Origin of the sequence: Paenibacillus sp. Root444D2, assembly GCF_001426375.1 — a bacterium.
Lineage (GTDB): Bacteria > Bacillota > Bacilli > Paenibacillales > NBRC-103111 > Paenibacillus_E.
In genome coordinates this window covers 1-55,636 of sequence record NZ_LMEO01000024.1, presented here as the reverse complement: position 1 = coordinate 55,636, position 55,636 = coordinate 1, and the positions used below count along the sequence as shown (strand labels likewise).

The following is a 55,636-nucleotide window of genomic DNA, read 5'->3' as shown; positions in this document are numbered from 1 at the left end:
AGTTTGTTAAACTAAATAAATAATGTATCTCAAATGGTATAACCTTTGTTAACTATGTAAGAAATGTATAAAAAAATGTATGATAGAACGTGGATGCAGAATAAACAAGAGAAAAGAAATTGAAATAAAGCAAGAAGAGCAAAGCAAATTGACGATTCCAATGGAAAAAATCAAGTTATTGGTAGAGTTTGCAGAACTATTTGATTAATTGGGGAAGTGAATCTTAACTATGAAAAAGAAAACCATATATAAATGTACCAGTTGTGGTCAAGAGCATCCAAAATGGCAAGGTTCGTGCAGTAGTTGTCGTGAATGGAATACCCTTGAAGAAGATGATGTTATAAACACTCCTAGTGGTGGCCAGAAGGGCATAAACAAAAAGAAGAATGTTATCATAAACCGTCTTACAGATACCGTATCCCAAAACAGTGATAGGATTATTACCAAGTACAATGAATTTAATCGTGTAATGGGTGGAGGAATAGTTAAAGATTCTGTTACGATTATCACGGCTGTTCCAGGTGCTGGAAAATCCACACTCTTATTGCAAATATCAGATGATGTGGCAAAGCAAGGATTGAAGGTGCTTTATGCTTCAGGTGAAGAAAGTGATAGTCAGATAAAGAGAAGAGCAGAGCGAGTCTTGCAAGATATTCATAAAAACGTTTGGGTTTATTCTGATAATAGCTTGAATAATGTCTTAGGTTGTATTGACCAAGTAGACCCTGACCTCATTATTATTGATAGTATTCAAACTTTTGTATTAGAAGAATATCCGCAAAGACCTGGTTCACCCACGCAGACGATGGAATGCGCGAATACTCTCTTAAAGGTCGCAAAAGATGCACAGAGACCGAGAGCCATTATAATGGTTGGGCAGATGACCAAAGATAACGAATTAGCTGGGTTAAGAGCATTAGAACACTTGGTAGATGCTGTTCTTGTTCTCGAGGGGGAGGAAGGCGAGGAGCTTAAACAGTTATTTTCGACTAAAAATCGCTATGCCAGCACAGGAGAGCTTGGATTTTTCACAATGGGTGAGCAAGGGTTGACACCTATAGATAATCCCTCAGAGTTCTTTATGACACAAAGAGACGAGAATGATGTAGTTAGTGGAAGTGCATTAACAGTCGTTAAAGAAGGCACAAGACCCATCATTTTGGAAATAGAAAGTTTGGTATCAACCACGTTCATGCCATACCCAAGCCGGATTGCTGAATGTTTAAAAAAGGACCATGTGAATACACTTATCAGCATCATGGAACAAAGAGCCAATATCCCTCTTCATGATAAGAACGTGGTTGTTAAAACGACAGGCGGTATTCGTTTAAAAGAACAATCATCAAATTTAGCCGCGATAATGAGCATTGTATCTTCCTGTAAGAATCAAGGTATCCCCAATGATATTGTATTTATCGCAGATATTGGATTAACGGGTGAATTAAAAAAAGTACCTACGTTAGAACTAAGAATTAGAGAGCTTGAAAGAATGGGTTTCAAACGTGTCTATGTTGCGCTCAATGGATTGAAAAGCACAACTACGTTTTCTACGATAAAGGTAATCCCATGTAAGACATTGAGCCAAGTCATCCACTCTGTATTTGGCGCTTCTTCCAAAGGCAAAGAGGAGAAAGCACCTTGGGATGAGGAAGATAATTAGACAACATCTATTGTTGAGCGTTATATCGACTCCTGCCAATTTGAAACTGATCTTTCATTATATACAATTTCTTTTAAAGGAATGAATTTTCCGTTATACTTAGTTGTAAGGATTTAGCAAATGGACTCCATTCAGTAGTACAGTTCGGATTAAGGGTGTTAGGTTGGATCAAAGCAGCATGAATTTCGAATGTGAAATGTATTATATATGTAGAGGGATTGTTTTAAGAAGAAGATTATAGACGGGACTTGTTCGGTGAGATCGGGTTGACCGGAGAAGTCAGCGGTGTATCCCGGATTGAACAACGTGTGAAGGAAGCGGAAAAGCTTGGATTCCGTAGAGTAATTATGCCGGAGAAAAGTTTGAAGGGATGGACTCATCCGCCGGTATGGAGATTATCGGAGTGAACACGGTAGCAGAGGCATTGAAAGCGGCACTGGGTTAACTCGTGGTCATTCAACCTGCAAGCCTTCAGGAGGAAAATGATGAGTAAAGAAGAGATAAAGCGAGACGTCATGAGCCAACTGCTGCAAATGGTAGCACCTGGTACACCGTTCCGTGATGGGTTAGAGAATGTCCTACGCGCCAAAACGGGTGGACTTATTGTAGTTGGATATAGTACAGAAGTAACGGAAATCGTCGATGGCGGTTTTTCCATAGATTGTGATTTTTCCCCCAATTATTTATATGAGCTTGCCAAAATGGATGGCGCGATTATCCTTAGTGAGGACATCAAACGCATCCTATATGCGAACACACAATTAATCCCAGATTCCTCTATCTCATCATCGGAGACGGGAATCAGGCATAGGACTGCCGAACGTGTTGCGAAGCAAACCAATAAGTTGGTTGTTTCGATTTCTCAGCGGCGTAACGTTATAACACTTTATCAAGGTAATTTGCGTTACGCGCTGAAAGATATTGGTGTTATCCTAACTAAGGCGAATCAAGCGATCCAGACATTGGAGCGTTACAAAGTCGTATTGGATCAGTCGCTTACCAATCTAAGCGCATCCGAGTTTGAGGAATTGGTAACCTTGCACGATGTTACCAATGTCATTGCACGGTTTGAGATGGTGCTGCGCATTAAGGCCGAGATTAACCGATACATTAATGAGCTTGGGAATGAAGGCCGCCTCATTAGCATGCAGCTTGAAGAACTTGTCGGGAATGCGGAACTTGAAGCGCGTTTGATCGTAAAAGATTATGTACGTGATTTATCGGAAGACCGCGTCAAAGAAATGCAAGCAGGCTTAAAGCGGTTATCCTCGGATGAACTGCTGGAGCCGCACCAAATCATCCGATTGCTTGGATATCCGCATACGAATTCTATTGCCGAAGAACCGGTGTCCCCTCGGGGGTTCCGAATTTTAGGGAAAATTCCGCGGCTACCGTCTATCATTATTGCCAATCTGGTCGAAAAGTTTGGTTATTTGCCTCACATGATGATGGCGACAATTGAAGAATTGGATGAAGTTGACGGAATTGGAGAGGTGAGAGCCCGCGCCATTAAGGAAGGTCTCAAAAGAATTCAAGAACAAGTGTTCATTGACAGACATATTTAAACTAGATACAATCATAAAGTATCATTGTTGAGGTTTTGTTAAGGCAAGGCAGTTTTATGCAGTCGAGGTTTTATTAAGTCGAGATAAGGGTATAGTAAATCCAGAGGTGGACAAAAACATATGTTAACGAAATCAATTCCCAGTCTTTTTACAGTAGGGAACTTATTCCTAGGTGTATTGTCAATTATTCTTGCTTTCAGTGGTGAACATGGAGTTGCAGCAGTACTTGTCATTGTCGCTATGTTGCTTGATGGACTTGACGGACGTGTAGCCAGAGCTTTGAACGCACAGAGTGAGTTCGGTAAAGAGTTAGATTCGCTGTCCGATGTCATTTCATTCGGTGTAGCACCCGCTTTTATCATGTATGTGGTTGCATTTAATGATCCGAATGTAATTAGTCCGGCATTTGCTTGGATTGTTACAGCAATCTTCCCGATTTGTGGAGCGCTCCGTTTAGCTCGTTTCAATGTCGTTGCCGGTACGCCTGGCTATTTTATCGGTCTTCCGATTCCAGCCGCGGGCGGAGTTCTTTGTACACTAGCTTTGTTTGTGAACGAAATTAATGTATATGTGTTGTTAGTGAGTACAATCCTGTTGTCTTACTTAATGGTAAGTACAGTAAAGTATCCAAACTTCAAAAAAGCGGGTATTCCGAAAGCAGCGATCTGGATTACGCCAATTATTGTTGCTGTAGCTATTTTGATCGCTATCAAGTGGCCAGAGTCTATTTCTAAAATGATTTTCGTACCCCTGTTAGCGTACGCGCTATATGGCCTAAAAAAAAACGTTGATGGGTTCTTCATCCGTCTCCGGAGAAAGAACAAAAGACGCGGCATGGACGACACAAATTCAGTGAAATCGGACGTTTAACACAGGTTTCGAAAATAAAAAGCATTTATTTTCTTCTGATGATTCAGAGAGAAAATAAATGCTTTTTTCGTTTTCATGACATGTTGAAAAGTCCCAATGTTGTGCATTTCTTCGATTCGTTCTCAACGACTTGCTCCAAATTAACGTCTAGGATGTTACTAAGTGCAGACATATAGAAGAGATTTCTACCCAGTTCCGTACTTACGACCTCAATGCATTGTTCACATAAGTGACCAGATACATGAGTGCCGAGTACATCCTTGGCCTCATCCAAAGTCATCTCAGGATGATACTCTTGCTTGGCTGCATGAACCTGAATACATCCACATTCCGTAATAGATTTCACCACGGAACGATTAGTAGCTGCGCCTGACTGTTGAAATTTGGATAAGACGTCAAGCAGACTTCGGTGACGGAGTAACAATTCAGATACTTGATCCTGAAACTGCTTTAAAGTCAAGGAGCTCATTCCATCCACCTCGGGTGTGTTGGTAACTTCTAATTTCATTATAAAGGAAGCCCTCTAATATTTCAATTTTCCATGTAAAGAAGTGATTAACGTTGGAGAAATTGGAACATAATTGTAATAAGGCTTAAAACAAGTTTGATTTAGGGGGTGAATCTGTGATGAGGAAATGGGTACAAATCATTTTGGCCATCATGGGTGGTAGTTTAGGTTATAGTTGGAGTGATTCGATCCTTCGAAAAACAGTATTAATGAGTGATGCGGGACAAGTTATCTGGATTAATAGTTTATGCGCAGTAGGTATGTTCTTCCTTTCGTCATGGGTTGCTAGTCAGGGAATGAAACTGCTTATGAGAGGCGAAAGGAATGTAGCGGATATCCCGGTGTCTGATTTACTCTCAGGTACGTTAGGCTTAGTCATTGGGCTGCTTATATCAGTATTGGTGTTCCCTGTACTGGAGCAGGCGAAGTGGGCTAGTCCCTTTTTACCGTTCATTGTGTCTGCGGTATTAGCTGTTATGGGGTTCCGTATCGGTTACAGCAAGCGGGAAGAGCTGGTTCAGATCATTGCAAAGAGTCGATCCACAGGCCCAGAGAAGCAGACACATCGTCCTTATGAGGAGCATAAGATTCTCGACACTAGTGTCATTATTGATGGCAGGATCGCAGATATTTGTAAAACAGGCTTTATCGAGGGTACCCTCGTTATTCCCGAATTTGTCTTGGAAGAGCTGCAGCACATTGCCGATTCATCGGATTTACTCAAGAGGAATCGCGGTCGACGCGGTCTGGACATTTTGAACAAAATCCAAAAGGAACTTGAAGTGAAAGTGCTCATTTACGAAGGAGATTTCGAGGAAATATCTGAAGTAGATAGCAAGCTAGTCCGGCTGGCAAAAGTACTGCAAGGCAAAGTGATTACGAATGATTTCAATTTAAACAAAGTATGTGAACTGCAAGGTGTTTCTGTACTCAATATCAATGACCTCGCGAATGCAGTAAAGCCTGTTGTCCTACCGGGTGAAGAAATCATAGTTCAAGTCATTAAGGATGGCAAGGAGCATGGACAAGGTGTAGCTTATCTGGACGACGGTACGATGATCGTGGTGGAAGGCGGGCGCGAATTCATTGGGATGACACTCGAAGTGATGGTCACAAGTGTTCTGCAGACATCGGCGGGACGTATGATTTTCGCTAAACCGAAACTATTGGAAAAAGCACAGTAAAACCAGTATGATAAGGAGATGTAACATAGCTCTATGGGCCTATGCTTACGAAGAAAGCTTTCTTTCAGAAAGCACTTAGTTGGAGGTCATATGGGGAAGCTAGGAGTTATCATCGTGGCAGCGGGCAAGGGCTCGCGAATGGGAACGGTTGAAAGTAAACAATACTTACATCTGGGACACAAGCCAATTCTGGTACATACCTTGCAATTATTTCAAAACATACATGAAGTGGATGAAATCATTCTCGTTGTTGGGGGAACTGACGTAGATCGCTGTAGAGGCTTTGTGCAGGACTACGCTCTTTCCAAGGTCACTCATGTGCTAGCAGGAGGCGCCGAACGTCAAGATTCCGTTAGACGGGGTCTGGACTCCTTACAGAGGGATACAACGTGGGTACTCGTTCATGACGGTGTTAGGCCTTTCGTAAAAAAAGAACATGTGTTCGATTGTCTTGTGAAAGCGCAAGAACAGGATGCAGCTGTACTGGCCGTACCTGTTAAAGATACGATCAAAATCGTAGATACCGAGAAACGAATTCAATCTACACCCGATAGACGAAGCTTGTGGGCGATCCAAACGCCGCAAGCTTTTCGGCTTTCTCTTCTACAGGAAGCGCACGAACGGGCTCTTCAGGATGATTTCATGGGGACGGACGATGCGATGTTGGTTGAACGAATAGGAACGACGGTGCATGTGGTCGAAGGGGACTATTATAATATTAAGATTACGACACCGGAAGATTTGCCATGGGCAGAATGGATACTACACAACGTAAGGGGAGAGGGACAGCTATGATTCGCGTAGGACAAGGATTTGATGTTCATCAGTTGGTGGAAGGCCGTAAATGCATTATTGGAGGCGTGACGATTCCTTATGAAAAAGGGTTGCTCGGTCACTCCGATGCGGACGTACTGCTGCATGCTATTAGCGATGCTATTTTAGGCGCACTGGGCTTAGGCGATATCGGGAAGCATTTCCCGGATACGGCTGCAGAGTTCAAGGATGCGGATAGTCTAGTACTGCTGAAGCAGGTATGGCAGCTGGCTAAGGACAAAGGTTATCACCTTGGGAATACGGATTCTACAATCATTGCGCAGAAGCCCAAAATGGCGCCGTACATCCCGCAGATGGTAGAAATCATTGCAGCGGCGCTAGACGCTAAGCCAGATCAAGTCAATGTGAAGGCTACGACGACGGAACAGCTTGGTTTCACGGGTCGAGGCGAAGGTATTGCTGCGCAATCGGTTGTTTGTTTAATTCGAGATGTGCTAGAATAGCAGGTAATATTGGGGAGAAGAGGGTACACACATGAATCAGCCTTTACGTGTGCGTTATGCACCTAGTCCGACTGGACATTTACATATTGGCGGTGCTCGTACAGCACTGTTTGATTATTTATTGGCGCGTCGCCATGGCGGTGCGTTCGTTGTTCGTTTTGAAGATACGGATCAAACTCGTCATAAAGAGTCTGGTATCGAGGATCAACTGAATGGCCTAAAATGGCTTGGTTTAGAGTGGGATGAGAGCGTAGATATCGGAGGTCCATACGGTCCTTATCGTCAGATGGAGCGCCTGGATATTTATCAGACGTATCTAGATCAATTGGTTCAGAGCGGCCACGCATACCATTGCTATTGCTCTGAAGCGGATTTGGAGCAGGAGCGGGCAGAGCAAGAAGCACGCGGAGAAATGGGTGGTTATTCAGGTAAATGCCGTAACTTAACACATGATCAGATTGCTGCTTATCAAGCTGAAGGACGTAAGGCATCCATTCGTTTCCGTGTTCCAAAAGACCGGATTATCGGCTTTGAGGATAAGGTGCGAGAGCATGTTGAATTTGAATCCAATGGGATTGGTGATTTCATCATTGCACGTACCGATGGTATTCCAACCTATAATTTTGCTGTCATTGTGGACGATCATTTGATGAAAATCAATCTGGTTATTCGCGGTGAGGAGCATCTGTCCAATACACCAAGACAAATCCTCATGTATGAAGCGCTGGGACTTCCTGTGCCTGACTTTGCTCATTTGGCGCTTATCTTGAATCCAGATCGTAAAAAAATGAGTAAACGGGATGAATCCATCATTCAGTTTATCGAACAGTACAAAGAGCTAGGCTATCTGCCTGAAGCTGTTGTTAACTTCATTGCTCTGCTCGGCTGGTCTCCTGGCGGCGAAGAAGAAATGTTCACGAAAGAAGACCTTATTGCCCAGTTTGACCTGGATCGCGTATCCAAAAGTCCGGCTGTGTTTGATATGGATAAATTGAATTGGATGAACAATGCTTATTTGAAAAAGGCGCCGCTCTCCCGAGTGGTCGAGTTATGTGTGCCTCATCTGCAAAAGGCTGGATACATCCAAGGTGATTTGGATGCCGCAGCTCAAGAGTGGGTAACGGCTCTGGTAGGCCTCAATCAAGAGAGAATGCGTTTCGCGGCAGAGATCGTCGAGCTATCCAGCATCTTCTTCAAAGAAGAGTTGGTTATCGATGAGGAAGCAGCTGCTGTTTTGAAAGAGGAGCATGTGCCTGTTGTGCTAGCTAGCTTTCTCACGCAAGTCGAGCAAGCGGAAGCTTTCACCGTAGAAGCCATCCCCGCTTTGCTGAAACAAGTGCAGAAGGATACGGGCTTCAAAGGGAAACAACTGTTCATGTCCATTCGTTCTGCGCTAACGGGGCAAGTGCACGGACCTGACTTAAATGTGTCTCTTTACTTACTTGGCAAAGAAAAAGTCGCATCACGTCTAAGGAACTTATTGTAAAGCGGGTTTCTTTTCGCTATACTTAGTTCAATATCGAATGCAATGATCAGGAGAGTACGCTTAACTAGGGATTTATCAGAGAGGATAATCGAAGCCGGGAGGCTTTGGCTGTGAGTTATCCAATTCCTGTAATCGGAAATGCACCTGGGAGCTGCCGCGCCGAATACTCGTAAGAGTAGGGTAGGCGCAGCCGGAATACCCACGTTACGGGAACTTAAGTTGGGAGACTTCCGAGTCACCAAGCAGAGTGGAACCGCGATAACTACGCCTCTGCAGCCATATGGCTGCGGGGGCTTTTTTTGTTTTAGAAGAATCCTTGTATGATTTCTACGAAGAAGGTGAGAACATGTGGGCAACGATCAAATCTGATATATCCGCCGTATTCGATAACGACCCGGCTGCACGCAGCTGGTTTGAGGTTGTTTTTACGTATTCTGGTCTTCATGCGATTTGGTCCCATCGAATCGGTCACTGGTTTTACAAGCGGGGAATGTATACGATCGCTCGTATCGTTTCGCAGTGGAGCCGGTTCATGACAGGGATTGAGATTCACCCGGGTGCAACCATAGGGAAAAGACTGTTTATTGATCATGGCATGGGTGTTGTTATCGGGGAAACCTGTGAGATTGGTGACGATGTCATCCTTTACCAAGGGGTAACCTTAGGGGGGACGGGGAAAGAAAAAGGTAAGAGACATCCAACTATTGGTAATAATGTAGTTATTGGCTCGGGTGCCAAAATTCTTGGTTCTTTCCTCGTAGGCGAAAATTCACGTATTGGCTCTAATGCGGTAGTCATTCAGGAAGTTCCTTCCAATAGCACCGTCGTCACGATCCCTGCTAAACTTGTTAAACGGGACGGGGTTCGTGTAAATCGTTTGGACCATGGGAACTTACCTGATCCTATTGTTGATATATTTCAGGAATTACAGAATCAGATTAATGATTTAAAACGGCAACTTGAACAAGAACGCCTTAAGAATGGAGAAACGAGAGAACATGACACTCAGAGTGTATAATACGCTAACGCGGAAAAAAGAAGAATTCGTTCCAATTGAACCAGGCAAAGTGAAGATGTACGTTTGCGGGCCTACTGTGTATAACTATATTCATATTGGTAACGGCAGACCGGTTATTTTCTTCGATGTTGTACGTCGCTATTTGGAATCTCAGAAGTATGAAGTGACTTATATTACGAACTTTACCGATGTGGATGATAAAATGATTCGTAAAGCTGAGGAGTTGGCTGTTACTGTTCCAGAGCTTGCAGAAACATTCATTCAAGCCTTTTTGGATGACGTCAAAACGCTTGGCGTTCACGATGCTACTTTGAATCCGCGTGTGACGGAGAACATCCAGGAAATTATAGATTTCATTGTCGCCCTAGTTGAGAAAGATTTCGCCTACGAAGCCGGCGGTGACGTTTATTACCGAACAAGCAAATTTGCGGAGTATGGCAAGTTATCCAATCAAAATTTGGAAGAGCTCCAATACGGTATCCGCATTGAAGTAGATGATCGCAAAGAGAGTCCTCAGGATTTTGTTCTGTGGAAAGCGGCCAAACCGGGAGAGATTTATTGGGATAGTCCATGGGGCCAAGGTCGTCCAGGCTGGCATATCGAATGCTCCGCCATGGTGCGCAAATATTTGGGTGAAACGATTGATATTCACGGTGGCGGACAAGACTTGACGTTCCCGCATCATGAATGTGAAATCGCTCAGACGGAAGCTGTAACAGGGCATCCGATGGCTAATTATTGGCTGCACAATGCATTCCTTAACATTGACAATGAGAAGATGTCCAAGTCACTTGGCAACGGAATTCTTATTCGTGATCTCGTTAAACAAATCAAACCGCAAGTATTCCGTTTCTTCATGTTATCCGCGCACTATCGCAATCCGCTGAATTTCAGCGATGAAAGCTTGAAACAAGCCTCTAACGCGTTAGAACGCATTCAGAATGCTTATGACAACTTGAAGCATCGACTTACTACTGCTTCTGCGACTAGTGAAATAGAATCAACATTAACGGATCGCCTGGCTGCGATTGCAAGCCAGTTTGACGATAAGATGAACGACGATTTCAATACTCCGGATGCAATTACAGCGGTATTCGACCTTGTTGCTGAAGCGAACCTGTACCTGCAACAGGAGCGGGTAAATGCCGCCGCGCTGCAGCTTTTCTTAGATCAGCTGCAAGCGTTCGACCAAACCTTAGGGATTCTTTCGCAGCAAGCGGATGAGTTGTTGGATGAAGAGATTGAGCAGTTGATTATTGAACGGACTGAATCGCGTAAATCGAAGAACTGGGCTCGCGCGGATGAAATCCGTGATCTGCTCACAGAGAAAGGGATATTCCTAGAAGATACACCACAGGGAATACGTTGGCGCCGTAAATGAGCGAGTCGATCCATGACGCTGCGAACCTTTTTATTTTCCCGCCATCTAAAAGTCCCCATTTACTGAATCCGCTTGTATTGGCATATATAGGGGATGCTATATATGAAGTGTACATCAGGCAATATGTTATTTCTGGAGCTAATCATCGACCGAACCATTTGCACAAAGCATCGACGGGATATGTATCAGCCAAAGCGCAATCCAAATTGTTGGAGGCTTTGATGCCGATGCTGTCGGAAGAAGAAGTAGACATGGTAAAGCGGGGACGCAATGCCAAATCAGGAACTACAGCCAAAAACGCGGAGGTGCTGGAATACCGGCACAGCACCGCGTTTGAGTGCTTAATCGGATATTTGTACTATAAACAATCTTTTGAGAGATTGAAGGAAATATTAGATTTTGCGATTACTTATAAGCAGAACAAGTAGCTTAAGCTAACGATGATTGTATTGTTTGAGCAAAACTTTTAGGAGGAACAGGAATGGATGAAGAATATATCGGCGGGAAGCACTCCGTTCTGGAGGCGCTTCGTGCAGGTCGGACGATTAATAAAATATGGATCGCAGAGAGTGCTCAGAAGCAATTCGCGGGTCCTATTGTAGCGGAAGCCAAGAATGTAGGCATTATCGTTCAGTTTACGGATAAGCGTAAGCTGGACCAAATGGCTGAAGGTCTGCAACACCAAGGTGTTGTAGCGCAAGTTGCAGCCTATGAGTATGTCGAAGTAGAAGATATTCTAGCTAAGGCTAAAGAACTTGGGCAAGAACCTTTTATCCTGATTCTTGATGAGATCGAGGATCCGCATAATCTGGGTTCAATTCTGCGAACAGCAGATTGTACAGGTGTTCATGGCGTCATTATTCCCAAACGGCGTTCCGTCGGACTTACAGCTACAGTTTCCAAGACTTCAGCTGGGGCTGTTGAATATGTTCCCGTTGCGCGTGTGACGAATATCGCGCAGACGATTGAGAAATTGAAAGAGCAGGGAGTTTGGGTCGCTGGAACGGATGTAACCGCTGCTCAAGACGTGTATAAAGCCAACTTTAGTATTCCAATAGCACTTGTTATCGGCAATGAAGGTAAAGGTGTTGGTCGATTAATTAAAGAGAAATGTGACTTCTTAGTTAAGCTTCCGATGGCAGGGCATGTGAATTCTTTGAATGCGTCCGTTGCCGCGGGGGTATTGATGTATGAAGTGGTTAGACAGCGTAATAAGAGTTAAATGAAATGGAACAGTTTCTGATTGTTGATGGCTACAATATTATTGGCGCTTGGCCGGAGCTGAGTAAGCTGAAAGACACGGATCTGGAGGGCGCTCGCGATCAGTTAATTCATATGCTAGCGGAGTATCAATCCTACTCAGGTATGAAGGTATATCTTGTTTTTGATGCCTATATGGTACCAGGACTTGGTAAGAAGTATGTGCAGAGTAAGCTTATAGTACTCTATACCAAAGAGAAGGAAACGGCAGATGAACGGATCGAACGCCTGGTCACGAATCTGATGGGAAGGCGTAAGCAGATCTATGTAGCCACCTCGGATATGATTGAGCAGCATGTCATATTCGGTAAAGGAGCTCTTCGGATGCCCGCTGGTGAACTGCTAGTCAAAATCAAACAGAATCGCAAAGAAGTGAGAGAACGTATTCATCCCGAAACCTCATCCAAGCGTAATCCGTTCGAAAGTAAACTGAGCCATGAGCTCAAAGAGCAGTTCGAGCGGTGGCGAAGAGGAGAGTGAATCCTCCAAATGCTAGAAATGGTGCGGTTCCCCGTTGACGGTGTGAGTTTTCTTCATGTATACTTAACCTAAACTTTTATAGTGAATCTGGGTAGTCCTGCAGGCCGGAGGGATTGTTGGTGAGTGTCGACCTCAAAGAACTGAGAATGTATGATTATGACCTCAAGCCAGATGAAGACATCGTCGAAGCAGTTCGTGAAGGCAGTAGCGAAGCGTTGGAATACCTTATCAATAAATATAAGAATTTCGTACGTGCCAAAGCACGTTCTTATTTTTTGATAGGTGCAGACCGAGAAGACATTGTGCAGGAAGGTATGATAGGTTTATATAAATCTATTCGCGACTTCCGAGGAGACAAGCTTGCTTCATTCAAAGCCTTTGCTGAACTGTGCATCACTCGACAGATCATCACGGCTATCAAAACAGCAACGCGTCAGAAGCACATTCCTCTTAACTCCTACGTGTCACTGGACAAGCCTATCTATGATGAAGATTCTGATCGTACGCTGCTTGACGTTATTAGCGGTTCCCGGGTTACAGATCCTGAGGAGCTTGTAATCAATCAAGAAGAGTTTACGGGCCTTGAAGATAAAATGGGAGAGATATTAAGTGACCTAGAGCGCAGGGTGCTGATGCTCTATCTCGATGGCAGATCGTATCAAGAAATTGCCGTTGATCTCGATCGTCATGTGAAGTCTATTGATAATGCTCTTCAACGTGTTAAACGCAAACTTGAACGTTATCTAGAAGTCCGAGATTTGTAGGAGGTACCCGCGCCGCTTAAGCTGTGCGGGTGTTTTTCTTTGGGAGAATGTTTAACAATTGTCTAGAGGGTCTATACTGATGATACTCTCGCATTTATGAGACTTCTGCCTTGACACCCTATTACGGGTTGTGATAAAGTATTTCAGGTAGCCCTAAAAGTCGCTTTCTTTTTGACGCGCTTAGAAGGGCTTTAATTAGAAAGTGTCTGTAGGAGGTGTACATCATGCGGGTCATCATCACATTAGCGTGCACAAATTGCAAACAAAGAAACTATGCATCCACTAAAAATAAGCGCAACAATCCCGACCGTATTGAGTTGAAGAAATATTGCAAATTTTGCAATGAACATACTGCTCATCGCGAGACTAGGTAGTTCTTTGGAGGTGTAGTTTGTGGCGTTCTTGGCTAGAATGAGACAAAGCTTCGGATCCACTTTTTCCTTCTTCACCGACAGTTGGTCAGAACTCAAAAAGGTCAAGTGGCCAAGTCGCAAAGAAATGACTACCTATACGCTTGTCGTTATTGGTACCGTAACTTTTGTTGCCATCTATTTTTTTGTGCTGGATCTAGGAATTTCTGAGTTGCTGCGCCTTGTTTTTAAATAAACAGGACTATAGGTGAATTTATTCATGGAAAAAAGATGGTACGTCGTACATACCTATTCAGGGTATGAGAACAAAGTGAAAGCCAACCTAGAGAAACGTGTTGAATCTATGGAAATGACGGACAAGATCTTCCGTGTGCTTGTGCCTATGGAAGAAGAACTGGTAAACAAAGACGGCAAGAAAAAAGTCGTCATGCGCAAAGTTTATCCGGGTTATGTCCTCGTAGAAATGATTCAAACGGATGACTCTTGGTATGTCGTGCGTAATACGCCAGGAGTAACTGGATTCGTAGGTTCTACAGGATCCGGCTCTAAGCCGACTGCATTATTACCTGAGGAAGTTGAATCTATCCTGAAGCATATGGGTATGGAAGAGCCGAAGGAGAAAATCGACTTCGAACTCAAAGAAACCGTACGCGTCAAGGTGGGACCTTTCGCAAACTTTGTCGGCTCTGTTGAAGAAATTATTGCTGACAAGGGTAAACTTAAGGTACATGTCAACATGTTTGGTAGAGAAACCCCGCTTGAACTCGATTTCGACCAAGTGGAAAAGCTATAAAACAAGAAAACCAAGGGTTTCTACCAGGTCTATTCCTCGGGATAGACCTTCGTTAGTGGGATGGCAATGAGATCCCATATTAAAAGCAAGGAGGTGTCTATCATGGCAAAAAAGGTTATTAAAATCGTGAAGCTTCAAGTTCAAGCTGCGAAAGCAAATCCAGCACCACCGATCGGTCCAGCATTGGGTCAAGCAGGTGTGAACATCATGGCTTTCTGTAAAGAGTTTAACGCTCGTACTGCTGATCAAGTTGGTCTTATCATTCCAGTTGAAATCACTGTATTCGAGGATCGTTCCTTTACATTCATCACTAAAACGCCTCCGGCTGCAGTTCTTCTTCGCGTCGTTGCTGGTATCGAAAAAGGATCCGGTGAACCAAACAAAAAGAAAGTTGCAACTGTGAAACGCGCTAAAGTTCGCGAAATCGCTGAACAAAAAATGCCTGACCTAAATGCTGCATCCGTTGAGGCTGCAATGCGTATGGTTGAAGGTACTGCTCGCAGCATGGGAATCACTATCGAAGATTAATTCCGCAAGGAATGCGGTTAAACGGTAAGCACTTGCTTTCGAAGTGAGTTTTCTACGAAAACTCTTCAGCCGCTCGGTGGGAGGATTATCCGCTAATACCACTAAGGAGGAAATTTAAATGCCTAAACACGGTAAAAAATACCGCGAAGTATCTCAGCTTGTAAATGCTGAAACTTTGTATGATCCGTCAGAAGCAATCGAGCTTGTTAAGAAAACAGCTCCTGCTAAATTTGATGAAACTGTAGATGTTGCAGTTCGTCTGGGTGTTGACCCAAGAAAACAAGATCAGGCTGTTCGTGGTGTCGTTGTACTTCCACATGGTACTGGTAAAACGAAACGTGTACTTGTATTTGCTAAAGGCGAGAAAGCGAAAGAAGCTGAAGCAGCTGGTGCAGATTTTGTTGGTGATGCTGACATGATCAACAAAATTCAACAAGGTTGGTTCGAATTTGACGTTTGCGTAGCTACTCCGGACATGATGAGCGAAGTTGGTAAACTGGGTCGTATCCTCGGGGGTAAAGGTTTAATGCCAAACCCTAAAGCAGGAACAGTTACTTTCGACGTTACCAAAGCTGTTCAAGAGATCAAAGCAGGTAAAATCGAGTACCGTCTTGACAAAGCAGGCCAAATCCATGCTCCACTTGGCAAAGTATCTTTCGATGCTGATAAATTGAACGAAAACTTCAAAGCATTGGTTGATGCACTTGTAAGAGCGAAACCAGCAGCTGCTAAAGGTGTTTACCTGAAAAACATTGCTGTATCCTCCACAATGGGCCCAAGCGTTCGTGTGAACCTGCAATCCTTCAGATAAGTAAAAGCTACCAGTTGACTTCGGTTGCTGGGCGTGATACTCTATCAAAGGTCATAAAAATGAATATGCAAACCGTAGACAGTAGGTGCCAACGTGCTTAATTTCCTACCGAGGTGTTATGATATATATAGCGATTTCTTTGTACATCAGGGAAAAAGTGAACACATCATGCCTTCGTAGCGTCTACGAAGGCATTTCTTATTTTAGATAAGGAATGCTGATGCTCCTACTGTTTGCGATCTTGAAAGATAAATGCATAAGAAGTGAGGTGTACTATGGCAAACGCGAAAATTCTTGCACAGAAAGAACAGGCAGTAGCTGAAGTAACTGAAAAGTTTAAAGCTAGTGCTTCTACAATCATAGCAGACTACCGCGGTTTGAACGTAGCTCAAGTAACGCAGCTGCGCAAAACCTTGCGCGAAGCTGGTATTGAATTCGTAGTTCTCAAGAACTCGTTGGCTAGACGCGCATCGGCAAATGCTGATTTAAGCGCATTGGATGAGTACCTAACAGGTCCAACTGCTATTGCTTTCAGCAATGACGATCTAGTCGCTCCAGCGAAAATCTTGACTGAATTTGCGAAAAAGAATGATCAATTGAGCGTAAAAGGCGGCGTGGTCGAAGGCCGCGTAGTTGGATACGATCAAATCAAAGCACTTGCTGAACTTCCATCCAGAGATGGTCTTCTCTCCATGTTGCTTAGCGTTCTTCAAGCTCCAGTTCGTAACTTTGCACTTGCTGTTAAAGCAGTTGCAGAGAAAAAAGAAGCTGAAGGTCAAGCTTAATTTTGTTTTACAACAACAACCACAAAATATATGAATGATAATGGAGGTTTAACCATGAGCAACAATGCAACGATCCTAGAAGCAATCAAAGGCATGACAATCTTGGAATTGAACGACCTGGTTAAAGCAATTGAAGAAGAGTTTGGCGTAACAGCAGCAGCTCCAGTAGCAGCTGGCGGTGGCGCAGCAGTAGCAGTTGAAGAAGCTCAAACTGAGTTTGATGTTATCTTGACTAGCGCTGGCGCATCCAAAATCAACGTAATTAAAGTAGTTCGCGAAATCACAGGTCTTGGCCTGAAAGAAGCGAAAGACTTGGTTGATGGCGCTCCTAAAGCAGTTAAAGAAAAAGTTAGCTCCGAAGAAGCAGAAGCTGTTAAAGCTAAGCTTACAGAAGCTGGCGCTTCCGTAGAAGTTAAGTAATCTTTCAATAGGAAACCTCTTGAAGCTTGACTTCAAGAGGTTTTTTTAACCGTTATAAGATGAGGTTTTTACCCTTAGGAAAGCCTTAGGAACGCTCTCGTTATTTGATTTTCCTAAAGGTAAAAGTGAAGGAGGAATTCATAACGTGTCAGAGCATTACTATACGGAGCGACCGACTGTTAAACGAGATGTTCATACTATGCAGGAAGTGCTGCGTGGCAAAACATATACGTTCCTGACGGATGCGGGAGTCTTTTCGAAAAAAGGTGTCGATTATGGTAGTAAGCATTTAATTGAAACTATGGAACTGCGCGAGGATGCTAAGGTTCTTGATGTAGGGTGTGGGTACGGTCCAATTGGGCTAAGCGCAGCTGTGATGTGCCCCAAGGGGCATGTGACAATGGTCGATATCAATGAGAGAGCGATTGAGCTTTCTGTTGATAATGCGAAGCGTAACGGAATTACGAATGTGACCATCCTCCAAAGTGATCTCTTGGAACAAGTACAGGGGCTGCGCTTTGACTCGGTTTTAACCAATCCGCCGATTCGTGCCGGTAAGGAAGTCGTTCATCGCATTTTTACAGATGCTTATGATTGCTTAGTTGATGGCGGGTCTATCTGGGTTGTTATTCAAAAAAAGCAGGGTGCTCCATCGGCCATGAAAAAACTCGAGTCTTTGTACAGTGAAGTTACTGAGGTATCTAAAGATAAAGGGTACAAAATACTCAAAGCCACGAAGTAATCGAAAGCTTATTGAAACGGTATGAAGTCTTTGTTGACAATCGAGGAAATTTGTTTGACTTGACATTTCACATGTGGTATTATTAAAAAATGTCAGTATTAAGATGGGACACATGTCTTTAGTTAACAAAAATGTCAAGTGTTTTTTTCTTCCGGAATGCATAAAATTTGAACTTGTAACGTATAATGTTTGAATTTTAGGAAATTCTAACAGGATGGGAAGAAATATTTGGAAAAGTCTTATTGATTACAGGGAAAAACCTTCCTTCATACAGTCGCTTAATTCGGACGGGCTCCACTAACGGAGGCGTCCTGAGTGTACGTCGGTAGAAGTTTTTCTTCTTCTTTTTATTTATTGAGTAGAGTTGAGGGGTGAATGAAAGTTGGCGGGACATCTTGTTCAATTTGGACGACGTAAACGCAGGACTTATGCACGAATTAATGAGGTGCTGGGCATTCCAAACCTGATTGAAATCCAGCAAAAATCGTATGAGTGGTTTTTGGAAGAAGGACTTCGCGAGATGTTTCAGGATATCTCTCCGATCCAGGATTTTACAGGTAACCTAGTACTGGAGTTTATTGACTATAGCTTAGGCGAGCCTAAGTATTCAGTTGATGAATCCAAAGAACGCGACGTAACCTATGCGGCGCCGTTAAGAGTCAAAGTCCGTTTGATTAATAAGGAAACCGGCGAGGTCAAAGAACAAGAAGTGTTCATGGGGGATTTCCCTATCATGACTGACACGGGAACGTTCATTATTAACGGTGCGGAGCGTGTAATCGTCTCCCAGCTCGTTCGTTCACCCAGTGTTTATTATAGCACGAAAGTGGATAAAAACGGCAAAAAAACATATACCGCAACCGTCATTCCGAACCGTGGAGCTTGGTTGGAGCTTGAAACTGATGCGAAAGATATCATCTATGTTCGTATCGATCGCACGCGTAAAATTCCAGTAACTGTCCTTCTTCGTTCCTTAGGATTTGGTACAGATGCTGAGATTTTGGATTTGCTGGGTGACAATGAATACATTCGTAATACGCTCGATAAAGATAACACGGATTCTACGGAAAAAGCGTTAATCGAAATCTATGAGCGTCTTCGTCCGGGCGAGCCTCCTACATTAGATAATGCTAGAAGCTTGATCGTTGCTCGTTTCTTTGATCCGAAGCGTTACGATTTGGCGAATGTAGGTCGCTACAAAATCAATAAAAAACTTCACATCAAAAACAGATTGTTCAATCAACGTTTGGCTGAAACACTAGTGGACTCCGAGACTGGAGAAATTATTGCAGAAGCTGGGCAATTGCTTGATCGTCGTGTTTTAGATGAAATCCTTCCTTTTATTGAAAAAGGTGCAGGGTATAAAGAATTTACGATTCCTAAAGGTGTAACGGGCGCGGATACGATTCCAGTTCAGTGCATCAACGTATATTCACCAACAGAAGAGGGCAAGGTCGTTAAAGTTATCTCTAACGGTGTTATTGATAAAACTGTCAAAAACATCACGCCTGCCGATATTATTTCATCCATTAACTATTTCATCAATTTGCTTCACGGTATCGGAAATACGGATGATATTGACCACTTAGGTAACCGTAGACTTCGTTCTGTAGGTGAATTGCTGCAAAATCAATTCCGTATTGGTCTTTCCCGTATGGAACGTGTTGTTCGTGAGCGTATGTCGATTCAAGACGCGAATGTGATTACACCGCAAGCGTTAATCAACATTCGTCCTGTTATCGCATCGATCAAAGAGTTCTTCGGTAGCTCCCAACTTTCTCAATTTATGGACCAAACGAATCCGCTTGCTGAATTGACGCACAAAAGACGTCTATCTGCACTCGGGCCCGGCGGTTTGACGAGAGAGCGCGCAGGTATGGAAGTTCGTGACGTGCATCACTCTCACTATGGCCGTATGTGTCCAATTGAGACGCCAGAGGGACCGAACATTGGTTTGATCAACTCCTTGTCTACGTTTGCCCGTATTAATGAATATGGCTTCATTGAGGCGCCATATCGTTGGGTAGATCCAAAGTCAGGACTAGTAACTGACCAAATCGCTTACCTGACTGCAGACGAAGAGGATAACTATGTTATCGCTCAGGCGAATGCACAATTGACGGAAGATAATAAATTCGTTGAAGATGCTATTATCGTTCGTTATAAGGATGACAACTTAACACTTCCGGTAGAACGTGTCGATTACATGGACGTCTCTCCGAAGCAAGTTGTTTCCGTGGCAACGGCGTTAATTCCGTTCCTTGAAAATGATGACTCCAACCGTGCGCTTATGGGTTCAAACATGCAGCGTCAAGCGGTTCCGCTTTTGATCCCGAAAGCACCCCTTGTAGGAACAGGTATGGAACATAAGGTCGCTAAAGACTCAGGAGTATGTATTGTCTCCAAATTCGATGGAATTATTGAGAAAGCTGCTGCGAATGAAATTTGGCTGCGTCGCCAAGAATTGGTCGATGGCAAGCTGGTTAGCGGCAACATCGTCAAATATAAACTCCACAAATTCATGCGTTCCAACCAAGGTACGTGCATCAATCAACGTCCAATTGTTAAAAAAGGCCAATTGGTTAAAACGGGCGATATTCTTGCAGACGGACCTTCAACAGAGCAAGGTGAATTGGCGCTTGGACGTAACGTTGTCGTAGCCTTCATGACTTGGGAAGGTTACAACTACGAGGATGCGATCTTGCTTAGCCAAAAGCTTGTGAAAGAAGATGTATACACTTCTATTCACATCGAGGAGTACGAGTCCGAAGCTCGTGATACGAAGCTGGGACCTGAAGAAATCACTCGCGATATCCCGAACGTTGGGGAAGATGCACTGAAAAATCTTGACGAGCGCGGTATTATCCGTGTCGGTGCCGAAATCGGCGCAGGCGATATCCTTGTTGGTAAAGTAACACCTAAAGGTGTAACAGAACTGACAGCGGAAGAAAGATTGCTGCATGCGATCTTCGGTGAGAAGGCTCGCGAGGTTCGTGATACATCCCTTCGCGTACCGCATGGTACAGACGGTATTGTTGTTGATGTGAAAGTATTTACTCGTGAGAACGGCGATGAGCTGCCTCCTGGTGTGAACCAACTCGTTCGTGTCTATATCGCACAAAAACGGAAAATTTCCGAAGGCGATAAAATGGCGGGACGTCACGGTAACAAAGGGGTCGTAGCACGTATTCTTCCAGAAGAAGATATGCCGTTCCTTCCAGATGGTACACCGGTTGAAGTTGTATTGAATCCACTAGGGGTTCCTTCACGTATGAATATCGGTCAAGTGCTTGAAGTTCACTTAGGTATGGCTTCCAAGTACCTAGGTATCCATGCTGCAACGCCAGTATTCGATGGAGCGCGTGAGTATGACGTGTTCGATGCGATGGAAGAAGCAGGTATGCAGCGCAGCGGTAAAACGATTCTGTACGATGGTCGTACAGGTGAATCGTTCGAACGCGAAGTCACTGTTGGCGTCATGTATATGATTAAACTGGCGCACATGGTTGATGATAAAATCCATGCCCGTTCAACAGGACCTTACTCCCTTGTTACTCAGCAGCCGCTGGGTGGTAAAGCGCAGTTCGGTGGACAACGTTTCGGGGAGATGGAAGTATGGGCGCTCGAGGCTTATGGAGCTGCTTATACACTGCAAGAAATTCTTACAGTGAAATCCGATGACGTTGTGGGCCGTGTGAAAACATATGAGTCTATCGTTAAAGGCGAGAATGTTCCAGAACCGGGTGTTCCGGAATCATTCAAAGTTTTGATCAAAGAGCTTCAAAGCTTAGGTATGGATGTTAAAATCCTCTCCGGCGACGAAGAAGAGATCGAAATGAGAGAAGCCGATGACGACGACGAAGTCACTAGCGATAAATTAAACCTAAACTTAGAGGGCTCTGAATTGGGAGTCAACGAATAAAGAACACCACAATAGATCGAGAACGATTCACTGTATAGTGGGTTTAAATTCTTAAAGGAGGGTTGCTCCTTGATGGACGTTAACAACTTCGAGTTTATGAAAATCGGCTTGGCATCACCCGATAAAATTCGCTCTTGGTCCCGTGGGGAAGTAAAGAAGCCGGAAACGATTAACTACAGAACCTTAAAGCCTGAGAAAGAAGGTCTTTTCTGCGAAAAGATCTTCGGGCCTACTAAAGATTGGGAATGTCATTGCGGTAAATACAAACGAGTTCGTTATAAAGGCGTAGTTTGTGACCGTTGCGGCGTTGAAGTAACACGTCAAAAGGTACGTCGTGAGCGCATGGGTCATATTGAACTTGCTGCTCCGGTATCTCACATTTGGTACTTCAAAGGTATTCCAAGCCGTATGGGACTTGCGCTAGATATGTCTCCAAGATCATTGGAGGAAATTATCTACTTCGCTTCCTACGTGGTAACTGATCCAGGGGATACACCTTTGGAGAAGAAGCAACTGCTTTCCGAGAAAGAATACCGCAGCTATCGCGAGAAGTACGGTTATGCTTTCCAAGCGGGAATGGGTGCGGAAGCCGTTAAAAAGCTTCTAATCGATATTGATATCGAGCGTGAAGTAGATACACTCAAAGAAGAACTCAAAACAGCGCAAGGTCAACGTCGTAATCGTGCGATTAAGCGTTTGGAAGTTATGGAAGCATTCCGTAACTCGAAGAACTTACCGGGTTGGATGGTTCTGGATGTACTTCCAGTCATTCCTCCGGAGCTTCGTCCGATGGTACAGCTCGATGGTGGCCGCTTCGCGACTTCTGACTTGAATGATCTGTATCGCCGCGTTATCAACCGTAACAACCGTTTGAAAAGATTGCTCGACCTAGGCGCACCGGATATCATTGTTCAAAATGAGAAGCGGATGCTGCAAGAGGCTGTCGATGCTCTTATCGACAACGGTCGTCGCGGCCGTCCTGTAACAGGCCCAGGCAACCGTCCATTGAAATCCCTCAGCCATATGCTGAAGGGTAAACAAGGACGTTTCCGTCAAAACTTGCTCGGTAAACGTGTTGACTACTCTGGTCGTTCCGTTATCGTTGTAGGTCCTAACCTGAAGATGTACCAATGTGGTCTTCCGAAGGAAATGGCACTTGAGTTGTTCAAGCCTTTCGTGATGAAAGAGCTTGTAAATAAAGGTTTGGCCCATAACATCAAAAGTGCAAAACGTAAAGTTGAGCGCGTAAGTCCAGATGTTTGGGATGTTCTTGAAGAAGTCATTAAGGAGCACCCGGTTCTTCTGAACCGTGCCCCTACGCTGCATAGACTTGGTATTCAAGCTTTTGAACCGATTCTGGTTGAAGGTCGCGCTATTAAACTTCATCCGCTCGTTTGTACAGCTTACAACGCTGACTTCGACGGTGACCAAATGGCCGTTCACGTACCATTGTCTTCAGAAGCTCAAGCCGAAGCTCGCTTGCTCATGCTGGCGTCAGGTAACATCTTGAATCCGAAAGACGGTAAGCCTGTTGTTACGCCTTCACAGGATATGGTTCTGGGAAGCTTCTATTTAACAACAGACAACAAATTCGCTAAAGGTGCTGGTTCTATTATTAGAACGGTGCATGAAGCAGTTTCTTCCTACCAATCGGGCAAAATGGCACTGCACGCACGGGTTGCTATTCCTGCAAGAGCATTGAACAAAGTTAGTTTCACTGAGAAACAGCAAAATGCGATCTTGATCACGACGATCGGTAAAATCATTATGAATGAGATTTTCCCTAGCGACTTCCCATTCATTAATGAACCAACCAAAACGAACCTATTGAATGGTATCCCAGATTCTCACTTTGTTTTCGAAAAAGGTGCTGATCTTAGAGCTATTATGTTGGAACGTGATGAGAACAAAGCGGTAGGTAAAGAATATCTCGGTTCTATCATTGCCGAGTGTTTCCGTAAATACCACACAACTCAAACGTCCATGATCCTTGATAAAATTAAAGAGCTTGGATTCACGTACTCCACCAAAGCGGGTATTACCGTAGCTGTCTCTGACGTTGTTGTTCCTACTGAAAAAGTAGCAATCCTCAAAGAATGTGAAGAGAAAGTACGTGTAGTTACGAACCAATACCGCCGTGGTTTGATTACAGATGAAGAGCGTTATGACCGTGTTATTGCGATCTGGAGTAAAGCAAAGGATGAAATCACAGATATTTTGATGAAATCCCTTGATAAATACAACTCTATTAGCATGATGGTTGAATCCAAAGCCCGTGGTAATAAATCACAGATTACACAGCTTGGCGGTATGCGTGGTTTGATGGCGAATCCATCCGGTAAAATTATGGAGTTGCCAATTAAATCGAACTTCCGTGAAGGCTTAACAATCTTGGAGTACTTTATTTCCACGCACGGAGCGCGTAAAGGTCTTGCCGATACAGCACTTCGTACAGCGGATTCAGGGTACTTGACTCGCCGTCTCGTTGACGTTGCGCAAGATGTTATTGTTCGCGAAGATGATTGTGGAACAGATAAAGGCTTCATGGTTAGCAAAATTCAAGATGGTAAAGAGGTTATTGAAGATCTCTATGACCGTATTGAAGGTCGTTATGCTTATGAAACCCTTCGTCATCCGAAAACAGGTGAAGTAATTGTTCAACGCAATGAGCTCATCGAATCAGGTATTGCAGATACAATTATTGAAGCAGGTATCGAGAAACTTCAAATCCGTTCCGTCCTTAGCTGCCGCACCAATCATGGTGTTTGTAAAAAATGTTACGGTCGTAACTTAGCTACTGGCCAGTTTGTTGAGGTTGGTGAAGCAGTTGGTATTATCGCTGCTCAATCCATTGGTGAGCCAGGAACACAGTTGACGATGCGTACGTTCCATACCGGTGGTGTTGCCGGAGATGATATTACGCAAGGTTTGCCGCGTATTCAAGAGCTCTTCGAAGCTCGGAATCCGAAAGGTCAAGCGATCATTTCCGAAATCGATGGTACTGTCAAAGAAATCCGTGAAGCTAAGGACCGTCGTGAGATTGAAGTCCAAGGGGAAGCGGAATCCAAGGTTTATGCGGTTCCTTACGGATCACGTGTCCGTGTCTCACTGAATCAACAGGTCGAGGCTGGAGATGAGCTGACTGATGGATCTATCGATCCAAAAGAAATGCTCCGCATCAAAGGTATTCGCGGCGTGCAGAACTACATTCTGCAAGAAGTTCAACGCGTATATCGTAACCAAGGGGTAGAAATTAACGATAAACATATCGAAGTTATGGTTCGCCAAATGCTGCGGAAAATCCGTATCGTTGACGCTGGTGATACTACGTTACTTCCAGGTTCATTCGTAGACATTCATGAATACGAAGCTGCCAACAAAGTAGCCTTGTTCGCAGGTAGTGAACCTGCTGTTGCAAGACCTATCTTGCTCGGTATTACTAAAGCGTCCCTAGAGACCGATTCCTTCCTATCTGCGGCTTCTTTCCAAGAAACGACACGTGTCTTGACGGATGCAGCCATTAAAGGCAAGGTTGACCAATTACTTGGTCTTAAGGAGAACGTTATTATCGGTAAACTTATTCCTGCAGGTACGGGAATGCCTCGTTACCGGAATATCCGTATTACGGATCCGAACGAAGTGCTTGTACAAGACGAGGATCTTGAAAAAGAAACTGTCACTGTTGAATAGATTCGCTATGTAATCAGGAGGGATAGCCACTTTATTATGAAGTGTGCTGTCCCTTTTGATATACATTTACTAATCTAGTAAGAATAATAAAATATTAGAAGTTAATCCTTGACACCTGAAGTTCAAAGTGCTAATATATCGTAGTGTGCCTAAGTCGATATTCTTTCCTTTTCTTTGAAGGGGGTTGCCTTATGTCTTATGATAAAGTCAAACAGGCGAAGAATATAAGTGTAGGTACGAAGAAAGTTACAAAAATAGTCGAACAAGGTAAGGCAGTCGAAGTTTTTGTTTCCAAAGATGCAGATCCGCGATTGACGATAAATCTGGTAACTCTCTGTACGCAGAAGGGTGTACCTGTCACCTATGTAGATTCTATGAAGATGCTAGGTAAAGCATGTGGAATTGAAGTTGGAGCTGCGGTAGCAGCTGTTGTAAATGAATAAACGCTAAAGACGTTTTTGTTAGTGGCTATAGGCGACATTAAGTTCTAGTAACTTTTTGCAGCTATCCATGGCAAGGACTTTCTCTTTGCTCATTTATGACTCGCCTGGATCTGTGGGCTTGCAAGAAGATCATCATGTTATGAATGTAGGGAGGAGGTGGCGATATGCCAACAATTAACCAACTAGTACGTAAAGGTCGTCAAGCGAAGGTGGATAAGTCTAAATCACCAGCTTTGCAAAAAGGTTTTAACGCTTTGAAAAGAGAAGCAACGGATTTGAGTGCACCTCAAAAACGTGGTGTCTGCACGCGTGTAGGTACTATGACTCCTAAGAAGCCTAACTCCGCACTTCGTAAATATGCACGTGTTCGTTTAACGAACCGCGTAGAGGTGACAGCTTACATTCCAGGTATCGGTCACAACCTGCAAGAACACAGTGTTGTATTGATCCGTGGAGGTAGAATTAAAGATCTTCCAGGGGTACGTTATCACATCGTGCGTGGCGCGTTGGATACTTCCGGTGTTAACAACCGTAAGCAATCCCGTTCCAAATACGGTACTAAACGTCCGAAAGTTAAAAAATAAGAGATAATAATCAGGGATGATTCTTATAAGAAAGGGGGATAACTATGCCTCGTAAAGGTCCAGTTACTCGCAGAGACGTATTGCCAGATCCAATTTATAATAGCAAACTAGTTACTCGTCTTATCAATCGCATTATGGTTGATGGAAAAAGAGGGGTAGCACAAACCATTCTATACAACGCTTTTAACCTCGTGAAAGATCGTACAGGTAAAGAGCCGATGGAAGTGTTTGAAGCTGCTATCAAAAATATTATGCCAGTACTAGAAGTTAAAGCTCGCCGTGTTGGTGGAGCAAACTATCAAGTGCCTATCGAAGTAAGACCTGATCGTCGTTCGACATTAGGCTTGCGTTGGTTGGTAAACTACTCACGTCTACGCGGTGAGAAGACGATGGAAGAAAGATTGGCTTATGAAATCATCGATGCTAGCAACAGCACAGGCTCTTCCGTTAAGAAACGTGAAGATACACACAAAATGGCTGAAGCTAATAAAGCATTCGCTCACTATCGTTGGTAGAATTCTAAATCAATTTCAGAAAGGAGACATAACGACCTATGGCTAGAGAGTTCTCCTTAAAAAACACACGTAATATCGGGATCATGGCTCATATCGATGCTGGTAAAACGACAACAACAGAGCGCATTCTGTACTATACTGGTAAAGTTCACAAAATCGGGGAAGTGCACGAAGGTGCTGCTACGATGGACTGGATGGAACAGGAACAAGAACGCGGAATCACGATTACTTCCGCCGCTACAACTGCGCAATGGGAAGGTCACCGCATCAATATTATTGATACCCCGGGACACGTTGACTTTACCGTTGAGGTAGAGCGTTCCCTTCGTGTGTTGGATGGAGCAGTTGGTGTATTTAGTGCGAAAGAGGGCGTTGAGCCTCAATCGGAAACAGTTTGGAGACAAGCTGATAAATACAACGTTCCACGGATTGCTTACGTAAACAAAATGGACATCATCGGTGCAGACTTCTTGCAAGTTGTTGAATCCATGCGTCAAAAACTTGGTGCAAATGCAGTAGCTATTCAACTTCCAATCGGTGCTGAGAATGAGTTCAAAGGTATCATTGACTTGGTTGATGAAGTTGCTTATATGTACAAAGATGATCTTGGTAAGGATATCGAGAAAATCGAGATTCCTGCTGAGTTCAAAGATCAAGTTGCAGAGCTTCGCTTGGAATTGATTGAGAAAGTTGCTGAGCTCGATGAAGAGCTTACAATGAAGTATCTTGAAGGCGAAGAAATTTCTGTTGACGAAATCAAAGCAGCTCTACGTAAAGGTGTCTGCGAAGTGAAAATCTTCCCAGTTATCGTAGGGTCTTCTTACAGAAACAAAGGTGTTCAATTGATGTTGGATGCGGTAATTAGTTACCTGCCATCACCTCTTGATGTGCCTGACATTAAAGGTGTACTTGACGATGGTACTGAAGTGGTTCGTAAGTCTGCTGATGATCAACCTTTCTCAGCGCTTGCATTCAAAATCATGACAGATCCTTTCGTTGGTCGTCTTACGTTCTTCCGTGTTTACTCTGGTACCTTGAACTCCGGTTCCTACGTTGTTAACGCAACAAAAGGCAAACGTGAGCGCGTTGGTCGTATTCTGCAAATGCATGCGAACAGCCGTCAAGAAATCAGCATTGTATACGCTGGTGACATCGCCGCGGCCGTTGGATTGAAAGATACAACGACTGGTGATACACTTTGTGATGAGAAAAATCCAGTTATTCTTGAGAAAATGGTCTTCCCTGAACCGGTTATTCAGCTTGCTGTTGAACCGAAGACGAAAGCCGACCAAGATAAAATGGGTATCGCATTGCAAAAACTTGCTGAAGAAGATCCGACTTTCCGTGCTTCCACAGACGAAGAAACAGGACAAACGATCATCGCAGGTATGGGTGAGCTTCACCTTGAGATCCTAGTTGACCGTATGCTTCGCGAGTTCAAAGTAGAAACCAATGTAGGTAAACCACAAGTTGCTTATCGTGAAACATTCCGTGCGGCAGCTAAAGTTGAAGGTAAATTCGTTCGTCAATCCGGTGGTCGTGGTCAATACGGACATTGTTGGGTTGAGTTCGAACCTCAAGAAGCTGGCACAGGTTTCATTTTCGAAAGCAAAGTAGTGGGCGGATCTATTCCTAGAGAATATATCGCACCTATTCAAGCTGGTATCGAAGAGTCCATGAAAAACGGTGTAATCGCAGGATTCCCGCTCGTGGATATCAAAGCTACAGTTGTTGATGGATCTTACCATGATGTTGACTCCAATGAAATGGCGTTCAAAATCGCAGGTTCCATGGCACTTAAAGCAGCTAAAGAAAAATGTAAACCGGTTCTTCTTGAGCCAATCATGAAGGTTGAAGTTACTGTACCAGAAGAGTACATGGGCGATGTTATGGGTGACCTTAACTCCCGTCGTGGACGTATTGAAGGTATGGATAACCGTCATGGCGCGCAAATCATCCGTGCTAAGGTGCCTTTGTCCGAAATGTTTGGATATTCCACAACGCTTCGTTCGAGAACACAAGGCCGTGGTGTTTACTCCATGGAACTTTCACATTATGAAGAAGTACCTAAGTCCATTGCAGAAGAAATTATTGCAAAAGGCAAAGGCGCTTAATATAAAACTATTAGTCACTCTAAGGAGGAATCGTTTAAAATGGCAAAGGCTAAATTTGAACGTAACAAACCGCATGTTAACATCGGTACTATCGGTCACGTTGACCATGGTAAAACAACTTTGACAGCTGCTATTACAACTGTATTGTCCAAAAGATACGGTGGAGCTGCAGTAGCATTCGACCAAATCGATAAAGCACCAGAAGAGCGCGAGCGCGGTATCACAATCTCCACGGCTCACGTTGAGTACGAAACACCTAACCGTCACTACGCACACGTTGACTGCCCTGGACATGCTGACTATGTTAAAAACATGATCACTGGTGCTGCTCAAATGGACGGAGCGATCCTGGTTGTATCCGCAGCTGACGGCCCTATGCCGCAAACTCGCGAGCACATCCTTCTTTCCCGTCAAGTAGGCGTACCTTACATCGTAGTATTCCTTAACAAATGTGATATGGTTGAAGACGAAGAGTTGCTTGAATTGGTTGAGATGGAAGTTCGCGACCTTCTTAACGAATATGAGTTCCCAGGCGATGATACTCCAATCATCCGTGGTGCAGCTCGTGAAGCTCTTGCTAACCCAGAAGGTCCTTGGGCTGACAAAATCATCGAGTTGTTCGAGCAAGTTGATACTTACATCCCAACTCCTGAGCGTCAAACTGACAAGCCTTTCCTTATGCCAGTTGAGGATGTATTCTCAATCACTGGTCGTGGAACAGTTGCAACTGGTCGTGTTGAGCGTGGTACTGTTAAAGTACAAGAAGAAGTTGAAATCGTTGGTATCGCTGAAGAAACTCGTAAATGCATCGTAACTGGTGTAGAGATGTTCCGTAAATTGCTTGATTCCGCTCAAGCTGGTGACAACATTGGAGCTTTGCTTCGTGGTGTAGACCGTAAAGATATCGAGCGTGGACAAGTACTTGCGAAACCAGGTTCAGTTAAACCACACACGAACTTCACAGCACAAATCTACGTTCTAACTAAAGAAGAGGGTGGCCGTCATAAGCCTTTCTTCACAGGTTACCGTCCACAGTTCTACTTCCGTACAACTGACGTAACGGGTATCATCTCCCTTCCAGAAGGTACTGAGATGGTTATGCCTGGTGATAACATCACTGTTACTGTTGAACTAATCAACCCAATCGCAATCGAAGAAGGAACACGCTTCGCGATTCGTGAAGGCGGACGTACAGTTGGTGCGGGCGCGGTTGCAACAATTCAAAAGTAATACCTTTATATAGAAGAAACACTCATCGTTTAGGCGGTGAGTGTTTTTTTATGCATATGCCTAAAATTTCGCTTGCTTTTCGTTTTCAAATTTTATATAATATAAAACGTTGGTCTGTGACGTTGCGATGATGCGAAAGGTTGCCGACACACCTGGCCCCTTTGCCATGGGGATGGTTGTTGGAGAATTTTCGCGGAGTATGTCCGATAATAAATTGGGCGATAGAAGGAGGGACTTATCATGGCAAAGCAAAAAATTCGTATCCGTTTGAAAGCTTATGATCACAGAATTATTGATCAATCAGCTGAGAAAATCGTGGAAACTGCCAAGCGTTCCGGTGCAGGTGTATCCGGTCCGATTCCGCTTCCGACAGAGAAGCAAATCATCACGATTCTTCGTGCGGTGCACAAGTACAAGGATTCGCGTGAGCAATTCGAAATGCGTACGCATAAGCGTCTTATCGATATTGTGAATCCAACACCACAAACAGTTGATGCTCTAATGCGTTTAGACTTACCGTCTGGCGTAGATATTGAGATCAAACTGTAAAACAACTATAGAATGAACGTTTAGGAAGGAAATGAGGTGTCAACGATGAAAGGTATCTTAGGAAAAAAACTTGGGATGACACAGTTGTTTACTCCGGAGGGTAATGTAGTTCCGGTAACTGTCATTCAAGCGGGACCATGTGTGGTACTGCAAAAGAAAGATGTGGATAACGACGGATATGAGTCGATCCAAATCGGTTTTGATGATGTGAAAGCTAGCAGAATCATTAAACCAGAGCTTGGCCATGCGAAAAAAGCAGGGGCAACGCCTAAGCGCTACGTTAAAGAAATTCGTGGCATTCAGTTGGGTGACTATGAAGTTGGTCAAGAACTGAAAGCAGATCTGTTTACAGAGGGCGAATTCGTTGATGTAACGGGTACTTCCAAAGGTAAAGGTTTCCAAGGTAACATCAAAAGACATAACCAATCCACAGGCCCTATGGCTCACGGATCACGTTATCACCGCGGACCAGGTTCCATGGGTTCCATTCAAGCAAACCGCGTTCCTAAAGGTAAGAAATTGCCAGGACATATGGGTAACGAAACAGTAACTTTGCAAAACCTGCAAATCATTAAAGTAGATGCTGAGCGTAACGTGTTGCTAGTTAAAGGTTCCATTCCGGGTCCTAGAAACAGCTACGTTAGCGTGAAGTCTGCTGTGAAAAAGTAAGAAAGGAGGAAGACAGATGCCAAAAGTAGCTTTATATAATGTAACAGGTGCTCAGGTAGGAGAAGTTGAACTGTCTGACGTTGTTTTCGGAATTGAGCCTCACGTTCATGCGATCCACGAAGCTGTTCTTTTGCAACAAGCAGCTGTGCGTCAAGGAACACACAAAACAAAAGGTCGTTCGGAAGTTCGCGGCGGTGGTCGTAAACCTTGGAAACAAAAAGGTACAGGTCGTGCGCGTCAAGGTAGTATTCGTGCTCCACAGTGGAAAGGCGGCGGTACCGTATTCGGACCGACACCTCGTAGCTATGGTTTCAAATTGCCTAGAAAAGTTCGTCGCTTAGCGATCAAATCCGCTTTGTCCTCGAAACTTATCGATAACAACTTGATCGTATTGGATCAACTTCAATTGAATGCTCCGAAAACGAAAGATTTCGTTGCTATTCTGAACAACCTGAAAGTAGATAGCAAAGTACTAGTTGTGGGCGTTGCTAACGACTCCAATGTTGCTTTGTCTGCTCGTAATATCCCAGGTGTGAAATTTGTTGCTGCTGATGGAGTTAACGTTCTTGATGTCATGCTTTATGACAAATTGATCTTAACACAAGAGGCTGTACAGAAAGTTGAGGAGGTGCTTGCACAATGAAAAATCCACGCGACATTATCAAGCGCCCGATCATCACTGAGCGTACAAGCGACCTAATGGCTAATAAAAAGTATGTTTTCGAAGTGGATCTTCGCGCTAACAAAACAGAAATTAAACAAGCTATTGAAGCTATCTTCAAAGTAAAAGTTACAAATGTAAACACATTGAGAATGCCAGCTAAGCCAAAACGTTATGGCAAACACTCCGGTTACACTTCCATTTGGAAGAAAGCTATCGTGTCCCTAAGCGCAGAGAGCAAAGAATTGGAATTCTTTGAATCGGTATAACCCATTTCTTGAAGTAAGGAGGAAATCAGAGTGCCAATTAAAAAATACAAACCAACCTCACCAGCTCGACGTGCGATGTCGGTTTCTACTTTTGAAGAAATCACAACATCAACACCGGAGAAATCATTGCTTGCTCCTCTGTTCAAGCATGCTGGTCGTAACAACCAAGGTAAAATTACGGTTCGTCACCATGGTGGTGGACACAAACGTAAATACCGTATTATCGATTTTAAACGTACTAAAGATGGAATACCAGGACGCGTTGCTACAGTTGAGTACGATCCTAACCGTTCCGCAAACATCGCATTGATTCATTATGCTGATGGTGAGAAAAAATACATCATCGCTCCTAAAGGTCTTAAAGTGGACGATCGTATCGTTTCTGGACCACAAGCAGATATCAAAGTAGGTAACGCTCTTCCATTGGAAAACATTCCAGTTGGTACAGTTATCCACAACATCGAGTTGAAGCCTGGTAAAGGTGCACAACTAGTGCGCGCTGCTGGTACGGAAGCTCAACTTCTTGGTAAAGAAGAAACTTACGTAACAATTCGCCTTTCATCCGGTGAAGTTCGTAAAGTCCTTAAAGTTTGCCGCGCAACAATCGGTTCTGTTGGTAACGAAGATCACGAGCTCGTGAAAATCGGTAAAGCAGGACGTAACCGTTGGAAAGGCAATCGTCCACAAGTTCGTGGGGTCGTAATGAACCCGAATGATCACCCACACGGTGGTGGTGAAGGACGCGCACCAATCGGTCGTAAATCACCTATGTCACCATGGGGTAAACCGACGCTTGGTTTCAAAACTCGTAAAAAAGGTAAAGCATCCGATAAATACATTGTACGTCGTCGTACGAAGTAATCTAGGATATATGAATTCTCTTGAGGTTCAAGGAAGGGAGGAACACCCATGGGTCGCAGCTTAAAGAAGGGTCCATTTATTGATGGATACTTACTGAAAAAAGTAGAAGACTTGAACACTTCCAGCAAAAAACTGGTTATCAAAACGTGGTCCCGTCGTTCTACGATTTACCCGCAATTCGTTGGTCACACTTTCGGAGTATATGATGGAAGAAAACACGTGCCTGTGTATGTAACCGAAGATATGGTTGGACACAAGCTTGGTGAATTTGCACCAACTCGTACTTACAAAGGTCACGATGACGACAAGAAAACCGGAAAACGTTAATTTCATTTTTAACCGAGAGGAGGTACTACCATGCAAGCTAAAGCAATATTGAACCACGCTCGGATTGCTCCTCGTAAAGCAAAGCTAGTTGTTGACTTGATTCGGGGAAAAGCGGTAGGTGAAGCGATTGCGATTCTGCGTCACACACCTAAAGCAGCTTCTCCAATTCTGGAGAAATTACTGAATTCCGCTATTGCCAATGCAGAGCATAACTATTCATTAGATCCTAATAAATTAGTGGTATCTGAGACGTTTGTTAACCAAGGACCTACAATGAAAAGGTTCCAACAACGTGCAATGGGTCGCGCTAGCGCGATCAAAAAACGTACCAGCCACATCACAATCGTGGTATCTGAAAAATAAGGAGGGATAACGTGTGGGTCAGAAAGTAAACCCGGTAGGCTTTAGAATTGGTATTATTCGTGATTGGGAGTCCAAATGGTTCGCAGAGAAAGATTTCGGAACTCTGTTGCTTGAAGACGTCAAAATCCGCGAATACTTAAAAAATAAACTTAAAGACTCAGCAGTTTCCCACATCGATATCGAGCGCGCGGCTAACCGTGTGAACGTTACGATTCATACTGCTAAACCAGGAATGGTTATTGGTAAAGGCGGAGCTGAAGTTGAAGTTATTCGCAACTACATCGCTGGCATGTCCAATAAAAAAGTTCACATCAACATTTCTGAAATCAAAAGCCCAGATCTTGATGCAATTCTCGTAGCTGAAGCTATCGCACTTCAATTGGAACGTCGCGTTTCATTCCGTCGTGCTATGAAACAAGCTATGCAAAGAACAATGAGATCCGGCGCTAAAGGTATTAAAGTAGCAACTAGCGGACGTCTTGGCGGTGCTGAGATTGCTCGTACGGAAGGATATAGCGAAGGAACAGTTCCACTTCATACGCTTCGTGCGGATATCGACTATGGTACTGCTGAAGCAGCCACTACTTATGGACGTATCGGTGTAAAAGTATGGATTTATCGTGGAGAAGTGCTTCCGCCAGCTAAGAAAAAGGCTCAGCCGGAAGGAGGAATTTAAATCATGTTAGTACCTAAACGTGTAAAACACCGTAAAGAACACCGCGGTAACATGAAAGGTCGCGCTAAAGGCGGTACGGAAGTAGCTTTTGGCGAATATGGTCTGCAAGCGGTAGAACCGGCTTGGGTATCCAACCGTCAAATCGAAGCAGCACGTATTGCCATGACACGTTACATCAAACGTGGCGGTAAAGTTTGGATTAAAATCTTCCCAGCTAAACCAGTTACACAAAAACCGCTTGAAGTCCGTATGGGTAGTGGTAAAGGTAACGTGGAGAAATGGGTAGCTGTAGTAAAACCGGGTAAAATTTTGTTTGAACTTGCTGGTGTAAGTGAAGAGGTCGCTCGTGAAGCGATGCGTCTTGCTGCTCACAAGCTTCCAATCAAAACGAAATTCGTGAAAAGAGAAGAAGTAGGCGGTGAAGCAAATGAAGGGTAGTGAATTCCGGAACTTAACCACTGCTGAAATTGAGCAAAAAGTTAATGGTTTTAAAGAAGAACTCTTTAACCTCCGTTTTCAACTAGCTACTGGTCAATTGGACAACCCGACTCAAATTCGTGATTTGCGTAAAGAGATCGCTCGTGCCAAGACTATTTTGCGTGAAAGAGAATTGGGGATTGGGTAACCAAATCTAGAAGGGAGGGTTCCTTAGATGGCTGAACGTAACGATCGTAAAGTGCTGATCGGTAAAGTTGTCAGCGATAAAATGGATAAAACCATTGTTGTTGCTGTCGAAACTTACAAAAAACATGATCTCTATCACAAGAGAATCAAATATACGAAAAAGTTTAAAGCGCATGACGAAAACAACCAAGCTAAAATCGGTGACACTGTGAAAATCAGTGAAACTAGACCGTTATCCAAAGATAAAAGCTGGAGACTGGTTGAAGTTACTGAAGTTGGCGTTGTTATCTAATAATCGAGACATGAACCCCGAAAGGAGGGAATACGATGATTCAACCATTTACTCGTTTGGCTGTCGCTGACAACTCAGGTGCGAAACAATTAATGTGTATCCGCGTTTTGGGTGGTACTGGTCGTCGCGTTGGTCACATTGGTGATTTGATCGTCTGTTCAGTAAAAGAAGCAACACCAGGTGGCGTTGTCAAAAAAGGTGACGTTGTTAAAGCAGTAATCGTTCGTACGAAGAGCGGTGCTCGCCGTAAAGACGGATCATATATCTCATTCGATGAGAATGCGGCTGTTATCGTGAAAGAAGATAAAAGTCCACGTGGTACACGTATCTTTGGACCAGTTGCACGCGAACTTCGTGACAGAGACTTCATGAAGATCGTATCCTTGGCTCCAGAAGTTATCTAAGAACAGTTACGATGTTTGTTTTCCTAACGGGAAACCTCAGGAGGTGTAGAAGCTAATGCCAAGATTAAAAAAGAGATTAGAATCTCATAACAATAAACTGCACGTGAAAAAAGACGATACGGTTTTTGTGATCACTGGTAAAGACAAAGGTAAGAAGGGTCGCGTTATCGCTGCTTATCCTCGTCAAAACCGTGTGCTTGTAGAAGGTGTAAACATGGTTAAGAAACATGCAAAACCATCTCAACAAAATCCACAAGGCGGTATCTTGAATCAAGAAGCTGCAATCCACGTTTCTAACGTGATGCTAATTGATCCTAAGAGCGGCAAACCTACTCGCGTAGGATACAAAGTATTGGATAACGGAACGAAAGTTCGTATCGCGAAAAAATCCGGCGAAGTTATCGACTAATACAAACAAGCATGGAAAGGAGGCAAATGAGTCATGGCAGTAAGAATGAAAGATCGTTATTTGAACGAAATCACTCCAGCGTTAATTCAAAAGTTTAACTACACAACTGTAATGCAAGTTCCTAAAATCGAGAAAATCGTTATCAACATGGGTGTTGGTGAGGCTGTATCGAATTCCAAAGTTCTTGACACTGCAGTAGAAGATCTTCAAAAGATCTCTGGTCAAAAACCAGTTGTAACAAAATCCAAAAAAGCTATCGCGGGTTTCAAACTTCGTGAAAATATGCCAATCGGCGTGAAAGTAACTCTTCGCGGCGAGCGCATGTATCATTTCTTGGATAAACTCTTCAACGTATCACTTCCACGTGTACGTGACTTCCGTGGTATTTCCAACAAGGCTTTTGACGGCCGTGGAAACTATACACTTGGTCTGAAAGAACAACTCATTTTCCCAGAAATTGAGTATGATAAAGTTGATAAAGTTCGTGGTATGGATATTGTTATCGTAACAACGGCTAAGTCCGACGAGGAAGCTCGCGAGCTTTTAACACAACTCGGAGCGCCTTTCGTTAAATAGGTTACCAGTCGTACCTATCAGGAGGTGTTATATTAAGTGGCAAAAACTTCGATGAAAGTCAAACAGCAACGTACCCCGAAGTTTAAAGTGCAAGCATACACACGTTGTGAGCGCTGCGGACGTCCGCATTCAGTGCTTCGCAAGTTCAAAATTTGTCGGATTTGTTTCCGCGAATTAGCACACAAAGGTCAGATTCCAGGCGTTAAAAAAGCAAGCTGGTAATCACCCTATTTTCGGGAAGGAGGTTTACACAAAATGGTCATGTCAGATCCAATTGCAGATATGCTAACTCGCATTCGTAATGCGAATATCGTACGTCATGAAACAGTTGAAATTCCTGCGTCAAAAGTGAAGAGGGAAATCGCTGAAATCCTTAAAAAAGAAGGATTTATCCGTGACGCTGAGTACGTTGAAGATAGCAAACAAGGTATCATTCGTTTGTTCCTGAAATACGGTTCAAACAATGAGCGTGTTATCTCCGGTTTGAAAAGAATTTCCAAACCAGGTCTACGCGTTTACACTAAATCACAAGAAATCCCTCGTGTTCTGGGCGGATTAGGGATTGCCATCATCTCCACATCTAAAGGAGTTATGACGGATAAAGATGCTCGTCAATCCAAAGCTGGCGGAGAGGTTATCTGCTACGTTTGGTAATACAATTGTAATTGAATGGAGGTGCAAACATGTCTCGTATTGGTCGTAAGCCAATCACCATTCCAAGTGGTGTAAATGTAACACTAGACAATACTCAAATCACGGTTAAAGGCCCTAAAGGTTCCTTGTCCCGTGAACTTCATAAAGATATGAAAGTAAATGTTCTAGAAAACGAGATTTCCGTTGAGCGTCCTTCCGATAACAAACTCCACCGTTCCCTGCATGGTACAACACGTAGTGTTGTTGCCAACATGGTAAGTGGCGTAACGGAAGGTTTCACGAAATCTTTGGATCTAGTTGGCGTTGGTTACCGTGCTAACAAGAGCGGCGACAAATTAGTTCTCAACGTTGGGTACTCCCATCCAGTTGAAATCACTCCTGAAAACGGTATTGAGTTCGATGTTCCTACGAACACGAAAATCATCGTTAAAGGTATTGATAAAGAATTAGTAGGCGCTATGGCAGCTAAAGTTCGTTCCGTACGTGAACCAGAGCCGTATAAAGGTAAAGGTATCAAGTATGAAGGCGAACGCATTCTTCGTAAAGAAGGTAAAGCTGGTAAGAAGAAATAAGATCGTTAGATCGCGGGTAATAGCTAAGAGTTTTCGCATGAAAACTTGCTACGTAAGCATAAGCCTCGCATCATAAGATGATGAAAGGAGTGTAAGTATAGATGATTACTAAAAGCGATAAAAATAAAGCTCGTTTGAAAAGACATCTTCGTGTTCGTAAGAAAATCGAAGGTACAACTGTTCGTCCGCGCTTAAACATTTTCCGCTCTTCCAAACACATGTATGCTCAACTTATCGATGATACAACGGGTATTACTATCGTTGCCGCATCGACTCAAGATAAAGAACTGAAAAGTGACATTGGTAATGGCGGTAACGTTGAAGCTGCTCGTAAAGTTGGCGCATTAATCGCTCAACGCGCGAAAGAAAAAGGTTTAGACAAAGTGGTATTTGACCGCGGTGGATACCTTTATCATGGACGTGTTCAAGCATTAGCTGACGCAGCTCGTGAAGCTGGTCTTGAATTCTAGGAAAAACATATATAAGGAGGTAAAAGACTTGCGTGTAGATCCTAATACTTTAGAGCTAACAGAAAAAGTCGTTAATATTAATCGCGTAGCTAAAGTAGTAAAAGGCGGACGTCGTTTCAGCTTCAGCGCACTTGTTGTCGTTGGCGATGGCAATGGCTGGGTTGGCGCAGGAATCGGTAAAGCTTCCGAAGTTCCTGATGCAATCCGCAAAGGTATTGAAGATGCGAAAAAGAACTTGATTCATGTTCCTATCGTAGGCACTTCGATTCCTCACCTTGTAACAGGTAAGTTTGGTGCAGGACGCGTTCTGCTAAAACCAGCTTCCCAAGGTACAGGAGTTATCGCAGGCGGACCAGTTCGTGCAGTTCTTGAGCTTGCTGGTATCGGCGATATCTTGACAAAATCCCTTGGTTCATCGAACTCCATGAACATGGTTAACGCTACGCTTGAAGGCTTGAGCCGCTTGAAAAAAGCGGAAGAAGTTGCAAAGCTTCGCGGTAAAACAGTTCAAGAGCTATTAGGTTAGGAGGGGTAAACATGGCGAAACAATTACAAATTACCCTAAAACGCAGCCTGATTGGCCGCCCTGAAACACAACGCGTTACTGTGAAAACACTTGGTCTTCGCAAGATGCACCAAACTGTTCTTCATCAAGATAATGCTGCGATCAGAGGCATGGTTAATCAAGTGAGCCATTTGGTAGAAGTTAAAGAAATCGAAGCATAGTAGCAAGATATTAAGATCTAGAGGAGGTGTGCAACGATGAAGTTACATGAGCTAAGTTCTGCTACTGGTTCTCGTCACACTCGTAAACGTGTTGGCCGTGGTACAAGTAGCGGCATGGGTAAAACATCAACTCGCGGACATAAAGGGCAAAACGCACGTTCCGGTGGAGGCGTTCGTCCTGGATTCGAGGGTGGACAAAACCCGTTATACCGTCGTTTACCTAAACGTGGTTTCACGAATCGTTTCCGTACGGAATACGCAATCGTGAATCTTGAAGATTTGAACAATTTCGCAGCTGGTACCGAAGTTACTCCACAAGTATTGATGGAGACTGGTATTGTTAAAGCTCCTAAAGATGGCATTAAGATTTTAGGAAACGGTGAAATCACAGTAAAATTAACCGTTAAAGCGAATAAGTTCTCTCAATCTGCGATTGAGAAAATCCAAGCTGCCGGCGGTCAAACCGAGGTGATTTAATGTTCAATACCATAGCCAACATCTTCAAAGTAGAAGACTTACGCAGAAGAATTATATTCACACTCGTCTTGCTAATCGTCTACCGATTAGGCGTTTTTATTCCAGTGCCTAACATAAATACAGATGTTCTGAAACTTCAAGATCAAGCGAATCAGAGCGATGTCTTTGGTTTGCTTAACACGTTTTCTGGTGGGGCGCTCTTTCAGTTTTCCATCTTCGCGATGGGAATCACCCCTTACATCACGGCTTCGATCATCGTACAACTTTTATCCATGGATGTAGTCCCGCGCTTTGCGCAATGGGCAAAAGAAGGCGATGTCGGAAGAAAGAAAATGACACAAGTTACTCGTTACGGTACGATTATTCTAGGTGTGATTCAAGCATTTGGTCTTTCCATTGGGTTTAACCGTTTGTATAGCGGACTCGTGATTGACTCAGGCTTCACTACCTTTGCACTAATCGCTATCGTACTGACAGCTGGTACAGCTTTCTTGATGTGGCTAGGTGAGCAAATCACGGAGTTTGGGATTGGGAACGGTATTTCCATTATCATCTTTGCTGGTATCGTCGCGGCGATTCCGACAAGCATTCAACAAATTTACAAATCACTTTTTGCGACCGAAGGAGCTTTGTTCCTGAATATCGTGAAACTGATCATTATTGCGTTGGTTGTTATACTGATTATTGCCGGGGTCATATTCGTGCAGCAAGGTGTTCGTAAGATACCTGTACAATATGCGAAACGGGTAGTTGGTCGTAAAATGTATGGTGGTCAAACCACTCACATTCCTCTTAAAGTGAATGCGGCTGGTGTAATCCCAGTAATCTTTGCACTTTCGTTATTGATGTTCCCTCCTACCATTGCTAGTTACTGGAGAGGAAATGTTGTTGCAGAATGGATAATTAACAATTTAAGTATTAACCAAACTGCTCCGCTAGCGATTGTACTCTATGTATTGCTGATTATTGGATTCACATACTTTTATACCTTCGTACAAATTAATCCAGTTCAAATGGCTGACCAGATGAAGAAAAATGGTGGCTATATACCAGGTATTAGACCCGGTAAGACAACATCGACTTATCTGACTCGCGTAATGACTAGAATTACTCTTTCTGGGGCTTTGTTTCTCTCAGCGATCTCGATTCTTCCAATGCTATTCGGAGGACTTGCCGGTTTGCCTAGTTCGGTTCGGATTGGTGGTACATCTTTACTTATCGTAGTAGGCGTTGGTCTTGAGACGATGAAACAAATCGAGAGCCAATTGATTAAGCGTCATTACAAAGGATTTATCAATAAATAGCTAATAGGTTCTGATGGGGCAATATCTGCGACATCGGCACCTATTGTGCTGTTCGTAATGCCGAGTGCGATGGGAGGTTTTAAGTGTGAACGTAATTTTTATGGGGCCTCCTGGTGCAGGCAAAGGTACACAAGCTGAAAAAATCGTTAACGAATTTCAAATTCCTCATATCTCAACTGGAGATGCTTTTCGCTTGGCGATGAGTCAAGGAACACCACTTGGTGTTGAAGCCAAAGGTTATGTGGATAAGGGACTTCTGGTTCCTGATGAAATAACGAACGGTATTGTGAGAGAGCGTCTTGCCCAACCGGATTGCGATAAAGGCTTTTTGCTTGACGGGTTCCCTCGAACTGTTGCTCAAGCAGATGCATTGTCTGAAATCGTAGATTCATTAGGTAAGAAGATTGAAGTAGTTATCAATCTTTCCGTTGATCGCAGTTTCTTGCTTGCAAGACTAACTGGCCGAAGAATTTGTAAATCCTGTGGTTCTACGTATCATGTAATCTTCAACCCACCAAAGCAAGAAGGCGTATGCGATAAATGTTCGGGTGAGTTGTACCAACGATCTGATGATACGGAAGAGAAAGTCGGAACTCGTTTGGATGAATACATCAATAAAACGGCTCCGCTACTGGATTACTACCAAAAGAGGGAATTATTGCGTGAGGTTAACGGGGAACAAGACATTCATGCGGTAACCGAACAAATTAGCTCACTGCTACGAGGTCTAGCGTAATGATCATTTGTAAGTCCGAGGTTGAACTAGACCTAATGCGAGAAGCTGGTCGTATCGTAGCCGAAACGCACCGCTTATTGGCAAGGGCGATTCGTCCGAACATTACAACGAAAGAACTTGATCAGATCGCAGAGGAATTCATTCGCAGTCAGGGAGCGATTCCATCTTTTAAAGGCTACAACGGTTTTCCTGGAAGCATTTGTGCTTCAGTCAACGAAGAATTAGTTCATGGTATTCCTGGTCCAAGAAAGCTCACTGAGGGCGATATTATCAGTATAGATATTGGTGCTCAGTATAAAGGTTATCATGGAGATTCTGCTTGGACGTATCCTGTCGGTGAAATTTCTGAAACAGCGCGGCGTTTGTTAGCTGTGACAGAAGAATCACTTTATCGAGGCATAGCAGAAGCTAAACCGGATGCTAGACTCTACACGTTGTCGCATGCAATCCAAACTTGTATTGAAGACGCAGGCTTCTCCGTGGTTATAGAGTATGTTGGTCACGGTATCGGAACGGATCTTCACGAAGAACCACAAATTCCGAATTATGGTGTTCCTGACAAAGGTCCTCGTCTCAAACCAGGCATGGTCCTAGCCATTGAACCGATGGTGGTCGTTGGCGAAAGATTTGTCCAAACACTCGAAGACGATTGGACTGTAGTCACTGCGGATCGTACCCTATGTGCTCATTTTGAACATACGATTGCAATTACGGCAGCCGGTTATGAAATATTAACTTTGCCTAGATCGTAGGTGATGGTGAATGGATAGCAAGATTCCGAAGGTGGGTCAAATCGTAAAGGTGCTTCGCGGTCGAGATCCCGGAGAATATGCGGTCGTAATTGGAATTGTCGATCATCGCTTTGTCTGGCTTGCCGACGGTGATCATCGCAAATTCGATCAACCGAAGAAGAAGAACCTGAATCATCTTCAGTTACAAGAAACGATTAGCAGTGAAGTGGAGTCAAGCATTAGGGAAACAGGTCGTGTTACTAATGGAAAGTTGCGCTTCGCAATTGCCAAATTCGTTGAACTTATGCAAGATGAAGCACAAGAGAAAGGAGAATGACTGTGGCCAAAGAAGATGTAATTGAAGTAGAAGGTACAGTGATTGAACCTCTTCCGAATGCAATGTTTAAGGTTGAATTGGAAAATGGTCATAAAATCCTAGCCCATGTATCCGGTAAGATCAGAATGCATTTTATCCGCATTTTGCCTGGAGATAAGGTTACCGTAGAATTATCGCCTTATGATTTAACGAGAGGCCGTATAACCTACCGTTTCAAATAAATGTTCGGCTTACATGTAAGTTACTCTCTCAAGGCGTATGCTTACGAAGCAAGTTTTCTAACAGAAAACGCAACATGGTTGCTTACGATGATAAGGAGGGCTTAAAAATGAAAGTTAGACCGTCGGTTAAACCGATTTGCGAGAAATGCAAAGTTATTCGCCGTAAAGGTAATGTAATGGTTATTTGTGAAAATCCTAAGCACAAACAAAAACAAGGTTAAAAGGAGGTGCAATCTGTAGATGGCACGTTTAGCTGGAGTTGACTTACCTCGTGACAAACGAGTTGTAATCGCGTTGACTTACATTTTCGGTATCGGCACTACAACTGCTCAGAAAATCATTGCTTCCACAGGTATCGACGCTAGTACTCGCGTTCGTGACTTGACTGAAGATGAAGTGAGCAAAATCCGTGATGTAATTGACAAAACCCTTAAAGTAGAAGGCGACCTTCGTCGCGAAATTTCCCTAAACATCAAACGTCTAATCGAAATCGGATCCTACCGTGGTCTTCGTCACCGTCGTGGTCTTCCTGTTCGTGGACAACGTACTAAAACTAATGCTCGTACACGTAAAGGTCCTCGTCGTACGGTAGCTAATAAGAAGAAATAATAAAGGGGGTTAGAGCTAATGGCAAAACCTAAAAAAGTCGTCCGTACGAAACGTCGTGACCGGAAAAATATTGAGAGCGGTGTAGCACACATCCGTTCAACATTTAACAACACGATCGTAACGATCACGGATCCGCATGGTAACGCAATTTCCTGGGCAAGTTCAGGAAACCTTGGATTCAAAGGTTCCCGTAAAAGTACTCCTTTTGCAGCGCAAATGGCAGCTGAAAAAGCAGCTAAAGCAGCTATGGAGCATGGTTTGAAAACTGTTGAAGTAATGGTTAAAGGTCCAGGAGCTGGCCGCGAAGCAGCAATCCGCTCTTTGCAAGCAGCAGGTCTTGAAGTAAACCTGATTAAAGACGTGACTCCGGTTCCTCATAATGGCTGCCGTCCTCCAAAACGTCGTCGCGTATAATTCAGGATCACTTTGTAGTATAATTATTCCAAAATCGTGAATAATGGTTTGAAGGATAGGAATACTATGAAATTTTCAGGCGAAGTATCCAGAGGGAAACGACGTATTGAATGGAGGGTACATTTCATGATCGAAATCGAAAAGCCAAAAATAGAAACCGTAGCATTAAGTGAAGATGGCGCTTATGGTAGATTTATCATCGAGCCGTTGGAGCGTGGCTATGGTACAACCTTAGGTAACTCACTACGTCGTATCTTACTGTCCTCTTTACCGGGGGCAGCAGTAACCTCTGTCCAAATCGATGGCGTTTTACATGAGTTTTCAACGATTCCTGGCGTGCTTGAGGATGTAACGGAAATTATCCTCAACTTGAAAGGCCTATCGTTGAAAATTCACTCCGATGAGGAGAAAGTGCTTGAAATTGATGCAGAAGGAGAAGGTAATATTACCGCAGCTGATATCCGTGGTGATAGCGATGTGGAGATTCTTAATCCGGATCTGCATATTGCAACCTTATCTCCGGACGCACGTCTTCACATGAGGATTCATGCGGGCAGAGGACGCGGTTACGTCCAATCGGACAAAAATAAGCATGAAGAACAACCAATTGGAGTGATTCCAATTGATTCGATCTACACGCCTATTACCCGAGTGAACTATGCTATTGAGAATACTCGCGTCGGCCAAGTGACTAACTATGATAAGTTGACCCTCGAAGTGTGGACTGATGGAAGTATTCGACCAGAAGAAGCAGTGAGCTTGGGCGCCAAAATCTTAACAGAACATCTGAACTTGTTCGTCGGTTTGACGGATGAAGCGAAAGATGCTGAGATTATGGTAGAGAAAGAAGAAGATAAGAAAGAGAAAGTTCTGGAGATGACTATCGAGGAACTAGATCTATCTGTTCGTTCTTACAACTGTCTCAAGCGTGCAGGGATTAACACCGTACAAGAGCTGATTACCAAAACAGAAGAAGACATGATGAAAGTTCGGAACTTAGGACGCAAATCACTTGAAGAAGTTCAAGAGAAGCTCGAAGAGCTGGGTTTGGGACTACGTACTGAGGAATAATCTTGTCAGAAGGAGGTTAATTCAATGAACTACAGAAAATTGAACCGCGATTCCAGTAATCGTAAAGCATTATTCCGTGATCTGGTTACAGATCTGTTCATACATGAACGCATCCAAACTACAGAAGCAAAAGCAAAAGAAATTCGTTCCATCGCTGAGAAGTTAATCACTCTTGCGAAGCGCGGAGATCTTCATGCACGCCGTCAGGTTGCTGCTTTTGTTCGTAGAGAAGCTGCAAACGAAAATCAAGATGCGATCCAAAAACTGTTCTCCGATTTGGCTACTCGTTACTCCGAGCGTCCAGGTGGATACACTCGTATCCTTAAACTGGGACCACGCCGCGGTGACGCAGCACCAATGGTTTACCTAGAGCTAGTAGATCGCGCATAAAGACGGATGGGAAAGGGTGGACGGAATCACTAGATTCTGGTGAAGCCCTTTTTTTGCAGTCTTAGCACGCTCTCTAGAAGTGAATTTAGCTAAGGCTAATCACTTAGATAGGAAGGATGACTCATGGAGGAACAAGCCTTGAGAAATCTACGTTTTACCATAAGTTATGATGGGACTGCTTATTCAGGTTTTCAGATTCAGCCTAAAGCAGATACGATTCAATACCGTTTAGAGCAGGCTGTTTTCATGTTAACTGGTGAGAGAGTGAAAGTTATCTCATCTGGGCGTACAGATGCCGGTGTACACGCGAAAGCACAAGTTATTAATTTTAGTACGAATTCAAAGATTCCAGTGGAACGTTGGTGTTTAGCTTTAAATGCTAGACTACCCAGAGATATCGTCGCACATACCGCGGAAGAAGTCCTTCCTTCCTTTCATTCTCGCAAAGCCGCGAAACGCAAAACTTACTGCTTTTCAATTCGCTCGGCGCGCTTCCCTGATGTCTTTCACCGCAACTATGAATACCATCATCCTACGCATTTGAATGTGGAAGCCATGAGAGAGGCGCTCCCTTGCTTGCTAGGTGAGCATGATTTTACTTCGTTTTGTACGGTGAGAACAGATAAGGAAGTAAAGGTGAGAACCCTCTACGAGGTTCGTTTGGAAACGGAAGCTGACGAGTTGTCTACGACGGGGAAAATCGCCAGAATCCGGTTAATTGTAACGGGTAATGGTTTCCTTTATAACATGGTTAGGATCATTGCAGGAACACTGATTCAGATTGGAGAAGGTAAGAGACCTAGTAGCGATATGCAGCGAATTCTTGAAGCTAGAGACCGATCTCAAGCAGGTCCTACGGCCGAAGCTATGGGTTTAACGTTATGGAGAGTCGACTATTAAAATCTTAAAACACTACTTGCTTCTTATCGATGTTTCGTGTAAAATATAACTTGGCGTTTCGTGATCGGCTACCCCACAGCCCCTGATCACAAATGGCTGTCAACCATCCATCATTTATGTAAACTAACAATAATAATTATGTATTGAGATATATTTTTAGGAGGATTAAGCATGCGCACCACATATATGGCTAAGCCAAATGAAGTAGAGCGTAAATGGTACATTGTTGACGCTGCAGGCCAAACACTTGGCCGTCTTGCAAGTGAAGTTGCTAGCATTATCCGCGGTAAGCACAAACCGGAGTTCACTCCACACGTAGATACTGGTGATTTCGTTGTTGTTATCAATGCTTCCCAAATTAAGCTAACTGGTAAAAAAATGCAAAACAAAATGTACTACCGTCACTCTTTATACCAAGGTGGTTTAAAAGTGACTTCCGCTCAGGATTTGCTGAACAGCAAACCTGATCGCATGATCGAGTTTGCCGTACATGGTATGCTTCCTAAGAACCGTCTTGGCGACAGCTTGAAAACTAAGCTTAAAGTCTACGGTGGAGCAGAGCACCCGCACCAAGCACAACTACCAGAAGTCTGGAATCTTCGCGGTTAATATAAGGAGGAACGTTTCGTGGCACAAGTTCAATATTATGGAACGGGTCGTCGTAAACACTCGGTAGCGCGTGTGCGCTTAGTACCGGGTGAAGGACGCATCATTATCAATAAACGTGATCTAGATGAGTATTTCGGTCTAGAAACGTTGAAACTGATCGTTAAACAACCATTGACATTAACTGAGACTGTCGGTAAATACGATGTTCTAGTTCTTGCAAATGGTGGTGGAATCAGCGGACAAGCTGGAGCGATTCGTCACGGGATTTCCCGTGCATTGCTGAAAGCTGATCCGGAATACCGTGGATCCTTGAAAAAAGCAGGATTCTTAACACGTGATTCCCGTATGAAAGAGCGTAAAAAATATGGATTGAAAGCCGCTCGTCGCGCTCCTCAATTCTCCAAACGTTAAGATTACGCGCCTTTGGCGCTCAAGAGAGACCTTTCCTGCATTATGCTGGAAAGGTTTTTTCTTTTTAATCAAAAGTTAGGAGTTATTCCAACCAACAATATAGATTTTAATGAAGTTAATACCAAAATGATAAAAAGTAATTGACACAAATCAGATCTCAGCTATAATTAAATTTAAATCATACAATAACAGTCGGGATTAAAAACTTTAGGAGGTATTTAAAATGAATCTCTTTGAAAAAGAAGCTTTTGTATCGAAAGCCGCAGAGGAATTCGAAAATCAATCACCAGAAGCAATATTGAAACTTGCCGTTGACACATTCCCAAGATTAACACTTGCTTGTAGTTTTGGTGCTGAAGATGTTGTCCTTGTTGATATGCTTCAAAAAATTAATCCGACCGTAGATATTTTCTACTTGGATACGAATGTTCATTTTCAAGAAACATATGATACAAGAGATCGTCTAGAGCAGCATTACGGCACTAAGTTTGTTCAAGTATTGCCGAAGCTTACACTTGATGAACAAGCTGAGAAATTTGGCGATGAGCTATGGAAAAGCGATGCTAACCAATGCTGTAACATTCGAAAAGTAGATCCGTTAACCGATATCCTTAAAAATTATGATGCTTGGATCACAGGAATTCGCCGCGACCAAGCACCTACTCGTGCAAATGCTAAAAAAGTGGAGTACGACGTGAAATTTGGTTTGATTAAATTTAACCCTCTTGCTGGTTGGACTTCAGAAGATGTATGGAATTACATTCGTGAGAATGATGTAATCTACAATCCCTTACATGATCGCAACTACCCAAGTATCGGGTGCACACATTGCACGCGTCCTGTAGCCGAAGGTGAAGATCCACGTGCGGGTCGTTGGGCTAGTATCGAAAAAACAGAATGCGGCCTTCATAAGTAATCATAGATATTACGGAGGTGACTACGTAATGACGACGATTAAGCCACATGGCGGCAAATTAATTAACCGCTTGGTTCCTGCAGAGGAAAGAGAAGAGCTTCTAAAACATGCAGCATTATTGAAACAAATTCGTGTGAATTCATGGACCATTTCTGACCTAGATCTGATTGGGGTAGGTGCATTTTCACCATTAGTTGGATTCCTTGAGGAGAAAAACTATACGTCTGTTGTAGAGACCATGCGTCTTACTGATGGTACTGTGTGGAGCATACCTGTTACCTTATCGATCGACCCAGAAGTTGCAGCTTCCATCTCCATTGGTGAGCAACTAGCGCTTGTTGGTGAGGAAGATGATGTGATTTTTGCTATCTTAGAAGCGACCAGTATTTATAAAGTAGATCAACAAAATGAAGCAATCAAGATTTTTAAGACAGATGATATGGCTCACCCTGGTGTGGATAAACTGTTCTCGCGTTCTTCTACGAATATCGGAGGTCCTATTCAACTGCTTAACAGACCAAAGCCTAAGAAGTTTGAAGAGTTTTATTTTGATCCATCCGAAACACGTCGCATTTTTGCGGAAAACGGGTGGAGAACTGTCGTTGGCTTTCAAACGCGTAATCCTGTCCACAGAGCTCATGAATACATTCAAAAGTCGGCCATGGAAATCGTGGATGCTCTTTTCCTTAATCCGCTTGTAGGTGAGACTAAATCCGATGACATCTCTGCAGATGTTCGTATGAAAAGTTATTTGGTATTGCTTGAGAATTACTATCCGAAGGATCGAACTTTCTTAGGCGTATACCCGGCTGCTATGCGCTATGCAGGTCCTCGTGAGGCGATTCTACACGCTATTGTACGTAGAAACTATGGATGTACTCATTTCATCGTAGGACGCGATCACGCGGGTGTTGGCGATTACTACGGCACGTATGAGGCTCAAGAGATTTTTAGTAATTTTACGGCAGAAGAAATTGGGATTACCCCATTATTCTTTGAGCATAGTTTCTTCTGTACAAAATGTGGCAATATGGCATCTAGCAAAACTTGTCCGCATAATAAGTCCCACCATATGCATCTCTCCGGCACCAAGGTTCGTGGACTGCTTAGAAACGGTCAATGCCCGCCTCCGGAGTTCACACGCCCTGAGGTCGCCCAGGTTCTTATTGAAGGTCTAAGAGACCCTGAATATCAAGTGTAAGTAAGGTATATTTGTCCACCTTGTCCCATATAGATGTTACAGAGTCTATGGGGAACAGAGGTGGATTTTTTATGCGCAAAAGGAAGAAGAGGCTGGTTGTCTGGCTGACTTTTAACAGTAGTCTTAAGCTTGTTCTCTCGACCTTGCTGGTCGCACTTGTTGTGTTCATCTATGCCTATGAGCTGCCGGCAACGAAGACGTGGTCGGATTGGACTTTACCTTTGTCAGGTAAAACAATTGCTCTGGATGCTGGTCATGGTGGTCCAGATGGCGGAGCTTCTAGCAAGGAAGGAGTTGTTGAGAAAGATATCAATTTAGCGATCACACTTCATCTTCGCGATTACTTGCAGCAGGCGGGTGCAATCGTCCTTATGACAAGGGAAACGGATACCGATTTGGCTGAAGCCGGCACCAAGGGATATAGTAAAAGAAAGACGCAAGATCTCCACAATCGTGCCGATCTCATCAATGAGAATAATGCGGATTTGTTTCTGAGTGTGCATTTAAACAGCATACCTTCTCAGAAATGGAGAGGCGCACAAACGTTCTATTATCTGAATAACCCGAATAACCCTAATTTAGCCGCACTCATTCAAATGGAATTAAAGAAAAACTTAGAGAACACCGATCGTGTTGCCAAGCCAGCGGACAAGACCGTTTACTTGTTAAAAACGCTGAAAATACCGAGTGCTCTTGTGGAAGTGGGTTTCCTTTCAAACCCTGAAGAAGCAAGATTGCTTGCGAGTGAGAAGTATCAGAAGATGGTGGCAGCATCTGTCTATCAAGGTATCTTAAGATTTTATGCTGGGGAAAAAGTGGGATCTTAATCAATATGTGATATAATTAAGGCCACAATTACAATGTCCCAATAAAGGTATGGTGTGGCTATGATAAACAAAGACCAACTATTAGAAGCGTTACGACCTCTTGTGGAACCTCATTACAATAAAAGCGTTGTGGAACTTAATTTAGTTAGAGATGTGATGTTTAAAGAGGATAACGTATCTTTAAGCTTAATTGTCACGACCGAGGATGATGCGTTCAAAGAAAAGGCGAAGGTTTATATTCAGCAAGCTTTAGAAAAATTGGGTATAGCACAAGTACATATTCGTTTCAGACTAATGACTGATTATGAACGTACTCAGATTAAAGATGTGGTTCAACCGGCTGTAGAGAAGAAAGCCCAACCAGTCCAACCACCGATTGAGCAACCAATATTGGGAGAAGCCTCCACAGTTGAGTTTATAGCCGTTGCAAGTGGCAAAGGCGGTGTGGGTAAATCAACCGTAACTGTTAATTTAGCCGTTGCCTTAGCTCGCCAAGGGAAAAAGGTTGGAATCATCGATGCTGATATATACGGTTTCAGTATCCCTGATATGATGGGCATCGAAGAACAGCCGAAGCTTGTCGATAATGTCATTATGCCAGTTGAGAAATTTGGTGTAAAAGTAATCTCTATGGGTTTCTTTGTTCAAGATAATGCACCTGTCGTTTGGCGTGGTCCTATGTTAGGGAAAATGCTTCGCAATTTCTTCAATGAAGTTAATTGGGGAGATGTTGAATACATCCTACTGGATCTTCCTCCAGGTACGGGAGATGTAGCGCTAGATGTGCATCAGCTCATCCCGCAAAGTAAAGAAGTGATTGTGACAACACCGCATGCCACAGCAGCTTTTGTAGCCGCTAGGGCGGGAGCTATGGCCATTCAAACAAACCATGAAATACTAGGTATTGTGGAGAACATGTCTTATTATGAATGCAAAGATGGCAGCATAGATTACGTATTCGGTAAAGGTGGAGGAGCTAAACTTGCGGAAGATTTGCATAGCGAATTATTAGCTCAGATTCCGCTTGGAGCTCCCGACAATCATGTCTCGGAAATCGACTATTCACCATCTGTCTATAAGTCAGACTCAAAAGCTGGACAAATCTATTTGGATATGGCTGCAAATATCATTACCAAATTGGACAAATAATTAGAAAGGGCATACGGAGAAATCCGCATGCCCTTTATTTTCATAATTAGGAATCAGAAGAACTAGAGTCATCCTTTTTCTTTTCGTTGTCTTTCTTATCGGATTCTCCCGAATCGCTTTTCTCATCTTTCTTCTTTTCTCCTCCGCTATCTCCCTTGTCTCCTTTGCCCCCACCTTCTTCTTTCTTTTCAGCACTCTTAGCCGTAGGCATCTGCTCGGGCTTACTTTGTTGGGCAATGGCTGCCTTAAGAAGGTCAACCATATGAGCACGGAACAAAGGACTTTGGATGGATTCTTCCATAACCGTCATCATTTGCTGGCGATAGGCTGCTGTTTTCATAACATCTAGCATCATCTTTTCATATTCTGGGTTTTTCATCACATCAACGAGTGATTTTTGATATTCTGGGTCCTTTAAAAGCTCTTTGAACATCTGTTTGGTTTCTTTTTGAATAGCCTTAGCAAAATCGCCGGCAAATTTAGGGTCTTTCATCATATCGGTGAGGAACATGTTATTCTCTTTTGCTGTGAGAACATCCTTCACTGCCATCTGCAATTGCAAAGATTCATTTGCTGACAAAAGCTTGATTTGAGATTGACCAGCTACACCGTTGGCGCCCACATCACCATTCATTATGCTGCGGTTTGCTGCACTTATTGCTTTCTTCCCATCCTCTGACTTCAGAATATCAAGAATCATGGTCTTTTGCTCTTTATACGTATTAGCTTGAGATTGACCCTGACCTTGTGATGAACTATCTGATCCACACGAAGCGAGAAGTAAGGCGATAGAAATGAGTGGTAGGACTTGCAGCTTCCTGAACTTAGTTGTTAACATAAAAGCATGCTCCCTTCCCTAACTTAATAGTTGTTAGTATGTGTGGTTCGGGATAGATTATAAGGGCCATTCATTGGCTTTTTACCGTAAACGTTGGTACAATTAACAATTAGAGTTGAAGTATGGGGGTAATTGATCTTGACGCTGCGGAAGTGGTTTCACTTATTTTGGACAACATTGTTATTAGGAATGCTTGTATCTATAGGGATTGGACTCATTTTACAATATTCCGACAAAGAATTTTCGGTTATGGGGTTATCGGCAGTAGGTTTTAATGTATTAAATATGTTGCTTGGTGGTGCCACGATAAGCGTGCTGAGCCAAATGGGCTTTTTTGCTTATCTAATTGTCAGATTCATTGCTGCGGGTATTATTCGCTCCAAGACGGTATGGGATCTTTTACAATTGGCTGTCGTTATTGTTGTCCTCTTTGATCTCGTATATCTGAGAATGACTAATTTTGAGGGTACAGAATCCGTTTTGAGCTACTCCATTTTACCTGCTATCATATTGTTAATTTCCATTGCAGTTGCGTATTGGAAGGTAAAGATGACGAATCGGAACGCTTTTATCCCGACATTGTTCTTTATGTGCGCTGTAACCGTCCTTGAAGCCGTACCTGCATTAAAACTAGATAACGCAGCATCAAGTTTATTTATGTTGGCCCCGTTGCTTGTTTGTAATGCATGGCAAATTTTGATTCTTCATAAAATATTGGATAACAAAAAGAGCTAATCTAATTAGCTCTTTTTTGAATCATAGCATAGTCATTAATTGATCTGTTTCATTGCCTGGTCTTCAACCGGTTTAGTCTCCACCTGGGTTTGTTTGATTAACTCACTTACCGTAACGAATTCGTAACCCTTAGCTCTTAACTGCTCAATGATAACTGGTAAGGCCTCATGTGTTTGCTGAGACGAATCGCTGGCGTGCAGTAATACAATATCACCTGGATGTGCTTTGGTTACTACACGGTTAATGATTGTATCAACACCTTTATTTAACCAGTCTTGAGAGTCGGTATCCCATTGGATGACCGAATACCCTAAATCATCCGCAATTCGAAGCACTCGTTTGTCGAAGTCACCATTGGGAAGGCGAATTAAGTTCGGTTCTTTTCCGATCAATTCCGTTAAAATGCCATGGGCTGTAGTAATCTGTTTGCGTATTTCTTCATCACTTAGCGTACTATAATTATCGTGTTTGTTTCCATGGCTTCCAATTTCGAAACCATCCTTCTTGATATGTTCCACAATCTCGGGGTGGCTTTTACTCCACGGAGAGGATAGGAAGAAGGTTGCATTCTTCACACCTTTTTCCTTAAGGATATTCAAAATTGGTTCCGCACGCTTCTCGCCCCATGAAATATCAAAGGTCAGGGCAATAACCTTTCTTTCGGTCTGTACGCTATAAATAGCGGAGGGCTCTGCATTGGAGAAGACGGATACATTACTTTGTTCCGAATAAACAATAGCGGCAGCGAAGACAATGGCAAGCGCGATAAAAACATATTGTTTAAACTTACGAGCATTTACAACGAAAAAGTAGTTCATGGATAGCTTGTACCTCCTCTAAGCCTTACATACGGGCAAGGCTTGTATACTCTTTAGTAAATAATGTATGCTCGTACACAGTACTTATGCTTCCGAAATTGGAGGGAACGAAAATGAAATTCAGACAATTATTCCAACATTTCAAAGAAATGAAACATTACTTCATCGTCGTCGTCTTAGTTTTTGGGTTTAGTTTATATTTAGGTTGGGCGAATTCAGATCAGTTTTCTCACTTCTTAGAAGGGCAGATGAAGGGGCTCAAATCTTTAAGTCAATCTCTAAGCAGTAAGGATAATCCCCAATTATGGTTTTTTATTTTCATTTTTCTAAACAATGCGATTAAGTCAGTGGTCATTATCTTTCTTGGCCTATTACTAGGTATTCTGCCACTCTTTATGTTGATCGCTAACGGGATGATACTTGGATACGTACTTTCTTTACAAACGCAAGAAAGCACATTGTCCATTGTTCTGAAGGGGATTCTTCCACATGGTATTATAGAGATTCCGGTCATATTAATTGCTTGTGCATATGGACTTAAATTAGGTTTATTAGTCTGGAAATCCGGAGTGCAGCTCTTTGTACCTGATAAAGAGAAGACAGCACGTGCGGAGCTGGTTAAAACACTCCATCTAACTAAGCCATTAATGGTATTCATTGTTGTACTTTTGCTCGTCGCGGCAATCATTGAAAGTACACTTACATACTGGTTGGTGCATCTGTAAAATATTTTCAGAACTTCTGTCATAAAAATGGCAAAATCTGAGCATAACAGTAAAACGGTAAGAAGAGCGGACCGAATAAGGGTCGGCTCTTCTTTCAATCAAACTGTAAGTGCCATAAATCTCTACAGTCGAGAGGGGTTTGAATGGATGTATGCTCGGATTTTTGTTCAATGATCGGGAATGCAGAGAGTTGGATTATGTACTTCGCAAAGAGTTAGATGAAATGTTGTTCGATCTCAATGACAAAAGAATTGATCAAGAGATTAAAGGGGCCATAGAATCAAGATATAAAGTGATCTTCCGGATGTATGCTCGAATAGCGACGCCAAAGGAAATATCAAAGTATGCAAGAAATCGTAACTATCAAGCTCAAAAAAAATAGGGGGTAGGTGCTTGACTTACCCTCTCATCCTATGGTATTTTATAACTCGCCCCTTCGAAAAGAAGGACAAGATGTTGATTGAAGAAGATGACCTTCATTATTCTTCGAAAAAACACTTGCAATCTTCTAGGTCGATGTGGTATATTAAAAAAGTCGCCGCTAAATGGAAGGCGAAGAAATAAGAAAGAAAATTGATCTTTGAAAACTGAACAACGAGTGAGTAAGCACGGTCGAGCAATCGACTATAATGAGATGAATAATCTCGCTAGCAAGTCAATGAGCATTTCAGCTTTTCTATTATGGAGAGTTTGATCCTGGCTCAGGACGAACGC

General features: G+C 43.3%; 72 protein-coding genes, 1 pseudogene and 1 other annotated feature. Of the genes and pseudogenes, 70 read left to right on the top strand and 3 right to left on the bottom strand.

Annotated features, from left to right (window positions below; translation table 11 throughout):
* Positions 1-229 precede the first annotated feature (229 nt).
* The 4 genes and pseudogenes from radA to pssA all read left to right on the top strand — a co-directional run bounded on the left by radA (position 230) and on the right by pssA (position 4,095).
* The gene (gene radA / locus ASD40_RS16400) at positions 230-1,660 is read left to right on the top strand and encodes a DNA repair protein RadA (protein ID WP_057304284.1); all 1,431 of its coding nucleotides are present in this window, start codon (positions 230-232) and stop codon (positions 1,658-1,660) included.
* A gap of 248 nt (positions 1,661-1,908) precedes the next feature.
* Positions 1,909-2,105: pseudogene (locus ASD40_RS37215) on the top strand (DNA repair protein RadA); the annotation flags it as partial.
* A gap of 40 nt (positions 2,106-2,145) precedes the next feature.
* A complete protein-coding gene (gene disA / locus ASD40_RS16395) occupies positions 2,146-3,225 on the top strand; it encodes a DNA integrity scanning diadenylate cyclase DisA (protein WP_082562248.1) in 1,080 nt (359 codons plus the stop codon).
* A 120-nt stretch (positions 3,226-3,345) separates the two neighbouring features.
* Positions 3,346-4,095, top strand: coding sequence for a CDP-diacylglycerol--serine O-phosphatidyltransferase (gene pssA / locus ASD40_RS16390; RefSeq protein ID WP_057304282.1), 750 nt, complete (start codon positions 3,346-3,348; stop codon positions 4,093-4,095).
* A 73-nt stretch (positions 4,096-4,168) separates the two neighbouring features.
* Here the strand turns inward: pssA and ASD40_RS16385 are convergent, their stop codons facing one another.
* Positions 4,169-4,564 (bottom strand): hypothetical protein, encoded by a 396-nt coding sequence (locus ASD40_RS16385; RefSeq protein WP_047683251.1) that lies wholly within the window; start codon positions 4,562-4,564, stop codon positions 4,169-4,171.
* Between the two features lie 155 nt (positions 4,565-4,719).
* Here ASD40_RS16385 and ASD40_RS16380 point away from each other — a divergent pair, with 155 nt between their 5' ends.
* The 63 genes from ASD40_RS16380 (at position 4,720) to ASD40_RS16075 (ending at position 51,806) form a co-directional block, all read left to right on the top strand.
* Positions 4,720-5,787, top strand: coding sequence for a PIN/TRAM domain-containing protein (locus ASD40_RS16380; protein WP_057304281.1), 1,068 nt, complete (start codon positions 4,720-4,722; stop codon positions 5,785-5,787).
* 90 nt (positions 5,788-5,877) lie between these two features.
* Positions 5,878-6,582, top strand: a complete 705-nt coding sequence (gene ispD / locus ASD40_RS16375; RefSeq protein ID WP_057304280.1) for a 2-C-methyl-D-erythritol 4-phosphate cytidylyltransferase — start codon at positions 5,878-5,880, stop codon at positions 6,580-6,582.
* Positions 6,579-7,064, top strand: a complete 486-nt coding sequence (ispF, locus tag ASD40_RS16370; protein ID WP_057304279.1) for a 2-C-methyl-D-erythritol 2,4-cyclodiphosphate synthase — start codon at positions 6,579-6,581, stop codon at positions 7,062-7,064. Before ispD ends, ispF begins: the two co-directional genes overlap by 4 nt.
* Positions 7,065-7,095: 31 nt before the next feature.
* Positions 7,096-8,550 (top strand): glutamate--tRNA ligase, encoded by a 1,455-nt coding sequence (gene gltX, locus ASD40_RS16365; protein WP_057304278.1) that lies wholly within the window; start codon positions 7,096-7,098, stop codon positions 8,548-8,550.
* Between the two features lie 346 nt (positions 8,551-8,896).
* Positions 8,897-9,568, top strand: a complete 672-nt coding sequence (gene cysE / locus ASD40_RS16360; protein WP_057304288.1) for a serine O-acetyltransferase — start codon at positions 8,897-8,899, stop codon at positions 9,566-9,568.
* Positions 9,549-10,949 carry a cysteine--tRNA ligase gene (gene cysS, locus ASD40_RS16355; RefSeq protein WP_057304277.1) on the top strand — a complete coding sequence of 467 codons (1,401 nt, stop codon included), beginning with the start codon at positions 9,549-9,551 and terminating at the stop codon, positions 10,947-10,949. The genes cysE and cysS overlap by 20 nt, the downstream gene beginning before the upstream one ends.
* Positions 10,946-11,377 carry a Mini-ribonuclease 3 gene (locus tag ASD40_RS16350; protein ID WP_057304276.1) on the top strand — a complete coding sequence of 144 codons (432 nt, stop codon included), beginning with the start codon at positions 10,946-10,948 and terminating at the stop codon, positions 11,375-11,377. The genes cysS and ASD40_RS16350 overlap by 4 nt, the downstream gene beginning before the upstream one ends.
* 53 nt (positions 11,378-11,430) lie before the next feature.
* Positions 11,431-12,171: a 23S rRNA (guanosine(2251)-2'-O)-methyltransferase RlmB gene (rlmB, locus tag ASD40_RS16345; protein ID WP_057304275.1), complete on the top strand. Its 741-nt coding sequence runs from the start codon at positions 11,431-11,433 to the stop codon at positions 12,169-12,171.
* Positions 12,172-12,176: 5 nt separating this feature from the next.
* Positions 12,177-12,689 (top strand): NYN domain-containing protein, encoded by a 513-nt coding sequence (locus ASD40_RS16340; protein WP_057304274.1) that lies wholly within the window; start codon positions 12,177-12,179, stop codon positions 12,687-12,689.
* Positions 12,690-12,808: 119 nt separating this feature from the next.
* Positions 12,809-13,453 carry an RNA polymerase sporulation sigma factor SigH gene (gene sigH, locus ASD40_RS16335; RefSeq protein ID WP_028557511.1) on the top strand — a complete coding sequence of 215 codons (645 nt, stop codon included), beginning with the start codon at positions 12,809-12,811 and terminating at the stop codon, positions 13,451-13,453.
* 224 nt (positions 13,454-13,677) lie between these two features.
* The gene (gene rpmG / locus ASD40_RS36410) at positions 13,678-13,827 is read left to right on the top strand and encodes a 50S ribosomal protein L33 (protein ID WP_079418041.1); all 150 of its coding nucleotides are present in this window, start codon (positions 13,678-13,680) and stop codon (positions 13,825-13,827) included.
* Positions 13,828-13,846: 19 nt separating this feature from the next.
* Positions 13,847-14,059 carry a preprotein translocase subunit SecE gene (gene secE, locus ASD40_RS16330; RefSeq protein ID WP_047683213.1) on the top strand — a complete coding sequence of 71 codons (213 nt, stop codon included), beginning with the start codon at positions 13,847-13,849 and terminating at the stop codon, positions 14,057-14,059.
* 24 nt (positions 14,060-14,083) lie between these two features.
* Positions 14,084-14,617, top strand: coding sequence for a transcription termination/antitermination protein NusG (nusG, locus tag ASD40_RS16325; RefSeq protein WP_057304273.1), 534 nt, complete (start codon positions 14,084-14,086; stop codon positions 14,615-14,617).
* Between the two features lie 102 nt (positions 14,618-14,719).
* On the top strand, positions 14,720-15,145 hold the full coding sequence (gene rplK, locus ASD40_RS16320; RefSeq protein WP_029196472.1) for a 50S ribosomal protein L11: 426 nt from the start codon (positions 14,720-14,722) through the stop codon (positions 15,143-15,145).
* A gap of 118 nt (positions 15,146-15,263) precedes the next feature.
* Complete coding sequence (rplA, locus tag ASD40_RS16315; RefSeq protein ID WP_029196471.1) at positions 15,264-15,956, top strand: 50S ribosomal protein L1; 693 nt, start codon at positions 15,264-15,266, stop codon at positions 15,954-15,956.
* A gap of 54 nt (positions 15,957-16,010) precedes the next feature.
* Positions 16,011-16,165, top strand: a sequence feature (ribosomal protein L10 leader region).
* A gap of 66 nt (positions 16,166-16,231) precedes the next feature.
* Positions 16,232-16,741, top strand: a complete 510-nt coding sequence (gene rplJ, locus ASD40_RS16310) for a 50S ribosomal protein L10 (protein ID WP_057304272.1) — start codon at positions 16,232-16,234, stop codon at positions 16,739-16,741.
* A gap of 54 nt (positions 16,742-16,795) precedes the next feature.
* A complete protein-coding gene (gene rplL / locus ASD40_RS16305; protein ID WP_029196469.1) occupies positions 16,796-17,161 on the top strand; it encodes a 50S ribosomal protein L7/L12 in 366 nt (121 codons plus the stop codon).
* 145 nt (positions 17,162-17,306) lie between these two features.
* Positions 17,307-17,903 carry a class I SAM-dependent methyltransferase gene (locus ASD40_RS16300; RefSeq protein ID WP_057304271.1) on the top strand — a complete coding sequence of 199 codons (597 nt, stop codon included), beginning with the start codon at positions 17,307-17,309 and terminating at the stop codon, positions 17,901-17,903.
* A gap of 382 nt (positions 17,904-18,285) precedes the next feature.
* Positions 18,286-21,825 carry a DNA-directed RNA polymerase subunit beta gene (rpoB, locus tag ASD40_RS16295; protein WP_057304270.1) on the top strand — a complete coding sequence of 1,180 codons (3,540 nt, stop codon included), beginning with the start codon at positions 18,286-18,288 and terminating at the stop codon, positions 21,823-21,825.
* Between the two features lie 69 nt (positions 21,826-21,894).
* Positions 21,895-25,515 (top strand): DNA-directed RNA polymerase subunit beta', encoded by a 3,621-nt coding sequence (gene rpoC / locus ASD40_RS16290; protein WP_057304269.1) that lies wholly within the window; start codon positions 21,895-21,897, stop codon positions 25,513-25,515.
* 191 nt (positions 25,516-25,706) lie between these two features.
* A complete protein-coding gene (locus ASD40_RS16285; protein WP_056834178.1) occupies positions 25,707-25,958 on the top strand; it encodes a ribosomal L7Ae/L30e/S12e/Gadd45 family protein in 252 nt (83 codons plus the stop codon).
* Positions 25,959-26,122: 164 nt separating this feature from the next.
* Complete coding sequence (gene rpsL / locus ASD40_RS16280; RefSeq protein ID WP_028557500.1) at positions 26,123-26,542, top strand: 30S ribosomal protein S12; 420 nt, start codon at positions 26,123-26,125, stop codon at positions 26,540-26,542.
* Between the two features lie 44 nt (positions 26,543-26,586).
* Complete coding sequence (rpsG, locus tag ASD40_RS16275; protein WP_028557499.1) at positions 26,587-27,057, top strand: 30S ribosomal protein S7; 471 nt, start codon at positions 26,587-26,589, stop codon at positions 27,055-27,057.
* Positions 27,058-27,095: 38 nt separating this feature from the next.
* On the top strand, positions 27,096-29,171 hold the full coding sequence (fusA, locus tag ASD40_RS16270) for an elongation factor G (RefSeq protein ID WP_056834176.1): 2,076 nt from the start codon (positions 27,096-27,098) through the stop codon (positions 29,169-29,171).
* A gap of 39 nt (positions 29,172-29,210) precedes the next feature.
* The gene (gene tuf / locus ASD40_RS16265) at positions 29,211-30,401 is read left to right on the top strand and encodes an elongation factor Tu (RefSeq protein ID WP_047683193.1); all 1,191 of its coding nucleotides are present in this window, start codon (positions 29,211-29,213) and stop codon (positions 30,399-30,401) included.
* Positions 30,402-30,641: 240 nt separating this feature from the next.
* On the top strand, positions 30,642-30,950 hold the full coding sequence (gene rpsJ, locus ASD40_RS16260) for a 30S ribosomal protein S10 (protein WP_028557496.1): 309 nt from the start codon (positions 30,642-30,644) through the stop codon (positions 30,948-30,950).
* Between the two features lie 45 nt (positions 30,951-30,995).
* Positions 30,996-31,619 (top strand): 50S ribosomal protein L3, encoded by a 624-nt coding sequence (rplC, locus tag ASD40_RS16255; protein WP_028557495.1) that lies wholly within the window; start codon positions 30,996-30,998, stop codon positions 31,617-31,619.
* A 16-nt stretch (positions 31,620-31,635) separates the two neighbouring features.
* The gene (rplD, locus tag ASD40_RS16250) at positions 31,636-32,262 is read left to right on the top strand and encodes a 50S ribosomal protein L4 (protein ID WP_057304268.1); all 627 of its coding nucleotides are present in this window, start codon (positions 31,636-31,638) and stop codon (positions 32,260-32,262) included.
* Positions 32,259-32,549, top strand: a complete 291-nt coding sequence (gene rplW / locus ASD40_RS16245; RefSeq protein ID WP_028557493.1) for a 50S ribosomal protein L23 — start codon at positions 32,259-32,261, stop codon at positions 32,547-32,549. The genes rplD and rplW overlap by 4 nt, the downstream gene beginning before the upstream one ends.
* Before the next feature lie 30 nt (positions 32,550-32,579).
* Positions 32,580-33,410 (top strand): 50S ribosomal protein L2, encoded by an 831-nt coding sequence (gene rplB / locus ASD40_RS16240; protein WP_028557492.1) that lies wholly within the window; start codon positions 32,580-32,582, stop codon positions 33,408-33,410.
* 48 nt (positions 33,411-33,458) lie between these two features.
* A complete protein-coding gene (gene rpsS, locus ASD40_RS16235; protein ID WP_029196461.1) occupies positions 33,459-33,737 on the top strand; it encodes a 30S ribosomal protein S19 in 279 nt (92 codons plus the stop codon).
* A gap of 30 nt (positions 33,738-33,767) precedes the next feature.
* Positions 33,768-34,100: a 50S ribosomal protein L22 gene (gene rplV, locus ASD40_RS16230; RefSeq protein ID WP_028557490.1), complete on the top strand. Its 333-nt coding sequence runs from the start codon at positions 33,768-33,770 to the stop codon at positions 34,098-34,100.
* Between the two features lie 13 nt (positions 34,101-34,113).
* Positions 34,114-34,776, top strand: coding sequence for a 30S ribosomal protein S3 (gene rpsC / locus ASD40_RS16225; RefSeq protein ID WP_029196460.1), 663 nt, complete (start codon positions 34,114-34,116; stop codon positions 34,774-34,776).
* Between the two features lie 3 nt (positions 34,777-34,779).
* The gene (rplP, locus tag ASD40_RS16220; RefSeq protein WP_029196459.1) at positions 34,780-35,214 is read left to right on the top strand and encodes a 50S ribosomal protein L16; all 435 of its coding nucleotides are present in this window, start codon (positions 34,780-34,782) and stop codon (positions 35,212-35,214) included.
* Positions 35,204-35,401, top strand: a complete 198-nt coding sequence (rpmC, locus tag ASD40_RS16215) for a 50S ribosomal protein L29 (protein WP_028557487.1) — start codon at positions 35,204-35,206, stop codon at positions 35,399-35,401. The genes rplP and rpmC overlap by 11 nt, the downstream gene beginning before the upstream one ends.
* A gap of 27 nt (positions 35,402-35,428) precedes the next feature.
* On the top strand, positions 35,429-35,692 hold the full coding sequence (gene rpsQ / locus ASD40_RS16210) for a 30S ribosomal protein S17 (RefSeq protein ID WP_057304267.1): 264 nt from the start codon (positions 35,429-35,431) through the stop codon (positions 35,690-35,692).
* Between the two features lie 35 nt (positions 35,693-35,727).
* A complete protein-coding gene (gene rplN, locus ASD40_RS16205) occupies positions 35,728-36,096 on the top strand; it encodes a 50S ribosomal protein L14 (RefSeq protein ID WP_028557485.1) in 369 nt (122 codons plus the stop codon).
* A gap of 55 nt (positions 36,097-36,151) precedes the next feature.
* Positions 36,152-36,505 (top strand): 50S ribosomal protein L24, encoded by a 354-nt coding sequence (gene rplX, locus ASD40_RS16200; RefSeq protein WP_079418006.1) that lies wholly within the window; start codon positions 36,152-36,154, stop codon positions 36,503-36,505.
* A gap of 33 nt (positions 36,506-36,538) precedes the next feature.
* Positions 36,539-37,081: a 50S ribosomal protein L5 gene (gene rplE / locus ASD40_RS16195; RefSeq protein WP_056834174.1), complete on the top strand. Its 543-nt coding sequence runs from the start codon at positions 36,539-36,541 to the stop codon at positions 37,079-37,081.
* Between the two features lie 36 nt (positions 37,082-37,117).
* Complete coding sequence (locus ASD40_RS16190; RefSeq protein ID WP_029196455.1) at positions 37,118-37,303, top strand: type Z 30S ribosomal protein S14; 186 nt, start codon at positions 37,118-37,120, stop codon at positions 37,301-37,303.
* A 33-nt stretch (positions 37,304-37,336) separates the two neighbouring features.
* On the top strand, positions 37,337-37,735 hold the full coding sequence (gene rpsH, locus ASD40_RS16185; RefSeq protein WP_029196454.1) for a 30S ribosomal protein S8: 399 nt from the start codon (positions 37,337-37,339) through the stop codon (positions 37,733-37,735).
* Positions 37,736-37,764: 29 nt separating this feature from the next.
* Complete coding sequence (rplF, locus tag ASD40_RS16180) at positions 37,765-38,307, top strand: 50S ribosomal protein L6 (protein ID WP_047683181.1); 543 nt, start codon at positions 37,765-37,767, stop codon at positions 38,305-38,307.
* 101 nt (positions 38,308-38,408) lie between these two features.
* Complete coding sequence (gene rplR / locus ASD40_RS16175; protein WP_057304266.1) at positions 38,409-38,777, top strand: 50S ribosomal protein L18; 369 nt, start codon at positions 38,409-38,411, stop codon at positions 38,775-38,777.
* Between the two features lie 28 nt (positions 38,778-38,805).
* A complete protein-coding gene (gene rpsE / locus ASD40_RS16170; RefSeq protein ID WP_029196451.1) occupies positions 38,806-39,303 on the top strand; it encodes a 30S ribosomal protein S5 in 498 nt (165 codons plus the stop codon).
* A gap of 11 nt (positions 39,304-39,314) precedes the next feature.
* On the top strand, positions 39,315-39,503 hold the full coding sequence (rpmD, locus tag ASD40_RS16165) for a 50S ribosomal protein L30 (RefSeq protein ID WP_029196450.1): 189 nt from the start codon (positions 39,315-39,317) through the stop codon (positions 39,501-39,503).
* Positions 39,504-39,539: 36 nt separating this feature from the next.
* Positions 39,540-39,980, top strand: coding sequence for a 50S ribosomal protein L15 (gene rplO, locus ASD40_RS16160; RefSeq protein WP_029196449.1), 441 nt, complete (start codon positions 39,540-39,542; stop codon positions 39,978-39,980).
* On the top strand, positions 39,980-41,284 hold the full coding sequence (gene secY, locus ASD40_RS16155) for a preprotein translocase subunit SecY (protein WP_057304265.1): 1,305 nt from the start codon (positions 39,980-39,982) through the stop codon (positions 41,282-41,284). Before rplO ends, secY begins: the two co-directional genes overlap by 1 nt.
* An 85-nt stretch (positions 41,285-41,369) precedes the next feature.
* A complete protein-coding gene (locus ASD40_RS16150; protein ID WP_029196447.1) occupies positions 41,370-42,020 on the top strand; it encodes an adenylate kinase in 651 nt (216 codons plus the stop codon).
* Positions 42,020-42,772, top strand: coding sequence for a type I methionyl aminopeptidase (map, locus tag ASD40_RS16145; protein WP_057304264.1), 753 nt, complete (start codon positions 42,020-42,022; stop codon positions 42,770-42,772). The genes ASD40_RS16150 and map overlap by 1 nt, the downstream gene beginning before the upstream one ends.
* Before the next feature lie 10 nt (positions 42,773-42,782).
* Positions 42,783-43,088: a KOW domain-containing RNA-binding protein gene (locus ASD40_RS16140; protein WP_029196445.1), complete on the top strand. Its 306-nt coding sequence runs from the start codon at positions 42,783-42,785 to the stop codon at positions 43,086-43,088.
* A gap of 2 nt (positions 43,089-43,090) precedes the next feature.
* Positions 43,091-43,309, top strand: coding sequence for a translation initiation factor IF-1 (infA, locus tag ASD40_RS16135; protein ID WP_009676800.1), 219 nt, complete (start codon positions 43,091-43,093; stop codon positions 43,307-43,309).
* Between the two features lie 107 nt (positions 43,310-43,416).
* Positions 43,417-43,530 carry a 50S ribosomal protein L36 gene (rpmJ, locus tag ASD40_RS16130; RefSeq protein WP_003333770.1) on the top strand — a complete coding sequence of 38 codons (114 nt, stop codon included), beginning with the start codon at positions 43,417-43,419 and terminating at the stop codon, positions 43,528-43,530.
* A 19-nt stretch (positions 43,531-43,549) separates the two neighbouring features.
* Positions 43,550-43,918 carry a 30S ribosomal protein S13 gene (gene rpsM / locus ASD40_RS16125; protein WP_028557471.1) on the top strand — a complete coding sequence of 123 codons (369 nt, stop codon included), beginning with the start codon at positions 43,550-43,552 and terminating at the stop codon, positions 43,916-43,918.
* 18 nt (positions 43,919-43,936) lie between these two features.
* Positions 43,937-44,332, top strand: coding sequence for a 30S ribosomal protein S11 (rpsK, locus tag ASD40_RS16120; protein ID WP_028557470.1), 396 nt, complete (start codon positions 43,937-43,939; stop codon positions 44,330-44,332).
* A gap of 126 nt (positions 44,333-44,458) precedes the next feature.
* Complete coding sequence (locus ASD40_RS16115; protein WP_028557469.1) at positions 44,459-45,403, top strand: DNA-directed RNA polymerase subunit alpha; 945 nt, start codon at positions 44,459-44,461, stop codon at positions 45,401-45,403.
* A gap of 24 nt (positions 45,404-45,427) precedes the next feature.
* Positions 45,428-45,793: a 50S ribosomal protein L17 gene (rplQ, locus tag ASD40_RS16110; RefSeq protein ID WP_057304263.1), complete on the top strand. Its 366-nt coding sequence runs from the start codon at positions 45,428-45,430 to the stop codon at positions 45,791-45,793.
* A gap of 138 nt (positions 45,794-45,931) precedes the next feature.
* Positions 45,932-46,693 (top strand): tRNA pseudouridine(38-40) synthase TruA, encoded by a 762-nt coding sequence (truA, locus tag ASD40_RS16105; protein ID WP_057304287.1) that lies wholly within the window; start codon positions 45,932-45,934, stop codon positions 46,691-46,693.
* A 171-nt stretch (positions 46,694-46,864) separates the two neighbouring features.
* Positions 46,865-47,302 carry a 50S ribosomal protein L13 gene (gene rplM, locus ASD40_RS16100; RefSeq protein WP_029196440.1) on the top strand — a complete coding sequence of 146 codons (438 nt, stop codon included), beginning with the start codon at positions 46,865-46,867 and terminating at the stop codon, positions 47,300-47,302.
* Positions 47,303-47,320: 18 nt separating this feature from the next.
* On the top strand, positions 47,321-47,713 hold the full coding sequence (gene rpsI, locus ASD40_RS16095; RefSeq protein ID WP_029196439.1) for a 30S ribosomal protein S9: 393 nt from the start codon (positions 47,321-47,323) through the stop codon (positions 47,711-47,713).
* A gap of 223 nt (positions 47,714-47,936) precedes the next feature.
* Entirely contained in the window at positions 47,937-48,629 is a 693-nt protein-coding gene (locus tag ASD40_RS16090) for a phosphoadenylyl-sulfate reductase (protein WP_057304262.1), read from the top strand.
* Between the two features lie 28 nt (positions 48,630-48,657).
* Entirely contained in the window at positions 48,658-49,830 is a 1,173-nt protein-coding gene (gene sat, locus ASD40_RS16085; RefSeq protein WP_057304261.1) for a sulfate adenylyltransferase, read from the top strand.
* A gap of 71 nt (positions 49,831-49,901) precedes the next feature.
* On the top strand, positions 49,902-50,657 hold the full coding sequence (cwlD, locus tag ASD40_RS16080; RefSeq protein ID WP_057304260.1) for an N-acetylmuramoyl-L-alanine amidase CwlD: 756 nt from the start codon (positions 49,902-49,904) through the stop codon (positions 50,655-50,657).
* 60 nt (positions 50,658-50,717) lie between these two features.
* Positions 50,718-51,806, top strand: a complete 1,089-nt coding sequence (locus ASD40_RS16075; RefSeq protein ID WP_057304259.1) for an Mrp/NBP35 family ATP-binding protein — start codon at positions 50,718-50,720, stop codon at positions 51,804-51,806.
* 46 nt (positions 51,807-51,852) lie between these two features.
* On the opposite strand, the gene gerD is transcribed toward ASD40_RS16075, so the two are convergent.
* A complete protein-coding gene (gerD, locus tag ASD40_RS16070) occupies positions 51,853-52,644 on the bottom strand; it encodes a spore germination lipoprotein GerD (RefSeq protein ID WP_057304258.1) in 792 nt (263 codons plus the stop codon).
* A 138-nt stretch (positions 52,645-52,782) separates the two neighbouring features.
* Here gerD and ASD40_RS16065 point away from each other — a divergent pair, with 138 nt between their 5' ends.
* Positions 52,783-53,379: a KinB-signaling pathway activation protein gene (locus ASD40_RS16065; protein ID WP_057304257.1), complete on the top strand. Its 597-nt coding sequence runs from the start codon at positions 52,783-52,785 to the stop codon at positions 53,377-53,379.
* Between the two features lie 35 nt (positions 53,380-53,414).
* Here the strand turns inward: ASD40_RS16065 and pdaB are convergent, their stop codons facing one another.
* Entirely contained in the window at positions 53,415-54,197 is a 783-nt protein-coding gene (gene pdaB, locus ASD40_RS16060; RefSeq protein ID WP_057304256.1) for a polysaccharide deacetylase family sporulation protein PdaB, read from the bottom strand.
* 113 nt (positions 54,198-54,310) lie between these two features.
* Between pdaB and ASD40_RS16055 the strand changes: the two genes are divergently transcribed.
* On the top strand, positions 54,311-54,922 hold the full coding sequence (locus ASD40_RS16055) for a stage II sporulation protein M (protein ID WP_057304255.1): 612 nt from the start codon (positions 54,311-54,313) through the stop codon (positions 54,920-54,922).
* Between the two features lie 151 nt (positions 54,923-55,073).
* Positions 55,074-55,304 (top strand): hypothetical protein, encoded by a 231-nt coding sequence (locus tag ASD40_RS16050; RefSeq protein WP_029196431.1) that lies wholly within the window; start codon positions 55,074-55,076, stop codon positions 55,302-55,304.
* Positions 55,305-55,636 lie beyond the last annotated feature (332 nt).

Coding starts and splice junctions, on each gene's coding strand:
- radA (WP_057304284.1), top strand. CDS start 230: ATGAAAAAGAAAACCATATATAAATGTACCAGTTGTGGTCAAGAGCAT.
- disA (WP_082562248.1), top strand. CDS start 2,146: ATGAGTAAAGAAGAGATAAAGCGAGACGTCATGAGCCAACTGCTGCAA.
- pssA (WP_057304282.1), top strand. CDS start 3,346: ATGTTAACGAAATCAATTCCCAGTCTTTTTACAGTAGGGAACTTATTC.
- ASD40_RS16385 (WP_047683251.1), bottom strand. CDS start 4,564: ATGAGCTCCTTGACTTTAAAGCAGTTTCAGGATCAAGTATCTGAATTG.
- ispD (WP_057304280.1), top strand. CDS start 5,878: ATGGGGAAGCTAGGAGTTATCATCGTGGCAGCGGGCAAGGGCTCGCGA.
- ispF (WP_057304279.1), top strand. CDS start 6,579: ATGATTCGCGTAGGACAAGGATTTGATGTTCATCAGTTGGTGGAAGGC.
- gltX (WP_057304278.1), top strand. CDS start 7,096: ATGAATCAGCCTTTACGTGTGCGTTATGCACCTAGTCCGACTGGACAT.
- cysE (WP_057304288.1), top strand. CDS start 8,897: ATGTGGGCAACGATCAAATCTGATATATCCGCCGTATTCGATAACGAC.
- cysS (WP_057304277.1), top strand. CDS start 9,549: ATGACACTCAGAGTGTATAATACGCTAACGCGGAAAAAAGAAGAATTC.
- ASD40_RS16350 (WP_057304276.1), top strand. CDS start 10,946: ATGAGCGAGTCGATCCATGACGCTGCGAACCTTTTTATTTTCCCGCCA.
- rlmB (WP_057304275.1), top strand. CDS start 11,431: ATGGATGAAGAATATATCGGCGGGAAGCACTCCGTTCTGGAGGCGCTT.
- ASD40_RS16340 (WP_057304274.1), top strand. CDS start 12,177: ATGGAACAGTTTCTGATTGTTGATGGCTACAATATTATTGGCGCTTGG.
- rpmG (WP_079418041.1), top strand. CDS start 13,678: ATGCGGGTCATCATCACATTAGCGTGCACAAATTGCAAACAAAGAAAC.
- nusG (WP_057304273.1), top strand. CDS start 14,084: ATGGAAAAAAGATGGTACGTCGTACATACCTATTCAGGGTATGAGAAC.
- rplK (WP_029196472.1), top strand. CDS start 14,720: ATGGCAAAAAAGGTTATTAAAATCGTGAAGCTTCAAGTTCAAGCTGCG.
- rplA (WP_029196471.1), top strand. CDS start 15,264: ATGCCTAAACACGGTAAAAAATACCGCGAAGTATCTCAGCTTGTAAAT.
- rplJ (WP_057304272.1), top strand. CDS start 16,232: ATGGCAAACGCGAAAATTCTTGCACAGAAAGAACAGGCAGTAGCTGAA.
- rplL (WP_029196469.1), top strand. CDS start 16,796: ATGAGCAACAATGCAACGATCCTAGAAGCAATCAAAGGCATGACAATC.
- ASD40_RS16285 (WP_056834178.1), top strand. CDS start 25,707: ATGTCTTATGATAAAGTCAAACAGGCGAAGAATATAAGTGTAGGTACG.
- rpsL (WP_028557500.1), top strand. CDS start 26,123: ATGCCAACAATTAACCAACTAGTACGTAAAGGTCGTCAAGCGAAGGTG.
- rpsG (WP_028557499.1), top strand. CDS start 26,587: ATGCCTCGTAAAGGTCCAGTTACTCGCAGAGACGTATTGCCAGATCCA.
- fusA (WP_056834176.1), top strand. CDS start 27,096: ATGGCTAGAGAGTTCTCCTTAAAAAACACACGTAATATCGGGATCATG.
- tuf (WP_047683193.1), top strand. CDS start 29,211: ATGGCAAAGGCTAAATTTGAACGTAACAAACCGCATGTTAACATCGGT.
- rpsJ (WP_028557496.1), top strand. CDS start 30,642: ATGGCAAAGCAAAAAATTCGTATCCGTTTGAAAGCTTATGATCACAGA.
- rplC (WP_028557495.1), top strand. CDS start 30,996: ATGAAAGGTATCTTAGGAAAAAAACTTGGGATGACACAGTTGTTTACT.
- rplD (WP_057304268.1), top strand. CDS start 31,636: ATGCCAAAAGTAGCTTTATATAATGTAACAGGTGCTCAGGTAGGAGAA.
- rplW (WP_028557493.1), top strand. CDS start 32,259: ATGAAAAATCCACGCGACATTATCAAGCGCCCGATCATCACTGAGCGT.
- rpsS (WP_029196461.1), top strand. CDS start 33,459: ATGGGTCGCAGCTTAAAGAAGGGTCCATTTATTGATGGATACTTACTG.
- rplV (WP_028557490.1), top strand. CDS start 33,768: ATGCAAGCTAAAGCAATATTGAACCACGCTCGGATTGCTCCTCGTAAA.
- rplP (WP_029196459.1), top strand. CDS start 34,780: ATGTTAGTACCTAAACGTGTAAAACACCGTAAAGAACACCGCGGTAAC.
- rpmC (WP_028557487.1), top strand. CDS start 35,204: ATGAAGGGTAGTGAATTCCGGAACTTAACCACTGCTGAAATTGAGCAA.
- rpsQ (WP_057304267.1), top strand. CDS start 35,429: ATGGCTGAACGTAACGATCGTAAAGTGCTGATCGGTAAAGTTGTCAGC.
- rplN (WP_028557485.1), top strand. CDS start 35,728: ATGATTCAACCATTTACTCGTTTGGCTGTCGCTGACAACTCAGGTGCG.
- rplX (WP_079418006.1), top strand. CDS start 36,152: ATGCCAAGATTAAAAAAGAGATTAGAATCTCATAACAATAAACTGCAC.
- rplE (WP_056834174.1), top strand. CDS start 36,539: ATGGCAGTAAGAATGAAAGATCGTTATTTGAACGAAATCACTCCAGCG.
- rpsH (WP_029196454.1), top strand. CDS start 37,337: ATGGTCATGTCAGATCCAATTGCAGATATGCTAACTCGCATTCGTAAT.
- rplF (WP_047683181.1), top strand. CDS start 37,765: ATGTCTCGTATTGGTCGTAAGCCAATCACCATTCCAAGTGGTGTAAAT.
- rplR (WP_057304266.1), top strand. CDS start 38,409: ATGATTACTAAAAGCGATAAAAATAAAGCTCGTTTGAAAAGACATCTT.
- rpmD (WP_029196450.1), top strand. CDS start 39,315: ATGGCGAAACAATTACAAATTACCCTAAAACGCAGCCTGATTGGCCGC.
- rplO (WP_029196449.1), top strand. CDS start 39,540: ATGAAGTTACATGAGCTAAGTTCTGCTACTGGTTCTCGTCACACTCGT.
- secY (WP_057304265.1), top strand. CDS start 39,980: ATGTTCAATACCATAGCCAACATCTTCAAAGTAGAAGACTTACGCAGA.
- map (WP_057304264.1), top strand. CDS start 42,020: ATGATCATTTGTAAGTCCGAGGTTGAACTAGACCTAATGCGAGAAGCT.
- ASD40_RS16140 (WP_029196445.1), top strand. CDS start 42,783: ATGGATAGCAAGATTCCGAAGGTGGGTCAAATCGTAAAGGTGCTTCGC.
- rpmJ (WP_003333770.1), top strand. CDS start 43,417: ATGAAAGTTAGACCGTCGGTTAAACCGATTTGCGAGAAATGCAAAGTT.
- rpsM (WP_028557471.1), top strand. CDS start 43,550: ATGGCACGTTTAGCTGGAGTTGACTTACCTCGTGACAAACGAGTTGTA.
- rpsK (WP_028557470.1), top strand. CDS start 43,937: ATGGCAAAACCTAAAAAAGTCGTCCGTACGAAACGTCGTGACCGGAAA.
- ASD40_RS16115 (WP_028557469.1), top strand. CDS start 44,459: ATGATCGAAATCGAAAAGCCAAAAATAGAAACCGTAGCATTAAGTGAA.
- rplQ (WP_057304263.1), top strand. CDS start 45,428: ATGAACTACAGAAAATTGAACCGCGATTCCAGTAATCGTAAAGCATTA.
- rplM (WP_029196440.1), top strand. CDS start 46,865: ATGCGCACCACATATATGGCTAAGCCAAATGAAGTAGAGCGTAAATGG.
- ASD40_RS16090 (WP_057304262.1), top strand. CDS start 47,937: ATGAATCTCTTTGAAAAAGAAGCTTTTGTATCGAAAGCCGCAGAGGAA.
- sat (WP_057304261.1), top strand. CDS start 48,658: ATGACGACGATTAAGCCACATGGCGGCAAATTAATTAACCGCTTGGTT.
- cwlD (WP_057304260.1), top strand. CDS start 49,902: ATGCGCAAAAGGAAGAAGAGGCTGGTTGTCTGGCTGACTTTTAACAGT.
- ASD40_RS16075 (WP_057304259.1), top strand. CDS start 50,718: ATGATAAACAAAGACCAACTATTAGAAGCGTTACGACCTCTTGTGGAA.
- gerD (WP_057304258.1), bottom strand. CDS start 52,644: ATGTTAACAACTAAGTTCAGGAAGCTGCAAGTCCTACCACTCATTTCT.
- pdaB (WP_057304256.1), bottom strand. CDS start 54,197: ATGAACTACTTTTTCGTTGTAAATGCTCGTAAGTTTAAACAATATGTT.
- ASD40_RS16055 (WP_057304255.1), top strand. CDS start 54,311: ATGAAATTCAGACAATTATTCCAACATTTCAAAGAAATGAAACATTAC.
- ASD40_RS16050 (WP_029196431.1), top strand. CDS start 55,074: ATGCTCGGATTTTTGTTCAATGATCGGGAATGCAGAGAGTTGGATTAT.